This is a genomic window from Streptomyces sp. NPDC101191, from assembly GCF_044767915.1.
Taxonomy (GTDB): Bacteria; Actinomycetota; Actinomycetes; order Streptomycetales; family Streptomycetaceae; genus Streptomyces.
In genome coordinates this window covers 1-42,840 of record NZ_JBIWOU010000017.1, presented here as the reverse complement: position 1 = coordinate 42,840, position 42,840 = coordinate 1, and the positions used below count along the sequence as shown (strand labels likewise).

The following is a 42,840-nucleotide window of genomic DNA, read 5'->3' as shown; positions in this document are numbered from 1 at the left end:
CTCTATCAGATCTTTCCGATCCGATTTCCTCGGTGCTTTCCGGTCCCGGCTTTCCGACTTTCGTCTTCTTTTCCGAGGCCTTCCGGCGTGTTTCCGACTTTATCAGAATCATTTCCGTCGGCCTAATGGACGACTTCGTGATCGAGATAGGGAATCGGGGTGGCTCCGTCGTCATCAGTTTCCGACCGGAGCGAGAGAGAGTCTAACTCGTCGGCCCTGAGCTTGTCCAGCTCCAGGCAACCGTTTGAATCTACCTCCCCACGCCACCCGTGTCAACGGGTTTTGCGGGCGAAGAGGAGGCTAGCAGGTCAGCGGGGTGCTCTGCACATCAGGCCGCGGTGGGGACCTCTGCCGTGCGGTCGGCCTCCGCGACGTCGCCCATGTCGCCGGCGCGGGCCGCCCGCCCGCCCAGGACGTAGACGTACGCGAGGAATGCCAGTTCAGCGACGACGCCGATGGTGATGCGGGCCCAGGTCGGCAGCCCGGAAGGGGTCACGAAGCCTTCGATCAGCCCCGAGACGAAAAGGACCAGGGCGAGCCCGACGGCCATGCCGATCGCCGCGCGGCCCTGCTGGGCCAGGGCGGCGCGACGGGTCATGGGGCCGGGTTCGATGACGGTCCAGCCGAGGCGGAGGCCGGTGCCCGCGGCGACGAACACGGCGGTCAGCTCCAGGAGACCGTGCGGGAGGACCAGGCCGAGGAAGACGTCGAGACGGCCGGCGGACGCCATGAGACCTATGCCGACGCCGAGGTTCAGCATGTTCGCGAAGAGGACCAGCAGCACCGGGATCCCCAGGAAGGCGCCGAGCACCAGGCACACCGCTGCCGCCCGGGCGTTGTTCGTCCACACCTGCGCCGCAAAAGAGGCTGCCGGATGGCTGGAGTAATAGGTCTCGTACTGGCCGCCGGGGCGGGTCATCTCGCGGAGCTCGGCCGGGGCACCCATCGCCGACTGGATCTCCGGGTGCGTCCCGATCCACCAGCCGATGAGGGCCGCGAGGAGGGTCGAGATGATCGCGGTCGGTATCCACCAGTGACGTGAGCGGTAGACCGCGGCCGGGAAGCCCCCGGTCAGGAAGGCGGCCGCGTCGCGCCAGGAGGCGCGGCGGGTACCGGTGACCGTGGCGCGGCCGCGGGCGACGAGCTGGGTGAGCCGGGCCGTGAGCATCGGGTCCGGGGCGCTGGAGCGGATGAGGGAGAGGTGGGTGGCCGTGCGCTGGTACAGCGCGACGAGTTCGTCGGCCTCGGCACCGGTGAGGCTCCGGCCGCGGCGCAGCAGGTGGTCGAGGCGGTCCCACTCGGCTCGGTGGGCGGTGACGAAGACGTCGAGGTCCATGATCGGCTGCTGCTCCAGGCACTGGGTGCGTACGGGTCCGTACTACTGCGGCGCGCTGCGGGTCAGCTTGGCAGACTGGCGTTCGGACGGGGATCGGCAGGCCGACGAAGGGTGGGCGCGGTGAGCGGGGTCGTGACGGGGGATGCCGTCTATCTGGGGCTGCAGCCGGCGCGGCTGCCGAGCCGGGCGCTGGCGCTGCTGCTCGACCTGGTCGTGGTGTGGGCCGGCTACCTGCTGATCAGTGTGGGGATCGCGCTCGCCACGGCCTCGCTGGACGAGGCGGCGGTGATGGCGCTGTCCATCGCGTCCTCCGTGCTCGTCCTGGTCGGGGCGCCGATCGCCGTGGAGACGCTGTCCCACGGGCGGTCGCTCGGGAAGCTGGTGTGCGGGCTGCGGGTGGTGCGGGAGGACGGGGGGCCGATCCGGTTCCGGCACGCGTTGATGCGCGGGGCGATGGGGGTCGTCGAGATCCTCATGACCATGGGCGTCGTCGCCTGCGTCGCCTCGCTGGTGTCCGAGCGGGGGCGGCGGATCGGGGACGTGTTCGCGGGGACGCTGGTCGTGCGGGAGCGGGTGGCGCCCGCCTCCGCGATGGTCGTGCCGCCTCCCCCGCCGTGGCTCGTGGGGCGGTTCGCCGCGCTCGACCTGTCGGCCGTGCCCGACGCCCTGTGGCTGGAGATACGGCAGTACCTGACGCGCATGGGCGGGCTGGATCCCGCGATCGGACAGCGGCTCGCGGAGCGCCTGGCCGACGAGCTGGTGGCCCGGACCGGGACGCCTCCGCCGCCGGGCGTGCCGGCGGCGGCGTATCTCGCGGGTGTCGTGGCCGAGCGGCAGGCGCGGGACGCGCGGCGGGCCTTCGCGCCGGGGGCGGCGCAGGGACCGGTGGGCGTCCCGCCGGCTCCGTCGGGTGTGCCGGCGGCTCCGTCGGGTGTGCCGGCGGCTCCCGCCGCGGCCACTGCTACGCCCGCTTCCTTCGGGGCCGCGCCCCCGGCTGTTTCCGCCACCCCGCCGACTGCTCCCGTACGTCGGCCGGAGCCCGCGGACGGTGAGGGGTCGCGCGCGACCGGGTTCGCTCCTCCGGCATGAGCGACGCGCGCCGCAGATAGCGGTCAGGGGCGGCGTCAGCGGGCGTTCGGCGGGGTTCAGAGGGCGTTCGGCGGGGTGTCGAGCTCTTCGAGTTCGATGCCCGGGGCCGCGAGGACCACGTCGCCGGCGATGTGGACGGTGTGCCGCTCGCCGGTGTCCAGGGCGCTGACCTGGTACTCGTCCACGATCAGCGGGCCGTTGTCAGTGGCGTGCGCTTCACTCTTCACCAGGGCCCAGGACTGGTCGACCGTCAGGGGGGCGAGCACGGGATCCGTGAAGGCGACGAGCCGGACGCGGGTCTCCGGGGAATCGGGGGTGAGCCGCAGGAGTCGGGAGATCGCGACGAGGAACGCCGGGGACGTGCCGGTGAAGGCGTGGGCGCGCACATTGCCTTCGGTGGCATGGGTTCCGGTGGGGTCGGTACGGACCCAGGTGACGCCGTCGAGAGCGGCGCCGCGGACCTGCCAGTCGGCGGCGTGGAGTTCGAGGCGGATGGGGCGGCCCAGGTCGTCGACGGCCAGGTCGACGGAGCCGCTCGGGTCGCCGGAGGGGGTGGTGGTCCGTGCGACGTAGCGCCAGCCGGAGGGGCCGGGCGCGCAGTGGAAGTGCTCTTCGCCGAGGGGGGTGTGATCGTGCGGATCGTAGAGCGAATAGCGGCCGCGGGGCATGGGTCCTCGGGGTGCGTCCTGGGGCGGTAGTCGGGACGGGGCAGGCCCCCGGCACGGGGGTGCGGGGGCCTGCCTGTTCCGCTACGGGTTTCCGTGACGGGCGGGTGCCGGTGTGTGCCGTCACCCGCCGGTCGTGGGATCAGTAGCGGTAGTGGTCCGGCTTGAACGGGCCCTCGACCTTGACACCGATGTACTCGGCCTGCTCCGGGCGGAGGGTCGTCAGCTTGACGCCGAGGGCGTCGAGGTGGAGACGCGCGACCTTCTCGTCGAGGTGCTTGGGCAGCACGTAGACGTCGGTCGGGTACTCCTCCGGCTTCGTGAAGAGCTCGATCTGGGCCAGAGTCTGGTCCGCGAAGGAGTTCGACATCACGAAGGACGGGTGACCCGTGGCGTTGCCCAGGTTCAGCAGACGGCCCTCGGACAGGACGATCAGGACCTTGCCGTCCGGGAAGGTCCAGGTGTGGACCTGCGGCTTGACCTCGTCCTTGACGATGCCCGGGATCTTCGCCAGGCCGGCCATGTCGATCTCGTTGTCGAAGTGGCCGATGTTGCCCACGATCGCCTGGTGCTTCATCTTGGCCATGTCGGCGGCCATGATGATGTCCTTGTTGCCGGTCGTGGTGATGAAGATGTCGGCGGTCTCCACGACGTCATCGAGGGTGGCGACCTGGTAGCCGTCCATCGCCGCCTGCAGCGCGCAGATCGGGTCGATCTCGGTCACGATCACACGGGCGCCCTGGCCACGCAGGGACTCGGCGCAGCCCTTGCCGACGTCGCCGTAACCGAAGACCACGGCCGTCTTGCCGCCGATGAGGACATCGGTGGCGCGGTTGATGCCGTCGATCAGGGAGTGGCGGCAGCCGTACTTGTTGTCGAACTTCGACTTCGTCACGGCGTCGTTCACGTTGATCGCCGGGAAGAGCAGCGTGCCGGCCTGCATCATCTCGTAGAGACGGTGGACACCGGTCGTGGTCTCCTCGGTGACGCCGCGGATCTCCGACGCCAGCTGGGTCCACTTCTGCGGGCTCTCGGCGAGGGTCCGGTTGAGGAGCTGGAGGATGTAGCCGTACTCCTCGCTGTCCGCGGTGGACGGGTCCGGGGCGGAGCCGGCCTTCTCGAACTCGACGCCCTTGTGGACGAGGAGGGTGGCGTCACCACCGTCGTCGAGGATCATGTTCGGGCCGCCGGTCGGGGTGTTCGGCCAGGTCAGCGCCTGCTCCGTGCACCACCAGTACTCCTCCAGGGTCTCGCCCTTCCAGGCGAAGACCGGAACGCCCTGCGGGTTCTCCGGGGTGCCGTTCGGGCCGACGGCGATGGCCGCGGCGGCGTGGTCCTGGGTGGAGAAGATGTTGCAGGAGGCCCAGCGGACCTCGGCGCCGAGGGCGACCAGGGTCTCGATGAGGACGGCGGTCTGCACGGTCATGTGCAGGGAGCCGGTGATACGGGCGCCGGCGAGGGGCTGCGTCTCGGCGTACTCCCGGCGGATCGACATGAGGCCGGGCATCTCGTGCTCGGCGAGGGTGATCTCCTTGCGGCCGAACACGGCCAGGGACAGGTCGGCGACCTTGAAGTCCTGCTTGGCGACAGTCGTCATGACTGGAGCTGCTCCTCGTGGATCGGTTTCGAGGGTCGAGTGGGCACCTGGCACCGCGGCTGTGGGCGACGCGGGCATACGAATGCCCGGGTGCTCCCGCGTGGATTCGCGGTGCAGTCGTCGGAGGCCCTCTCTCCCTCGGCCGGTCCATGCGCGGACCGCCCGACCGCCATCAGCAGCGACGTCTGGCTGGTCACGAATCTACACCGATCGGCGCAGCGGCCCACAGTCCGCCCCGGACCGCGGTCGACCGGATCGGGGGTCGCGGAGGGGTCCGGCACCGGGAACCTGCGGATCCTCGCGCCGTGCTCCCGGCGGCGTGCGGGCCGGTCGTCAGGGGACCCTCCGGCGGCCTCGGCCCCCGCCTATAGGGTGCGGGCCGAGATCGTTTCGGGAGGGACTCAGGGATGAGATCGGGAAGACCGGGGCGGGGCCTGCGGATCTCGGGATGGATCCTGCTCCCACTGGGCGTGCTGATGTCGGTCGGCACCTGGTTGGTGGGGGACGCGTTCTTCGGCGGCCACAGCATCGGCTCGGACGCCATGGAGCCCACGTACCCCCGGGGCGACACCGTCTTCACGAAGAAGATCGACGGCGACGAGGTCCGGCGCGGTGACGTGGTCTTCTACTACCTCCCCGGCCGTTACGCGGACACCGATCTCGTCTTCCAGCGGGTCATCGGGATCGGCGGCGACCGGGTGAAGGGCGACGGGCGCCAGGTGTACGTGAACGGGACACCGCTGCGGGAGGGCTACGTCTCCGCCGCCGACCCCGTGGCCGGCGACGGCAAGGACTACGACGTGAAGGTGCCGGAGGGCCGGCTCTTCGTCATGGGCGACAACCGGGCGGTGTCGCGGGACTCCCGCTTCTTCGTCGACGACGGTCTCGGCGGGACGATTCCCGCGGACGCGGTCCGCGAGCGGGCCCTCGAAGGGAAGGCCGTCCCCGTCCTCACCGCGGTCGTGGGCCTGGCCGGCGGCGTCGTCGTCGCGCTCGCAGGGGCCGGCTGTGCGCTGGCGGGGTGGCTGGTCGGCCGGTCGGCGCGGCGGGCCGCCGATTCACCGCCGCCCCCTCCGTACGTCGTGGCGTGACGGGCGCGGCCGGACGTCGCCGGGTGCCGGGCGCGGCTCGGCGGGGTCTCGGGGTGCGGTGACCGGGTACGGCACGGCGAAGGCCCCGGACCTGGTGATCGGGTCCGGGGCCTTCGCCGTGCGGAAGGGCGGTGGCGCGGTGCGGCGACGTGGCGACGAGCGCCGGGGCGCCGGGCCGCCGGTGTCAGGCCTTGTCCGCCTTCGCCTGGGCCGCCCGCTCGCTGTAGATGTCCGGCTCCAGGTAGATGACCCGGGCGATCGGGACGGCCTCGCGGATGCGGGCCTCGGCCGCGTCGATGGCGGCGGCGACCTCGGCGGCGGTGTCATCGTGCTGCACGGCGATCTTCGCCGCGACGAGCAGCTCCTCCGGGCCCAGGTGGAGGGTGCGCATGTGGATGAGGCGGGTGACGGTGTGACCGTCGACGATCGCCTCCTCGATCTGCTTCACCTGCTCGATGCCGGCGGACTCGCCGAGCAGCAGCGACTTGGTCTCGGCGGCGAGCACGAGGGCGATGACGATGAGCAGGACACCGATGCACAGGGTGCCGATGCCGTCCCAGATGCCGTCGCCGGTCAGCAGGGCCAGGCCGACGCCGCCGAGGGCGAGGACGAGGCCGACGAGGGCGCCGAAGTCCTCCAGGAGGACGACGGGCAGCTCGGGGGCCTTCGCCCGGCGTACGAACTCCTTCCAGGACTGGTTGCCGCGCAGGTGGTTCGACTCCTTGATCGCGGTGCGGAAGGAGAAGCCCTCCGCGATGATCGCGAAGACGAGGACGCCGACCGGCCAGTACCAGGCCTCGATCGGGTGCGGGTGCTTGATCTTCTCGTAGCCCTCGTAGATGGCGAACATGCCACCGACCGAGAAGAGCACGATCGAGACCAGGAAGGCGTAGATGTAGCGCTCGCGGCCGTAGCCGAACGGGTGCTGCGGGGTGGCCGCGCGCTGGGCGCGCTTGCCGCCGAGGAGGAGCAGGCCCTGGTTGCCGGAGTCGGCGAGGGAGTGCACGGACTCCGCGAGCATCGAGGACGAACCGCTGAAGAGGAACGCCACGAACTTGGCTACGGCGATCGCGAGATTGGCGGCCAGTGCCGCCACGATCGCCTTGGTTCCGCCTGACGCGCTCATGGGTGTGTCTGTTCCCTTCGTCGATGCTCCGGCCCTGACGACGGCAGCATATTGCCGTTCCTTTGCCGTCGTTCGGCCGGTCATTCTCGCATCAGGCGACGACGGTGGCGCGAAAGACCGTTCCCGTACCGGACAGTTCGGCCTTTTCGCCCGCCGGTACGAACACGGACTCGCCGGGTGCGAGGGTCTCGCCGCCCACTCCGGGGCGGCCGCCGGCGGCGAGCAGGATCTGTGGCGTGGGGGCGGTGACGTCGGTCGGGGCGGCGCCCTCGGCCCGGACGAAGCGGGACAGCCGGAACTCGTCGATCGGGGTGTCGTAGACCTCCTCGCCCGTCGGGGAGGCCTCGGGGCGGAGCACGCCCGGGTCCATCGGTTCGAAGCGGACGACACGCAGCAGTTCGGGGACGTCGACGTGCTTGGGGGTGAGTCCGCAGCGCAGCACGTTGTCGGAGTTGGCCATGATCTCGACGCCGAGGCCGTCGAGGTATGCGTGCGGGACGCCGGCGCCCAGGAAGAGCGCCTCGCCCGGCTGCAGCGTGACCGGGTTGAGCAGCATGGCGGCGAGTACGCCCGGGTCGCTGGGGTAGTGGTGGGCGAGCTGGGCGTACGGGGCGTGGGCGCCGCCCAGCCGGGCGGCGGCGTGCGCCGCCTCGGCGACGGTGCGCGCCATCTCCGTGCGGTCGGCGGTGAGCAGCGCGGTCAGGACCTCGCGCAGGGCGGCCTCTTCGGGGTGCGCGTGAAGCAGGTCGACGTACGGCTTGAGCGAGTCCACGCCGAGCGCGGCCATCGTGTCGGCGGCCTCGACGGGGTCGCGGAAGCCGCACAGGCCGTGGAACGGAGTGAGCGCGCAGATCAGTTCGGGCTTGTGGTTGGCGTCCTTGTAATTGCGCCGCGGGTCGTCGAGCGGGAGGCCCGCGGCCTCCTCGGCGGCGAACCCGGCACGCGCCTGGTCCAGGTCGGGGTGGACCTGGAGGGAGAGCGGAGCGCCGGCGGCGAGCAGCTTGAACAGGAAGGGCAGACCGGGGCCGAACTTGTCGACGGTGGCCGCGCCGAGTTCGCGTACGGGATCGGCGGCGACGACCTCGTCGAGGGGGCCGCGGGCGGTACGGGACGGGGCTCCGGGGTGGGCGCCCATCCACATCTCGGCCTGGGGCTCGCCGGTGGGGGCGACGCCGAGCAGCTCCGGGATGGCCGTCGTGGATCCCCAGGCGTAGGGGCGGACGGTGTTGACGAGGCGGTCCATGGGGCTTCCAGCTCTTTTCAGTGCGGTGGGTGCGGTGATGGACGTGGGGGCGTCTGGGCGTCAGGGGGTGGGCTTCCGCGTCGGCGTCGGGGGGCCCGTTCGGCGGTGGGGAGCGAGGGGCTTCGGACGGGGGTTTCAGGGCGCTGAAGCCCGGTGGACCGGGGCTCCGGGTGGGCCGTGGGTCCGGGAGGGCCGTGGGTCCGGGAGGGGCCTTCGGGAGGGCTCGTGGCAAGCCTCGTCGGGGGACTAGTGGTGGTGGCGGGGGCCTGGTGAGCTGCGAGGCCGGCGGTGGTCGGCGGGCTCCCGGTGGCTAGTCGGCCGGTCGGGCGGCGGTGGCCAGCGCCAGGTACACGGCGGCGAAGTCGGTGACGGCGATGAGCTCGGCCAGGTTCTCCAGCGCCGTGCCCTCCTCCGGTTCCAGCTCGCTGATGGCCGTGCCGTGGCCGAGGGCGAGTTCGCGGGCGGACGGGGCGGCGCTGAGGGCGTTGCCCTCGGCCGGGCGGTCGCGGAGGAGGACGACGCGGGCGCGCAGCGCCTGCTGCTCCTCGACGCGGTCGCGGAAGAAGTCGTCGGGGTCGGCACCGGCCGCGTAGTCCCCGGCGAGGAGCATGCCGTGCGCGGGCAGCGCCTCCGGGAGCTCGGCCGCGAGCGCGGGCAGCCCGGCCAGCTCGGCGAGGACGGCGGCGAAGCGGCGGCCGGCCGGGCCGGCCGCCTCGCCCTCGGTCCACACGAGCGGCAGGGTGTCGGCGAGCTCGGCGGCGAGGGTCTTGGCCGGGTTGCTGTACGTGGCGATGGCCGGGCCGCAGCGTTCCGCCGTGTGGTCCAGGCGGTCGGCGACCTGCTCCAGCGCCTCCGGCGGGGCCTCGATCAGGCCGACGCGGTCCAGGAGGGCGAGCAGCGGCGTGAACAGCGCCCACAGGGCGCCGGGGCTCGCGGCGAGGGTCTCCTCGTACTCCTCGGCCGTCTCGTGCGGGGCCATGGCCATCGGCACGAGCAGGCCGTGGGCGCCGCCGACAGCCTCGGTGAGCGGGGAGTCCTTCGGGGCGACGCCGACGACGGTGACGCCGCGGCGGTACGCCTGCTGGGCGAGGAGCGCGAGGCCCGGCTCGGAGCCGTCCGTCGTCGGGATCAGCAGCAGGTCCACCGAACCGGCCCAGCCCGGCAGCGCCCAGCGGAGCGCGCCCGCGGCGGGGGCGACGCCGGTGGGCTGGAGGCGGATCACCGGGGAGGACGCGCCCGCGAGGGCGCCGACCAGGTCGGCGACGGCGGCGGCTGCGGTGCCGGGGCCGGCGACGAGGACGGCGCGGGGGCGCCCGTCGGGGCGGAGCTCCGCGATGCCGGCCTCGGCGGCGTGCCGGGCGGCGGTCCGTACCCGGGCCCCTGCTTCGGCCGCGCCGCGGAGCAGACCGCGGTGGTCGGCGAGGGCGAGGGCGTCCGGTGCGTCGAGGAGCGTCTCGTCGAGCATGTGGCGGGCCTCCGGTCGTCGGAGCGGGGCCGGCCGTCGCGGGCCGGCGGGGTCATCCTCCCAGGGGGCTCCCCCTGGGTCCGGCTACTCGGGGCGGCGTGCCTCGTCGACCAGCAGGACCGGGATGCCGTCGCGGACCGGGTAGGCGAGCCCGCAGTCGGCGGAGGTGCAGACGAGCTCCGGGGTGTCGTCCGCCGAGCGGTCGTTCAGCGGGGCGTGACAGGCCGGGCAGGCCAGGATCTCCAGGAGGCCGGCTTCGAGCGGCATGGGCGGTCCCTTCGGACGGTGCGGGCGGCGGCGGTCCGTACGTGCGGGCGGGCGTCGGTCGGGCGGGCAGCCGTCTCGTCCTCCCGTCGCGTACGGACGGTCTCGGGCCAGGTCAGCCTACCGCCGGGGCGCGGGCGACGCGCCCGGCGTGCGGCGGGGTCGGGGGTTACGTTGCGGGGCGTGCGTGGCGGGGGGTGGACGGGCGGGACAACGGGGGGCGGCGGGGGCGTGACGTGGGTGGGGCGGCGGAGCGGGCGGGCGCGGCGCCTCGGCGGGCGCGGGCCCTGGGCGGGGCCCGGCGCGGGCGGGCGCGGCGCCCCCGACGAGCGCGAGCCCTCGGCGGGACCCGGCACGGCGCCCACGGCAGGCGCGAGTCGCGGCAGGGCCCGGCACCGGCCTCGGGCGGGGCCTGGCGGTTATGGGCGCCTGACCGCGAGGCGGGCGCCCGGCCGCGCTCCGGGATGACGGCCCTGGGAGCGCGGCGTCCGTGGTGGGGAGACGTGCGGGGAGCCTGGGCCCGGCAAGGGCTGACGTCCCGTGTGCCCACCCGTCCCGCCCTGCGGGACGATTGCCCACACGGAGGACTGCGAGCGGCCGACCAGCGGTGTACGGGCTCACGGAGTGGGGCGGCGCCGCGCGCCCCGTGGGGGGCGGGCGGGGGCCGCGGGTCGGAGGCCCGAGCGCCGATCAGCGGCGTACGGGTCAACACAGACTGGGCCTCGTGCCCGCCCGCCCGGTGGAGCGCGGGCGGGGGCCCGAGCGGCCGACCAGCCGGGTGCGTGCCCCACGGAGTGGAAGCGGTACCGCCCGCCCCGCAGGGGGCGGGGCGCAGGTCGGGGCCAGAGTGGCCGACCAGCGGGGTACGTCCCTCACGGAGTGGGAGCGGTGCCGCCCCGCGCCCCGTAGGGGGCGCGGGGCGGGGCCGAGGGGCGGTCTGGGGGTCAGGCGCGGATCAGGGTCAGGACCTCGTCGCGGAGGGTCTGCATCGTTTCCGGGTCGCGGGCTTCCACGTTCAGGCGGAGGAGGGGCTCCGTGTTGGAGGCGCGGAGGTTGAACCACCAGTCGGCGGACGTGACCGTCAGGCCGTCGAGGGTGTCGAGGGTGACGCCCTCGCGGGACTCGTAGGCGGACTTCACCGCGGCCAGGCGGGCGTTCTGGTCCGCGACCGTGGAGTTGATCTCGCCGGACGAGGCGTAGCGGTCGTACGAGGCCACCAGCGCGGACAGCGGGCCGTCCTGGCCACCGAGGGCCGCGAGGACGTGGAGCGCGGCGAGCATGCCGGTGTCGGCGTTCCAGAAGTCCTTGAAGTAGTAGTGCGCGGAGTGCTCGCCGCCGAAGATCGCGCCGGTCTTCGCCATCTCCTCCTTGATGAAGGAGTGGCCCACGCGGGTGCGGACGGGCGTGCCGCCGTTCTCGCGGACGACCTCCGGGACGGACCAGGAGGTGATCAGGTTGTGGATGACCGTGCCGCCGGGCGTCTTCGCCAGTTCGCGGGCCGCGACCAGGGCCGTGACCGCGGACGGGGAGACCGGGTCGCCGTTCTCGTCGACGACGAAGCAGCGGTCGGCGTCGCCGTCGAAGGCGAGCCCCAGGTCGGCGCCCTCGGCGCGGACGCGCGCCTGGAGGTCGACGATGTTCTTCGGGTCGAGCGGGTTGGCCTCGTGGTTCGGGAAGGTGCCGTCCAGCTCGAAGAACATCGGGACGACGTCCAGCGGCAGACCCTCGAAGACGGTCGGGACGGTGTGGCCGCCCATGCCGTTGCCCGCGTCCACGACGACCTTCAGCGGACGGATCGCCGTCAGGTCGACCAGGGAGAGCAGGTGGGCCGCGTAGTCCTTCAGCGTCTCGCGCTCCGTCACCCGGCCCGGCGTCGCCGCCGCCTCCGGGGCGCCCTCCTCCGTCCAGCGCTCGACGAGCTCGCGGATCTGGGAGAGGCCGGTGTCCTGGCCGACCGGGGCGGCGCCCGCGCGGCACATCTTGATGCCGTTGTACTGGGCCGGGTTGTGCGAGGCGGTGAACATCGCGCCGGGCAGGCCGAGCGCGCCGGAGGCGTAGTAGAGCTGGTCGGTCGAGCACAGACCGATCAGCGTCACGTCGGCGCCGAGGCGGGCCGCGCCGCGGGCGAACGCGGCGGACAGGCCCGGCGAGGAGGGGCGCATGTCGTGGCCGATGACGATCGCGTCGGCGTCCACGACCCGTACGAAGGCGGCGCCGAACAGCTCGGCGAGCGCCTCGTCCCACTGATCCGGCACCACCCCGCGGACGTCGTACGCCTTCACGATCTGCGACAGATCAGCAGTCACGGATCAATCCTCCTGAGGTCCCTGAAGTCTCGGCTGCGGGTACGCACGGCTGCGGCGCGCGTACGGAACGTCCAAACTACCCGGGATGGGGTCTTGATCAGTTTTCGGGGGAGCGGAGGACCCGGAGGTGTCCCCGGCGTCCGACCTCCATCGGGTCGCCGCCGCGGCCGCCCTTGCCGCCGGCCTCGGCCGCGCGCTCCTGGGGGCGGGCCGCCTCCCGTACCGCGTTGGCCAGGGCTTCGAGGTCGTCGCCGCTGGGGCGCGCGGGGGCGCTGCCGTCGGAGAGCCGCACGACCTCCCAGCCGCGCGGGGCGGTCAGACGCTCGCTGTGCTCGGCGCACAGGTCGTAGCAGTGGGGCTCGGCGTAGGTGGCGAGCGGGCCGAGGACCGCAGTCGAGTCGGCATAGACGTACGTCAGTGTCGCGACGGCAGGGCGGCCGCACGCGGTGCGCGAACAGCGACGTACAGGGCTCACGACGTTGGACGGTACCGCACTCTTGAGCGGGCCGCGACGACTCTCCCCCAGGTCACTCCACCGTGTCGCGGTGTGACGTCCGCCACGGGCCGGGGCGGGTCGCCCGTTCTGACCTGCGGGAGCGGTGTGGCACGGGGGCCGGGGCGGTACGCGATCCGGACAACGGGAGAGAGAAATCCGGTCAACGACCGCCAGATGGCCGATCCCCGCGCCCCCGGAATTCGAGCCCTTGCTTGGCCGGAACGCTCAACTTCCGACAACCGGGGCGGCCGTACGCCTCCCCCGGCGACTTCCCCGACCGGTCCCGGACCACCGGAGAGAGTTACGCTGCGTCAGTGACCGACACCACCGACAGCATGGACACTCCCGCGCCGCGCGTGCGGCGGCGCGACCGGCACGGCCGGGGCATGCGGGGGCCGGTCGCCCCACCGCAGGTCCCGCTGTCCGCGAGCCGGGCGGACACCTTTCGCGACCTGGTGCTGGACTCGGTGGAGCGGCTGGAGCGGCGCTGGCCGCAGCTGGCGGACGTGGAGTTCCTGGTGATGGAGGTCCCGCCGACGGTGGCGGGCGAACCGGTCGTACCGCTGGGCGGCTCGACCCCGGCGGAGAAGAACGAGCCGGCCCGCGTGGTGGTCTACCGCCGGCCCGTCGAGATCCGGTCGAAGAGCCGTGACGAGCGCGCGCTCCTGGTCCACGAGGTCGTCGTGGAGCAGGTCGCGGACCTCCTCGGCCTCTCCCCCGAGTCCGTCGACCCGCGCTACGGGCAGGACTGACCGGCACCGCATCACCACCCGTACGGGGGGACGCGCCACCCGTACGGGGAGGTCCGGCCGTCTCCCCGGGGCCCCCGCACGGCCGCCCCGGCCGGGTGGCCGAGGGGACCGGATAGCCGGGCGGCCCGGGCGGCTCAGTCGTCCAGGACCGAGAGGTCCTGGCGCGCCTTCGGGACCTCCACCGTGCCCCGGTCGTCCGAGACGGTCTGGACCGTGAACATCGGGACGCCGTCCTGCGGCAGTTCCAGCATCCGCGCGGCGTGCACGGGGCCGCCCGACAGGTGCTCGACGGTCAGCGCGTAGGAGCCCTTCAGGCCGCCGGGGACCGGTGCGGGGAGGGAGACCGTCGTGCCTGCCTTCACGGTGACGGTCTTGGTGACCTGGGTGCCGCCCTGCGAGCCGGCCGAGGCCGTGATCCGCACCTCGGCGGTGGCGCCGGGCGCGGTCAGGCTGAGCGTGGAGCCCTTGGCGCGGTTGTCGGCGACGGTGCCGCGGCCCTCGACGGCGGCGGTCGCGGGGATGAACGCGACCTCCTGCTGGTCGCCCTTGCCCCGAACCACCCGCAGCGCGGCCACGACCGGCGTGGCCTTCTTCGGGTCCGCCGGGGTCAGGAGCAGCGATCCGGGCTCCCCGCGGGTGAGCTCGGGCAGGTCGACGGCGGCCGACATGCCGGACTTCACGTGCAGGGCGCCGGCGCTGGCCGGGACGATCGTGCCGGTCGGGGTGACCAGCTGGATCTTCAGGTCGGCGTCGGCGTCGCCGGGCGCGAAGGCCACGAGCCGTACGGAGGTGGCGTCGGCCGGGATGCCGGGCAGGACGGCGGTGCCGGCCGCGTCGGCGGAGGCCGGCAGCCAGTCGCTGCCCAGCTTCTCGTCGGCCGAGCCGACCACGGCGCCGACGCGGCCGCTGCGGGTGGTGACGTGGACGGTGACGTCCTGCTGGGCGGGGTCGGTGGTGAGGGTGGAGAGCAGGACCCGTGCGGTCGAGTGGGCGGGGACCGGGATGCCCTCGGTGATCTGGGTCTTGAGCGCGCCCGCGGGGCCGTAGAGCTCGATGTCGGCGACGGCGGCGGTGTCGTCCGGGTTGGTGAGGTGGACGTAGTCCTGGCGCTGCTTGGCGGTGGACGCGGCCGGGAACCAGAAGTCGGTGTCCGGGGCGGAGCAGCTGAGGCCGAGCAGGCCGCGCGCGCCGCCGGCCGGGACGACGGTGGTCTGCTGGACGGTCCAGCCGGGTGCGAGGGCGCCGTTGGCCGAGCCGGCCAGGGCGGGTGCGGTGGGTCCGTCCGCCTCGGCGGTGACGGGGCTGCCGGGCTGGGTGACGGTCGCGGGCGCCTTGGGCGGCTTGGTGTTCTTGGGCGGGGTCTCGCCGGGGGCGACGGCCGCGGCGGCGGGCGTCAGCTCGGCCTTCGCGTCGCCGCGGGACTCGCCGCCGGCCTTCGCCGCGCCCTGCGCGGGCGCCCCCTTCGGGGTGAAGGAGGTGTAGGCGGTCTCGGCGAGCTCCGAGGTGCTGGGCGCCGGGCAGAGCAGGCTGGAGCGCTCGACCGGGAGCGGCTGGGCGGCCTCGGTGGTCCGCGGCGGGGTGCCGTCGGGGGCGGTCAGGGCGGCGACGCCGGTAACGGCGGCGAGCGTGGTGGCGACCGCGATCAGGGAGAGGGTCGTGCGCTTCACTTGTTGCTGCTCCCGTCGGGACGCTGCTGCTGCTGCTCGTAGCCGTACGGGTCGTAGGTCTGCTGCCCGTACCCGTTGCCGTCGGCGTCGTAGCCGTTGGCGTCGTAGCCGTTGCCTTCGTAGGCGTTCGCGTCGTAGCCGTTCTGCTGGGTGTTCGCCTCGTAGGCGTTCTGCTGGGCGTTCGCGTCGTAGGCGTTCTGCTGGGCGTACGGGTCGTACTGCTGCTGCGCGTACTGCTGGGGGTCGTACTGCTGCTGCTGCGCGTACGGGTCGTACGCGTACTGCTCCTGGTAGTAGCCCTGCTGCTGGTCGGCGTACTGGCCGTCCCACGCGGGCTGCTGCTCGTACGCGGGCTGTTCCGGCACGGGTACGGGGACCGGCTCGGCGGCCTCCCGGGCCTCGGGCTCCGTCTCGGTCTGCTCGGCAGCGGCCTCCGCCTCGGCGGCGGCGCGCAGCCGGCGGGCGCGGCGGCCGTCGCCCTCCATGGCCTGGGCGGGGATGGCGACCTCCTCGTCGGGCAGGTCGTCGTCGATGTCGCGGCGGCGGCCGGGCAGGGCGAGGACGAGCAGGACGACGCCGAGGAAGACCTGGGTCCAGATCCACACCGTGTGGGTGAAGGGCTCCTCGAAGCTGAGGTCCAGGCGGCCGGCCTCGGCGGGCAGGGTGAAGCCCTGGGCCCAGCCGTCGACGGTCGTCGGTTCGAGCTTCTTGCCGTCGAGGGTGGCGGTCCAGCCGGCGTCGGCGCGGTCGGCGAGGCGCAGGACGCGCCCGGCGGGTCCGGCCGGGACGTCGGTGTGGGCCTCGACGGGACCGGCGGCGACGGTGACCGGCCTGCCGTCCGCGGTGGCCGCGGTGTTCTTGCCGGCGCCCGCCACGATCGTGATGCGGGCGACCTCGCGGTCGACCCGCCACAGCGCGCTGCCGTCGAGCTGGCTGAGCCGGGAGAGGCCCGGGGTGGAGTCCAGGACGCGGCCCATCGAGCGCGGGGCGCCGTCCCGGACGAGGATGTAGCGGATCGCGAAGCCGCTGAGCTCCTGGGTCTGGTCTGCGCCGGAGCCGGCCACGAGGTGGGCGACGACCTGGTCGAGGCGGGGATCGCTGCCGCCGGTGAGGGCGAGTTCGGCGTCGCCGAGGCGCCCGCCGGAGCCGCGGACCAGGGTGTAGGAGACCTCGCCGGGCGAGCTGCCGCCGAGGACGAGGGTGCGGGCCTGGTCGCGGGTTCCGCTCTCCTCGGCGACGAAGGCGGGGACCTGGACCGGGTCGCGGCGGGTGAGCGGGCCGTCGGCGCCGCCGATCATCCAGCCGGCCGCGGCGACGACCGGGCCGAGGGCGCAGGCGAGCGCGACGAGCGCGGCGACCGGCTGGCGCCAGCCGAAGCCGTGGGCGGCGACGCGGGTGCGCCCGCCCTCGGCGCCGATCATGCCGGCGGCGACCAGGGCGGCGCCGTAGACGAGGGTGGCGGGGCCGGCCCAGCCGGTGCCTCCGGCGCCGTTGGTGAGGACGGCGAAGAGGAGTCCGCCGAGGGCGGCGGCCCAGGCGGCGCGGACGGCGACGACGCGCTCCTCGCGCAGCAGGCCGGCGAGTCCGGCGAGCACGAGGCCGACGAGCACGATCCCGCCGGTGGCGCCGGGGCCGCCGGGGCTGGTCCCGAGCAGGTCGAGGGCGGAGGCGGTGCCCGTGCGGATGTCGAGCCCGGCCTCGCGCAGCAGCGTGGACGGGCTGGTCAGCAGGGACAGCGACCAGGGCGCCAGGACGAGCAGCGGGGTGCCGACGGCGGCGAGGAAGCGCAGCCCGTAGGCGGTGATGTCGGCGCGGCGCAGCACGAGCACGCCGAGGCCGAGGACGACGGCGAGCGGCCAGACGACCGGCGTGAACGCCGTCGCGAAGGTCAGGAGGAAGGTGTACGCCCAGGTGGCGCGCCAGCTGCCGCGTTCGCCGGCGGGCCGGTCGAGGCCGTGGGCGGCGACGGCGGCGCGGGCCATCAGCGGCAGCAGGATCGCGAGGACGGCGGTGCCGAGCCGGCCGGTGGCGAGGGCGCCGGTGGCGGCGGGCAGGAAGGCGTACGCGATGGCGGCCCAGGCGCGCAGGAGGCGGGACTCGACGATGCCCCGCGAGGCGAAGTACGCGGTGAGGCCGGCCAGCGGGACCGAGCAGACGAGCAGGAGGGTCAGCGCGAAGGACGTCGAGCCGAGGAAGAGCGCGGAGAGCGCGGCCAGGACGGCGAGGTAGGGCGGGGCGGTCTGGGTGCCGCCGCTGCCGATGGCGTGCCAGCCGTCGGCGTACCGCGACCAGAGCTCGGAGACGGTGTCGGGGGCGGGCAGCAGGGCGCCGCCGGCGAGGGAGCCGCCGCCGAAGAGGTTGCGGCAGGCGACGACGGAGACGAGGAGGAGGAGGGCGAAGAGGACGGGCCCGGGCTTACGGGCGATCTTCTTCAGGCGCGCGAACTGCTCGATCTCCAGGTAGTCGGCGTCGTCGCCGCCGGGGCCGGACTCGACGGCGCCGTGCCGGGAGCCGGTGTCGGCGTCGGAGCCGCCGAAGTGGGAGGCGAACTGTTCCGCGGCGGCGCGGACGGTGGCGCCGGGCGGGGGGAAGAGCGGGCGGAGTTCACTCGCGGGCACGGCCGGGTTCCTGCGCCGCTTGCGGGCCGCGAGGATCTTCTCGGGACGCAGCAGAGTGGCGAGCAGTCCCATGATCTCGTCGACGGCCTGGCCGGGCGCCTTGCCGACGAGGTAGCCGAGGGTGCGCAGGACGGTGCCGACGAGGAGCCGGAGGAAGACGTAGGGCAGCGCGCGGCCGGGGGTGTTGGCGAGCAGCGTGTAGACGGCGCCGGCCTTGTCCACGCGGTGCGGGTTGGCTGCGGAGCGGCCGGCGCAGTCGACGGTGCGGCGCTCGCGGGCGGAGGCCTCGGCGTGGCGCAGCACGGCGTCGGGGGCGACGAGGACGCGGTGGCCGGCGGCGTGGGCGCGCCAGCACAGGTCGACGTCGTCGCGCATGAGGGGCAGCCGGCGGTCGAAGCCGCCGAGTTCCTCGAAGACGTCGCGGCGGACGAGCATGCCGGCGCTGGAGACGGAGAGGACGGAGCGGATCTGGTCGTGCTGTCCCTGGTCCTGCTCGCGGCGGTCGAGTCCGGTCCAGCGGCGGCCGCTGCGGGCGACGGAGACGCCGGCTTCGAGGAGTTGCTTGCGGTCGTACCAGCCGCGCAGCTTGGGGCCGATGACGGCGGCGTACGCGTCGGAGTCGGCGACGCGCAGGAGTTCGGCGAGCGCGCCGGGCTCGGGGGCGCAGTCGTCGTGGAGCAGCCAGAGCCACTGGACGGGCTCGCCGTGCGGGAGTTCGGGCAGGTCGTAGTTCTCGTCCTGCCAGGTGCGGGTGACCGGGTCCCAGCCGCTGGGGCGCTTCAGGTACGGGAGTTCCTCGGGGCCGAGGACGGGCGCGGTGCGCACGGCCTCCTCGACGGCGGCGCCGAATCCGGTGCGGCGGGCGAGGTGGAGGACGTGGTCGGGCCCTATCGCGTCGGCGAGCAGCCGCGCGGAGTCGTCGGCACTGCCGGTGTCGGCGGCGACCGCGTTCTGTACGGGGCGCTCCTGGGCGAGCAGCCCGGCGAGGGCGTCCGGCAGCCAGCGGGCGCCGTCGTGGGCGACGAGCACGGCGGTGACGACGTGTCGCGGAAACTCAGGAGTTGAGGACATCGAGCTACGGGCCCTCCGGCCGGGGGGGGCGCCCCGCGAGGGGGCGTGGGAGCGTCTCGGACGGAGGCCCACACTAACGGCAGACACGGAGGGGCGGCGCGCAGCGCCTCGATGAGCGGCGGTGACCGGGGGCCGGAGAACGGCGACGGTCCGCCGCCTGTGGTGGAGGGCACAGGGTGCGGACCGTGCGGTGCGTGCGGGTGTGCGCGGTACGGCGTGCGGTCAGGCGGAAGGGCCGGCGGGTGGCCGGATCCGTTCGTCCGTCAGACGGCGGCCTTCTTGAGGCGACGGCGCTCACGCTCGGACAAACCGCCCCAGATGCCGAAGCGCTCGTCGTTCTGCAGCGCGTATTCGAGGCATTCGGAACGGACCTCGCAGGCGAGGCAGACCTTTTTCGCCTCGCGGGTCGAGCCGCCCTTCTCGGGGAAGAAGGACTCGGGGTCGGTCTGGGCGCACAGTGCGCGCTCCTGCCAGCCGAGTTCCTCGCCCGCGTCCTCGACCAGCAGTTCCTGGAACAACTCGGTCATGTGCGCCCCTCGTCCGTCTTTTTCGCGTCCCCGTGGTGTTGTCGCCCCGGATCGATGCCGGCCGAACGACACGAGTGAAATTACAAGTTCGTGCTCTGTGCGAGTCAAGCCGAGATCTGCTATTGGGCCCCGTATTCACTCTGCGGAACCAAGCGTATGCGGAAAGTGTTCAAATCACCAAAAACCATGACACATGCCGCTGGCCTGACCTGTCCGCCGACGTCTCATGAAGAAGGACGAGCAAAACGTGGATCTTGTTGCGATCCAGCCACGGAAGCGATCCGGATCACAGTCTGATCACGAGACCTCCCCCATGTTTAGACGGCGGTGGTGCGCCATGTGTCCTGGCCAGGCCCTGCACAAACCTTTCTCCGCACAGGGCAACCGGATGAGGTGAAAGATTGCGGCCAAACCGGTCATTGAGTTGACAGTCGGGTACCTCTCCGGCCACCTTTGGTGGCATGCCAGCGACCGCAGCGCCCTCCGCGACCCACGCCCGTGGGTTCCGCCGCGCTGTCCAGGACCGCTGTTGCTGTTGCTGTCCCAGCTGTTGACGCGCGCCTTCTCCCCAGCGCTCCAGCACCCTCCCGCGCGGCCGTCCCGCCGGCGCACCCCCTGTTCCACCCCTTGCTCTGCGACCCCCTGCACTTCTGCCGAGGAACCACCGCACCCATGAACATGGACAGCGACCTTCAGATCGCCGGCGACATCCTTGAGGTACCGCACCTCCTGCAGCCCGCCGGCGAGCACCCGACCACCGTGGCCGAGTTCGTCGGCCTCGCCCGCGAGATCGCGGCCGACCGCGCCCAGTGGGCGCCGTACGTCGAGTTCGACGCCACCACTCGCTGGTACCACCGGCTGCGCACGGGCCCCGGCTACGAGGTCTGGCTGCTGTCCTGGCTGCCCGGCCAGGGCAGCGGACACCACGACCACGGCCCCTCCTCCGGCGTACTGACGCTCCTGGAGGGCGAACTGACGGAGCGTACGGACAGCGGCGCCGGGAAGATCACGGCCGGCGCCCAGCGCGTGTTCGCGCCCGGCTATGCCCACGAGGTCGTCAACGACTCGCTGGAGCCGGCCGTCAGCCTGCACGTCTACCACCCCGGCCTCACCGAGATGCCGATGCACGAGTCGCTGCGCGCCCAGTGCACCCCCGTCCCGTCCACGGCCGCGGCCGCCGGAGCCGTGCCCGCCTGACCGGCCCGCCCCACCACCCCTCAGGGGATCGGCCCGCGGCTGACAGACTGTGCCCATGCGCATTGTGGTTCTGGCCGGTGGCATCGGTGGTGCCCGCTTCCTTCGCGGCCTCAAGCAGGCCGTGCCCGACGCGGAGATCACGGTCGTCGGCAACACCGGTGACGACATCCATCTCTTCGGCCTCAAGGTCTGCCCCGACCTCGACACCGTGATGTACACCCTCGGCGGTGGCATCAACGAGGAACAGGGCTGGGGCCGTGAGGACGAGTCCTTCACGGTCAAGGAGGAACTGGCGGCCTACGGGGTCGGGCCCGAGTGGTTCGGCCTCGGCGACCGCGACTTCGCCACCCACATCGTCCGCACCCAGATGCTGGGCGCCGGCTTCCCGCTGAGCGCCGTCACCGAGGCGCTGTGCGCCCGCTGGCAGCCCGGCGTCCGGCTGCTGCCGATGTCCGACGACCGCGTCGAGACGCACGTGGCCGTCGAGACGGACGGCGAGCAGCGGGCCGTGCACTTCCAGGAGTACTGGGTGAAGCTGCGCGCCTCCGTGGACGCCAAGGCCGTCGTGCCCGTCGGCGCCGAGCAGGCGAAGCCCGCGCCGGGCGTCCTGGAGGCGATCGCCGAGGCCGACGTCATCCTCTTCCCGCCGTCCAACCCCGTCGTGTCCGTCGGCACCATCCTGGCCGTCCCCGGCATCCGTGAGGCCGTCGCCGCCGCCTCGGCGCCGGTGGTGGGCCTCTCCCCCATCGTCGGCGACGCGCCCGTGCGCGGCATGGCCGACAAGGTGCTCGCGGCGGTCGGCGTGGAGTCCACGGCGGCGGCCGTCGCCGAGCACTACGGCTCCGGGCTGATCGACGGCTGGCTCGTCGACACCGTCGACGCGGGCGCCGTCGCGGACGTCGAGGCGGCGGGCATCCGCTGCCGTGCGGTGCCGCTGATGATGACCGACCTGGAGGCGACCGCGGCGATGGCGCGCGAGGCGCTGGCGCTCGCCGCCGAGGTCGCCGGATGACGGCCGGACCCGGCGGCACCGCGCCGCGGTTCGAGGTCTGGGCGCTCGACGGGATGCCCGAGGTCGAGGCCGGGGACGACCTCGCCGGCCTGATCGCCTCGGCCGCTCCGGAACTCGCCGACGGGGACGTGCTGATCGTCACCTCGAAGATCGTGAGCAAGGCGGAGGGGCGGGTGATCGCCGCCGACGACCGGGAGAAGGCGATCGACGCCGAGACCGTGCGGGTGGTGGCGCGGCGCGGGGCGCTGCGGATCGTCGAGAACCGCCAGGGCCTCGTCATGGCCGCCGCCGGCGTCGACGCCTCCAACACCCCCGCCGGGACCGTGCTGCTGCTGCCCGAGGACCCCGACGCGTCGGCCCGCCGGATACGCGCCGGGCTGCGGGCGGCGCTCGGCGTCGAGGTCGGCGTCGTCGTCACCGACACCTTCGGACGGCCCTGGCGCAGCGGACTCACCGACGTGGCGATCGGCGCGGCCGGGGTGCGGGTCCTGGACGACCTGCGGGGCGGGACCGACTCGCACGGCAACGCGCTGAACGTGACCGTGGTCGCCCACGCCGACGAACTCGCCGCCGCCGGTGACCTGGTGAAGGGCAAGGCCGAGGGCCGGCCCGTCGCCGTCGTGCGCGGCCTCGGACATCTCGTGGGCGGCGACGCGGAGCCGGGCGCCCGGGCGCTGGTCCGCGATCCGGCCGACGACATGTTCCGCCTCGGCACCTCGGAGGCCGTACGGGAGGCGGTGACGCTGCGCCGGACCGTACGGGAGTTCACCGACGATCCGGTCGACCCGGGCGCGGTGCGGCGGGCCGTCGCCGCGGCGGTGACGGCGCCCGCCCCGCACCACACCACGCCGTGGCGCTTCGTGCTCCTGGAGTCGGCGGACGCGCGGCTGGGGCTGCTCGACGCGATGCGGGACGCGTGGATCGCGGACCTGCGGGCGGACGGCAGGTCCGAGGAGTCGATCGCCCGGCGGGTCCGCCGCGGCGACGTCCTGCGCAACGCGCCCTACCTGATCGTGCCGTGCCTGGTCATGGACGGCGCACACCACTACGGCGACCCACGCCGGGACGCCGCCGAGCGCGAGATGTTCGTGGTCGCCGCGGGCGCGGGCGTGCAGAACCTGCTGGTCGCGCTCGCCGGGGAACGGCTCGGCTCGGCGTGGGTGTCCTCGACGATGTTCTGCCGTGACGTCGTACGGGAGGTCCTCGGGCTGCCGGCGGACTGGGACCCGATGGGCGCCGTGGCGGTAGGCCGCCCGGCCGCCCCACCGAAGGAACGGCCCGCGCGGGACGCGGCGCGGTTCGTCGAGGTGCGCTGACCGGAGGGGCCGTCGGCCGTTCTCCTTCCGGTGGTGCCGCCGGCACGGCCCGCCCGGGTGGGCCGGTCGGCGCCGGCGTCGGTCCTTACAGGGCCGTGATGTCGTTGGGCGCCAGGCGCGGCGCCCGACGCGGCGGGACCCGGCCGCTGAGCAGGATCAGGCGGGCGGCGCGGTGGCGCTGGCCCTCGTAAGGGGCCAGCAGCTCCAGCATGGCCGCGTCGTCCGCCGCGCGGTCGCCCGCGAGGGCCCAGCCGACGATGCCCGGGAGGTGGAGGTCGCCGGTGGTGACCTCGTCCGGGGCGCCGTTGCTGCGCTGGATCGTCTCGGCGGAGGTCCACGGGCCGATTCCGGGGATCAGCTCCAGGCGCCTGCGGGCCTCGGCGGGGGCCATCAGGGCGGCCTCCTCCATGCGGTGCGCGACCCGCGCGGCGCGCACGATGGCGGCGGAGCGCTTGCCGTCGACGTTTGCGCGGTGCCATTCCCAGGACGGGATCATCGCCCAGGTCCGGGCGTCGGGCATGGCGTACATGCCGTCGGGGGCCGGGCCGGGGGCGGGCTCGCCGTACTTGCGTACGAGCAGCCGCCAGGAGCCGTAGGCCTCGTGCGTCGTGACCTTCTGCTCCAGGATCGACGGGATCAGCGACTCCATCACCAGCCCCGTGCGGGTGAGGCGCAGGCCGCGGCGGGCGCGGTGGGTGACGGCGAGCAGTTTGTGGCGCGGGACGAAGGCGGCGGGGTCGTCCTCGGCGCCGAGGAGCGCGGGCAGCCCGTCGAGCAGCCAGGGCCCACCCGGCCCCCACGCCTCCGCGGCCACGGCCCCGCCGTGGATCCGCACGCGCAGGGTCCCGGCCCCGGCCGGGGTGCGGCTGGCCCGCCAGACGGAGCCGTCGGCGGTAACCCGGAAGGTGGGGTCGGAGGGGCCGCGGCGCAAGGGGCCGAGGGTGAGGCCGAGGTCGAGCTCCAGGTCCGGATCCGGCGCCAGGTCCCGGACCTGGGGGCGGGGTACGGGGACGTGTCCGCCGCGGGCGGTGACGGGGGTGACGGGCGGGCGGGGGGCGAAGCGGCCGGACATAGCTATGAGCGTAGCCCGCCGTGCGCCGGGCCCGAGCCGCCCGGCCCGAGCCCCCGCCGCGGCGCCCGTCGCCCCGGTGCCGGGGCGGGGACCGGGGGGTTACTGGTCCGAGGAGAAGCGGACCGCGCCCTGGGGGAGGGTGGCGTCGCACCAGATACGGACGCCCTCGCGGAGTTCGTTGTCCGGGCCCACGTCCGCGCCGTCGCCGATGACCGCTCCCGTCAGCACCGTGCGCGCGCCGACGCGGGCGCCGGCGCCGACGAGGGAGTCGGTGACGACGGCGCCGGCCTCGACGACCGCGTTCGCGAGGACCGTGGAGCCGGAGATGCGCGCGCCGGAGCCGACGACCGCGCCGGCGCCGATCACGGTGCCGCCGCTCAGCTTGGCGTCCGGGGCGACCGTCGCCGTGTCCAGGACGAGGCGGTCCCCGCAGCGCCCGGGCACCGCCGGGGACGGCGCGCGGCCCAGGACGAGGTCGGCGGACCCGCGGACGAAGGCCTGCGGGGTGCCGAGGTCGAGCCAGTACGTGGAGTCGACCATGCCCTGGAGGTGCGCGCCGGTGGCGAGCAGCTCGGGGAAGGTCTCGCGCTCGACGGAGACCGGCCGGCCGGCCGGGATCGTGTCGATGACCGAGCGGCGGAAGACGTACGCCCCCGCGTTGATCTGGTCGGTGACGATCTCCTCGGGCGTCTGCGGCTTCTCCAGGAAGGCCGTGACGCGGCCGGTGGCGTCGGTCGGGACGAGCCCGAAGGCGCGCGGGTCCTCGACCCGGGTGAGGTGGAGGGAGACGTCGGCGCCGGAGGACTCGTGGGTGGCGACGAGGGCGCGGATGTCCAGGCCGGTGAGGATGTCGCCGTTGAAGATGAGGACCGGGTCCTCGGGTCCCGAGTGGAGCCGCTCGGCGACGTTGCGGATCGCGCCGCCGGTGCCGAGCGGCTCCTCCTCGGTGACGTACTCGATGCTGAGCCCGAGCGCCGAACCGTCGCCGAAGTGCGGTTCGAAGACCTCGGCGAGGTAGGAGGTGGCGAGGACGATGTGGTCCACGCCGGCGGCCCGGGCCCGGGCCAGCTGGTGCGTCAGGAAGGGGACGCCCGCCGCCGGGACCATCGGCTTGGGCGTGTTGACCGTCAGGGGACGCAGCCGGGTGCCTTTGCCACCGACCAGGAGAATCGCTTCGGTCACCTGTCGTCTCTGCTTCCTGTTCGGGTCCGGTCTCATCGCCCGGGGCAGCGCGTTTCGGCCGTCCGTACGATATGACCGGTCAGTTTATGCAGATGGTTGAGTCCATGGCCCCATCAGCGCCTTCCCTGGTACTTCGCGGAGGCCGACCGGGCGGTGCCGAGCTTGTTGTAGAGGCGCCCGCCCGGGCACTCGGTCGCGAAGCCGTCACGGTGTCCGGCGATCACGTTGAACTTCACCTTTCTGCCCTTCTTGTAGAGGTTTCCGCCTCCTGACGTGAGATACGTCTTCGCCTTCGGATTCACCCCGTGCAGCCCCAGCTTCCACGCGGTCAGCCGTGCGATGGCGGTCACGGCGGCGGCCGGCGGGCTGGTGGAGCCGTAGCTGCCGAGGACGGCGATGCCCATGCTGTTGGTGTTGAAGCCGAGGGTGTGGGCGCCCATGACCGGCTTCGACACGCCACCGGCCCGGCCCTCGTAGATGTTTCCGCACTTGTCGACGGCGAAGTTGTAGCCGAGGTCCCGCCAGCCGCTGCTCTTCACGTGGTAGCGGTAGATGCTGCGCAGCACGGAGGGGGCCTGCTTGCAGGTGTAGCGGTTGCCGGTGGCGCTGTGGTGGACGAAGACGGCCTTGATCGTCTTCGTGTAGACGAAGCCCTTCTCCCGCATCTTCTCGTCGGCGCCCCAGCCCTTGCGCGTGATGATCTTCGGGCGCGGGCCGATGTACGGCTTCGCGGCGGCGGCGCGGGTGGTGGCGGTCCGCGCCGAGGCGGGGAGCTCGGCCAGGGTCTGGGCCCGCGTCAGGGCCGGGATCACGTCGGCGCCGAGGGGGACGAGGTCGGCGTTCACGCGCGCGGCCTCGGACTGTTCGGGGTTCATCGGCGCGGCCGGGGCCGTCCGGGGCGTCCAGGCCGCCCGGGTGACCCGGGTCGCCGGAGCGTCGTCCGCCGGTTCCGGGCCCGGGTCGACCAGCTCCAGGTGCAGGCCCGACGGGAGCGGGGCGTCGACGCCCTCGTGCCGCTCCGGGCTCACACGGATCTCGACGCCGTCCGAGTCGCCGACCCACAGCGGGGCGGTGGAGCCGTGCAGGGCGCCCGAACGTCCCTCCGCCGTCCCGGGATCGGCGCCGTGCTCGTCGTTGTGGGTCTCGACGTCCTGCCAGTCGGACCACGCCCCGTCCGCGGCGGACCGGGTGCGGACCTCGACGGTGCCGTGCAGCGGGGCGCGGACGTCGTCCCACACCACCCCGAGGAGCGAGAACGGTCTGACGTCCCGTCGGCCGAGCCCCCGCGCGGCCGACGACTCGGCGGCGCCGAAGGAGCGGCCCCGGGGCCGGTCCGGACCGAGGGGTTCGAGCGGCAGCGACTGGGTCGACCCGGCGACGGCGGTTTCGGGCACGGCGGCCGGCGCGGCGGCGGCCGGGTCCGCGACGACGCCCGGGTCCGCGGCGGCGGGTACGACGACGCCCGGGTCCGCGGCGGCGGGTACGGCGACGCCCGGGTCCGCGCCCGCGGCCGGGGTCGCGAGGGTGAGCGGCAGGGCGAGTGCCGCCGCGCAGCTGACGGCGATCGAGGAGACGAGGTAGGCACGCATGGGCTGATCGTCCGTACCGGGCGGGCGTTCCGCTCGGCGGGAAGGCACAAGGAAACTGACGCCCCGTCGGGCCGACCGGTGGACGGGGTCACCGGTACGGCGGACCGCGCGCGGGGGCCCGCGTACGCTTGCCCGCGTGAACGCCAGCGACCGCACCCCCGCCGACCTGCTGCGATCCGCGCTCGCCGCGGACCCGGCCCGCCCCTTGGTCACTTTCTACGACGACGCCACCGGTGAACGCGTGGAATTGTCGGTGGCCACTTTCGCCAATTGGGTGGCCAAGACGGCCAACCTCCTCCAGGGCGAACTGTCCGCTTCCCCGGGCGACCGACTCGCCCTGCTGCTGCCCGCGCACTGGCAGACGGCGGTCTGGCTGCTCGCCTGTTCCTCCGTCGGGGTCACCGCGGAGCTGGGCGGCGACCCGGCCGACGCCGACTACGTCGTCGCGGGACCGGACGGCCTGGAGGCGGGGCTCGCCTGCTCCGGGGACCGGATCGCGCTCTCCCTCGCCCCGCTGGGGCGCCGCTTCCCCGCGCCGCCCGCGGGATACGCGGACTACGCGGTGGAGGTGCCGAGCCAGGGCGACCGGTTCGCCCCGTTCGTCCCCGTCGATCCCGACGCGCCGGCTCTCGTCGTCGACGGTACGGAACTGACGGGCGCACAGCTCGTCGAGCGCGCCCGCCAGGACGCCGCGGAGCTCGGGCTCGCGCCCGGCGCACGCCTGCTCTCGGGGCGCTCGTACGACACGTGGGCCGGCGTCTCGGCCGGTCTGTACGCACCGCTGGCCGCCGGCGGCTCGGTCGTGCTGTGCCGCCACCTCGACCGGCTCGACGCGGACGGCCTGGCCAAGCGGGTCGACAGCGAGCGGGTCACCCTCACCCTCGCGGACTGACCCCGCGACCGGGGCCCGCCGGCGCCCTGTGCGGCTTCACGTGTCGCCACCGTCGGAGGGGGTGCCGGACGGCCTGACGCGAGGGGGCGGCGGACGGCCTGACGCGAGGGGGCGGCGGACGGCCTGACGCGCTCTCCCCCAGCGCAGCGGGCCGACTGCCCACACTCAGGTGGGCGATGCCCGCACGGCGGCTGGGCGGCGCGCCCCCCGGGGCGAGGCCACACACGGCACGTCAGCCCCTGCCGGGCCCGGGGCTGCCTGTTCGGACGCCCGCCCTACGGGCGCTCGCGGATCGACGCCCGGCCCTACGGGGTGCTGTGCGAGACCCGTGGGCCTGCGGGGTCCGGTGCCTCCGCGGGGGTGGGGGTGTCCGGACTGCGAGCTTCCCTTCGCTTCGCTCGGGAAGGTCGCCGCCACGTCCGGACACCCCCACCCCCGCTCCGGCACCGGACCCCTTCCCGCCGTCGTCGGCCGTCCGGCCTCGGGCCCTTCCCGCCATCGTTGGCCGCCCTGCTCCGGGACCTTCCGCGCCGTCGTCGGCCGTGCTGCTCCGGGCCCCTCCCCGCCGTCGCCGGCCGTGCTGCTCCGGGCCCCTCCCCGCCGTCGCCGGCCGTCCGTCCTGTGCGGAGGCACCGGACGCCTCCCCGCCGTCGCCGTCCCCCCGGGTGGCCGGGACCGGGGTCCTCGTGGTCGCTCCCACCCGTACGGCCCATCGACGCGCCGCGTAACCCGGCTCCGCAGGGCGACTCCGGTACATGATCGGCCGGGGGGACCGAGGCCTTCCGCAGAACCAAGCGCCGGAATCGACCGTCTACTACACCGAGACGACGGCCGCCGGTGTCCCGCAGACGCCATCGAGGACGGACGGATCCAGCCGTGACGGACAACGCAGACACGCCCGCGGAGCCCGACGCCGATGGCAAGGGCGCCCGCAAGCGGCACTGGCTGCGCTGGACGGCGCTCGCCGCGGCGGCCCTGGTGCTCGCCGCGGCGGGGACCGGCTGGTGGCTCTACCGCAAGCTGGACTCCAACATCACCACGGACACGACGGCCGCGGACGAACTGACCAGGTACGAGAAGGAGCGTCCGTCGCCGGCCGCCAACGCGGCCCGGAACATCCTCCTCATCGGCTCCGACACACGTGCGGGCGCCGGGAACCGCAAGTACGGGAAGGACGGGGGGACCCAGCGATCCGACACCACGATCCTGCTGCACATCTCCGCCGGCGGGTCCGGCGCGACCGCGGTCTCCATCCCGCGCGACCTGATGGTGCGGATCCCCAGCTGCACGAAGCCGGACAGGACGCGCACCAGGGAACAGTTCGCCCAGTTCAACTGGGCCTTCGAGTTCGGCGGTACGGCGTGCACGATCCGCACCCTGGAGAAGCTGACGGGCATCCGGATCGACCACCACATGGTGATCGACTTCGGGGGCTTCAAGAAGATGGTCGATGCCGTGGACGGGGTGGAGATCTGCCTCAAGGAACCGATCGACGACGCCGACGCCCATCTGAAGCTGCCCGCGGGACGCCAGGTGCTGCACGGCGAGCAGGCGCTCGGCTTCGTACGGGCCCGGAAGTCGCTCGGCAACGGCAGCGACACGGAGCGGATGGACCGGCAGCAGCAGTTTCTCGGTGCCCTGGTCAACAAGGTGCAGAGCGACGGCGTGCTGCTCAACCCGACCAAGCTCTACCCGGTCCTGGACGCGGCCACGAAGTCGATCACGACCGATCCGGGGCTCGACTCGCTGCGCGACCTGTACGACCTGGCGCGCTCGATGCGGGCCGTGCCGACCGAGAAGGTGCAGTTCCTGACGGTGCCGCGGCGCCCGTACTCGTACAACGCGAACCGGGACGAACTGGTGCAGCCCGCGGCGGACCAGCTCTTCGCCCGGCTGCGCGCCGACGAGCCGGTGGTCATCCGCCCCGGCGGCAGCGGGGAGCCCGAGGCGGCGGGGGACGGTCCGAGCGCCTCCGCGACGCCGTCGTTCGCGGGACGCAACGCGGCGACCGCAAGCTGCTGATGAGTAAAGGAGGGGCCAAGGTGGGGGCGGCACTGGATGAGGTTTGGGCAAATTGCCCAGTTGTAAGGGGCGTGGAATTTGTCACGGACGTCGCCCCACGCTGAACTGGGCGGATAGTGTGACGCGATCCGGTGCACCCGACCACGTGGTCTCGCACGCAACGGATCGACCGACCGAGCGCCCGAGGGGGAGGCGCCTCGCGTGGCACCGACGGAGGATTCAAGGAACCGTGGACGCGCACAGCCGTGGACGGGCGGACGAGATCGACCCCGCCGACCAGTGGGTGCTCAACCCGCAGACCGGCCATTACGAACTGCGACTGGACCGCTCCGCTGAGCAGTCGCCGCAGGCCGCACCGTCCCACCCGCGCCCCCGCACCACCCGTAGTGCCACCCCGCCTCCCGGCCAGAGAACCAGGTCGGGCCAGGCACCGGCCGAGTACGGGGGGCGCGACCGCGCCACCGAGACCGCACCGCCCGTGCCCGGGCAGCGCCGCCGGCGCGCGGCCGAGCCGGACGAGCGGCCGGGCTCCGCGGGTCGTCGCAAGCGCAGGCCGGAGAAGAAGTCCCGCAAGAAGAAGGTCCTGATGTGGACCGGCGGCACGATGGCGTTCGTGCTCGTGGGCGGCGCCGCCGGCGCGTACGCGCTCTACGAGCACTTCAACAACAACATCAACACCATCGACGTGGCCGGCGGGAGCACCGGCGGCTTCAAGAAGGACGCCGCCTTCAACATCCTGCTCATCGGCACCGACAAGCGGACGGGCGAGGGCAACGGCGGCTACGGCGACAAGAACAGTCCCGGCCACGCCGACACCACGATCCTCTTCCACGTCGCCAAGGACCGGACCAACGCCACGGCGATGTCGATCCCGCGTGACCTGGTCATCGACATCCCCGAGTGCGAGACCAAGCTGCCCGGCGGCAAGGTCAAGACGATCCCCGGCCAGACGGCCACCCGCTTCAACGTGAGCCTCGGCCAGTCCGACCGCGACCCCGGCTGCACCATGCGCACGGTCAAGGAGCTCACCGGCCTGACGGTCGACCACTTCATGATGGCCGACTTCAACGCCGTCAAGGAGATGACGACGGCCGTGGGCGGCGTGAAGGTCTGCCTGGCCAAGCCGGTCGACGACCCGAAGTCGCACCTCAAGCTGCCCAAGGGCGAGTCGACGATCCAGGGCGAGCAGGCCCTCGCCTTCGTCCGCACCCGGCACAGTTTCGGCAACGAGAGCGACCTGGACCGCATCAAGGTCCAGCAGCAGTTCCTCAGCTCGATGATCCGCCAGATGAAGTCGGACGACACGCTCACGTCCCCGACCAAGCTGTACGACCTCGCCGACGCGGCCACCAAGGCGCTCACCGTCGACACGGGCATAGGGAGCATCACCAAGCTCAAGTCCCTCGCGGGCGAGCTGGCGCAGATCGACCCGAAGAACATCACCTTCACCACGCTGCCGGTCATCGACAACCCGGCCGAGCCCCGCCCGATCACGGTCGTGCCGGACCCGACGGAAGCGCCGCGGCTCTTCTCGATGATGCAGTCCGACACCTCGCTCACCGAGGTGAAGAAGAAGGAGCAGGACGCCAAGAACGCCCAGGCGCAGGCCCAGGCGAAGCTCCTGCAGGGGGCGCGGTCCACCGCCCACGAGGTCCGTGTCGACGTCTACAACGGCAGCGGCATGACCGGCGCGGCGCAGAAGACGATCGACTGGCTCCAGAACGAACACGGCGTGACGCGGTCCAGCAACAAGAGCAACGCCCCCGAGAAGGCGGCGAGGACCACGCTCACGTACGCACCGAACCAGGCCGACCAGGCCCGCAAGCTCGCGGACCTGATGGGCCTGCCCGCCTCGGCTCTCAAGCCGGGCACGCAGGACGCCGGGGAGCGCGAGCCCATGACGCTCGTCCTCGGCGCGGACTTCAAGGGCGCGGGGGTGCCCCTCACCGGACCGGCGAAGGCGCCGGCCGGTGCGCAGACGGCAGACAAACAGGTGTGCGCCAAGTGACCCGGACCGACCGGGCCTTGCGCCGCACCTGAATCGACGGGAGACCTGGGGTGGGACAGAGCAGCGTGCGTAGGGGGGAGGGGGCGCGAGAACGCGCCCCGCGCGCCCGCGACTTGGGCTGGGACGAGACTCTCTACGAGGAGGAGGGCGAGAGCGGCTCCGTCGGTACGGGCGAGCGCGCGGGCGGCACCGTGCCGCGGGCGCGCCGTGCGGGCGGCGGCTCCGGTGACGGCGGTGACGGCGGGGGCCGGCAGAGCCGCCGACGGGGCGGCGCCCCGCGCCGGCGCGCCAAGAAGGCCGGCAAACGCCGGATACTGCGCTGGGTGGCCATCACCCTGTCGCTGCTGATACTCGGCACGGCCGGCGCCGGATACCTGTACTACGAGCACCTCAACGGCAACCTCCGCGGCGGCAGCCGCGCGGGCGGCGACAGCGGCGTGAAGAAGGCCGAGCCGAACGCGCTGGGCGACACGCCGCTGAACATCCTTCTCATCGGTTCCGACAGCCGTGCCGACGACAAGAACGTCGCCCTGGGCGGCGGCAAGAACGAGCGGGACCGCAAGCCGCTCGCCGACGTGCAGATGCTGTTCCACGTCTCGGCGGACCGGAAGAACGCCTCGATCACCTCGATCCCGCGCGACACCGTCGTCCCGATCCCGAAGTGCCAGGACGGCCAGACGACCTACCCCGCGACGACGACGCGTCCCATCAACGAGACGCTGAGCCGCGGTGGACCGGGCTGCACCCTCACCACCTGGGAGAAGCTGACCGGGGTCTACATCGACCACTGGATGATGGTCGACTTCGCCGGCGTGGTGTCGATGGCCGACGAGGTCGGCGGCGTCCCGGTCTGCGTGAAGACCGGGGTGTGGGACAAGTCGACCGCCCGGCAGAAGGGCGGCTCGGGGCTGAAGCTGCCCCAGGGCACCCACGAGGTCAAGGGCGAGCAGGCGCTCCAGTGGCTGCGTACGCGGCACGCGTTCGGCAGCGACCAGAACCGCGCCAAGGCCCAGCACATGTACATGAACGGCATGATGAAGCAGCTCCAGGCGCAGAACGCCTGGACGGACACCGGCCGGCTCATGGGTCTCGCGGAGACCGCCACCACGGCGCTCCAGGTCTCGGACGAGATCAAGTCGGTGAAGAAGCTCTTCGACCTGTCCATGCAGCTCAAGAACGTGAAGCTGGACCGCCTCACGACGGCCACCGTCCCGACGGTCCCCTACCCGGGCAATCCCGACGCGTGGCTCCAGCTGGTCCCGTCGGCCGCCGACAAGATGTGGTCGATGCTCCGCGACGACGTGGCCCTCGACAAGAACGGCGACCCCGCCGGGGGCAGGAAGCCGACCGCTTCCACGAAGCCGGCGGCGACCGCTGAGGCGCCCGGGGACTTCAAGGTCACGGTCGTCAACGGGACGGCCGGCGACGGCGAGGCGCCCACCGAGGGCCGGGCCGGCACGATCGCCGAGAAGCTGCGCGGCAAGGGCTTCACGCAGGCCGAGTCCTCGCGCGACGCCCAGCCCCGCAAGGACAGCGTGGTGTTCTACCCGAAGGACGCCGGCGACCAGGGCAAGGCGAACGCCCTGTCCGTGGCGCACGCCTTCGGACTGCCCGACGCCGCGGTCCGCTCGGACGCCAAGGCGGAGGGACTCCTGCTGGTGGTCGGCGCGGACTGGCGCGAGGGTTCCACCTACAAGAAGCCGCAGGTGGCGGCCGGTGACCTGCCCGAGGGCGCCGACGACAAGACGACCTGCATGGACGTCTACTCGGTCTACCGGTGGGACGGGAAGAGCTGACCCGCACGCGTGACCCGCGGACGACGGTCCGCACGACGCCGACGGCCGGGCCCCTGGGGGCCCGGCCGTCGGCGTTCTGTCGGTGCGTCCGCGCTCAGACGGTCTCGGCCGTCCCGCCGGCCGTCACCGCCGGGCGCTTGCTCGCGATGACCTTCCGGGCCAGCGAGCGGGGACTGGTGAGGAAGCCGAAGCCCCAGGACATGTGCATCGTCGCCAGGGCCACCGGGATCTGCAGCCGGGCCTTCAGGGACAGGCCCTTGCCGGCCGGGACGGAGCCGGCGGCGATCGCGGCCAGGTAGCCGGCCGGCACCACGAAGCCCAGCGGGGTGAGGAACGCGCCCACCACGACGCCCGCGGCGATCGCGCAGACGGCGGCCGGCGGGGCGAGGTAGCGCAGGTTGATGGAGCCGGCGTGGTACCGGGCCACCACGTGCCGCCACTTGCCGTAGTCCTTGTACTGCTTCGCGAGCGCCCGGACCGAGGGCCGGGGGCGGTACTGGACGCGCAGGTCCGGCGAGAACCAGATCAGGCCGCCCGCCTCGCGGATGCGGAAGTTCAGCTCCCAGTCCTGGGCGCGGATGAACTCCACGTTGTAGCCGCCCTGCCGCTCCAGCGCCTCACGCCGGAACACGCCCAGGTAGACGGTCTCGGCGGGGCCGGCCGTGCCGCCGGTGTGGAAGGCCGCGTTGCCGACGCCGATCTTCGAGGTCATGGCGGCCGCGACCGCGTCCTCCCAGGCGTTCTCGCCCTCGGCGTGCATGATGCCGCCGACGTTCTGCGCGCCCGTCTCCTCCAGGAGGCGGACGGCGGTGTCGATGTAGTTGGGCGACAGCATGCCGTGGCCGTCGCAGCGCACCACGATCGGGTGGCGCGAGGCCTTGATCGCCGCGTTGAGGGCGGCGGGGGTGCGGCCGGTGGGGTTCGGCACAGTGTGGACGCGGGGGTCCTCGCGGACGAGCTCGGCGGCGATCTCGTCGGTACGGTCCGTGGACGGGCCGAGCGCGATCACCACCTCCATCTCGCCGGCGTACTCCTGCTCGAGGATGTGACGGACCGCGTTGCGCAGATGCCGCTCCTCGTTGAGGACCGGCATGATCACGGAGACGGGGGGCTTGGCGTTCATCGCGTGCCACGTTACCGCGAATGGGGGACACGGTCGCGCGCCGTCCGCGGCGGTGGGCATTGCGATCGTCGTATGGGCCTACGGTGCTCACGGTCCCCCTGTCGCACCCGCGGAGGTGTCCCCCGGTGCCCACACCGCCCCGACCGCCCCGTCCGCCCCGGCCCGCCGCCCGGCGCGCGCCGGTCCGCAGGCGGCGGCGCCACAGACGGTCGCGGTGGGGCATGCGGATGGCGACGGCGCTCTCGGTGGGCGTGCTCGCCGCCGGGGGGATCGGGCACGCGGTCGTGACGAGCCTGGACACCGGCATCAACCGGATCGACCCCTTCAAGGACATGAAGAACCGCCCGCAGGCCGGGCACGGGATGAACGTCCTGCTCGTCGGCACCGACGGCCGCGACAGGATCACCGAGGAGGAGCGGCGCACGTACCGGCTCGGCGGCGCGCCCTGCCACTGCACGGACACCGTGATGCTCGTCCACATCTCCGCGGACCGGGAACGGGCGAGTGTGGTGTCGCTGCCCCGCGACTCGTACGCCGAGATGCCGGAGCACACTGACCTCACCACCGGCCGCAGGCACCACGCGCACCCGGTGAAGCTGAACGCGGCGTACGCGGAGGGCGGCCCGGGGCTCACCGTACGCACGGTCGAGTCGATGACCGGGGTGAAGATCGACCACTATCTGGAGGTCGACTTCACCAGCTTCATGAAGACCGTGGACGCGGTCGGCGGAGTGGAGATCTGCACCACCAAGCCGCTGAAGGACTCCTACACCGGGCTCGACCTGGCGGCCGGACCGCACGAGCTCGACGGCGGGCAGGCGCTGCAGTACGTGCGCGCCCGTCATGTCGACGGGGCCGCCGACATCGGGCGCATGCAGCGCCAGCAGAAGTTCCTGGCGGCGCTGATCGACCGGGTCACCAGCGGTGGGGTGCTGCTCAACCCGGTGCGGTTCCGGGAGGTGGCGACGACCATGCTGGGCTCGGTGCGGGCGGACCAGGGCTTCGGTACGGAGCAGATGCTGTCGCTCGCGAAGGCCATGCAGGGCTTCGGACCGGCCTCGTCGGAGTTCGTGTCCGTGCCGCTCGGCGACATGAGCTTCCGCGTGAAGGGCATCGGGTCGACGGTGAAGTGGGACGCGGCGAAGGCGCAGAAGCTGTTCCAGTCGCTGCGCGAGGACCGCCCCCTCTCCCCCGCCCGCCCGGCCGCACCGAAGGGTCCGCGGCCGGTCGACGTGGACGTCGCGCCGAAGACGATCCGGGTCCAGGTCTACAACGGGACCCGCACGGACGGGCTGGGCGGCCGGGTCGACGCGGCGCTGCGCGGTGTGGGCTTCGACACGACGCGCGCGCCGCGGACCGGGACCGGGCAGGAGGCCCCGCACACCGTCGTCTCCTACGACCCGCGCTGGGACCGCTCGGCGAAGTCCCTGGCGGCGGCCCTGCCGGGCGCCGAGCTCAAGCCCGTACCGGGCCAGGGCGGAACCCTGCGGGTGACGGTGGGATCCGACTACAAGGGCATCACGCCGGTGCGGGAGCGGGAGCGGCAGTCGGGTCAGTTCGAGGCCGTGCGGGGGGACCAGGTGGTGTGCCCTTAGCGCCGTCCGGCGGTCGGGGCCCCGGGGGCGCTCGTCGGCCTACTCCTCGTAGCCCTCGGCCGCGCGGCGTTCGCGGAGCTCCCGGATCGCGCGGCGGCGGGCCAGGCGGTGGGTGCGGCGGATCTGGGCTTCCTGGTAGCGGCGCTTGTCCCGCTCCGTCTCCGGCATGACCGGCGGGACCGGGCGGGGCTTGCCGTCGGCGTCGACGGCCGCGAAGACGAGGTAGGCGGAGCCGACCTGGGTGGCGGGCGTGGACTCGTTCCAGCGCTCGGCCATGACCCGGACGCCGACCTCCATGGAGGACCGGCCGGTCCAGTTGACCTGGGCCTTCACGTGCAGCAGGTCGCCGACCCGCACCGGCTCCAGGAACACCATCTCGTCCATGGAGGCGGTGACGGCGGGACCGCCCGAGTGCCGGCCCGCGACCGCGCCCGCGGCGTCGTCCACCAGCTTCATGATCACGCCGCCGTGCACCGTGCCCAGGAGGTTGGTGTCGTGGCTGGTCATGATGTGGCTCAGCGTGGTGCGGGACGCCGAGGTGGGCTTGCCCGGGATGTCGCCCTGATCTGTCATGGCCTCTACCTTATGCCCGGCCTGACCGGCGGTCCGCGTGCGGTCCGCTTTGCATCAGCTTGGCAACAGCGCCGACCCGATTCCCCACCCGCCCTGTCGGCGTCGGCGGGCCGGACGGCACACTGGTCCGCATGAATGACTGGCCCGACGCCCAGCCCGAGGGACCCCGCCGGATGCGCCACGTGCAGCGCCCCCAGGTCCCGCCGCAGCAGCCGCAGCAGCAGCACCAGCGGCAGCAGCAGTACGGCCAGGGGCAGGGCCAGGGCTACGACCAGGGCTACAACCCGAGCTTCACGCAGGCCCAGGGCAGCGGCTACGACTCCGGCTACAGCAGTGGCCAGGTCTACGGCGGCCCGCAGGGCGGGGGCCACGGCACCATTCCCCCGCAGTACGACCCCCGCTCGGCGGGCGGCGGGCGGCCCGCGCCCGACTGGCGGCGCCGCATCAAGATCGGTTCGATCGTCCTGGCCGTCGCCGTGGTCGGCTGGGGCGTCGGCACGTACGCCTGGGCCAGCTCGCAGATGCGCAACGAGGTCGACCTCGGCAAGGTGATCGAGCGCCCGTCCGAGGGCGACTGCACCACCTACCTGATCGTGGGCTCCGACAGCCGCGAGGGCATGACGGCCGAGGAGAAGAAGAAGCTGCACACCGGCTCCGCCGAGGGCAAGCGGACCGACTCGATGATGATCCTCGCGGCCTGCTCCAGCGGGAACACGATGGTCTCCCTGCCGCGTGACTCCTGGGTGACGATCCCGTCCTTCGTGGGATCGGAGTCCGGCAGGAAGTACGAGGCCCGCGGCGGCTCCAAGCTGAACGCCGCCTACGCGATGGACGGCCCCGAGCTGCTGGTCCGCACGGTCGAGTACAACACCGGCCTGCGCATCGACCACTACGCGGAGATCGGCTTCGCCGGCTTCGCCAACATCGTCGACGCCCTCGGCGGTGTCGAGATGAACATCGAGAAGGGCTTCAAGGACAAGAACTCCGGGGCGAACTTCCAGCCCGGCACCCAGACCCTCAACGGCGAGCAGGCCCTGGCCTTCGTGCGGACCCGCTACGCCTTCGCCGAGTCGGACCTGGCGCGGACCAAGAACCAGCAGAAGTTCCTGTCCGCCCTGGCCAACCAGGCGGCGACCCCGGGCACGATCCTCAACCCCTTCAAGCTGTACCCGACCCTGGGCGCGGGCCTGGACACGCTCATCGTGGACAAGGACATGTCGCTCTACGACCTCGGGAAGATGTTCTTCGCGATGAAGGGCATCAGCGGCGGCGACGGCAAGTCGATGAACATGCCGATCAACGGCACGGCACCGCAGGGCTCCCTGAAGTGGGACATGCCCAAGGTGAAGCAGCTGGTCGAGCAGATCCGCACCGACCAGCCGGTCACCGTCACCTCGGACCGCTGACGGACGTCCGCCGGCACCCGCCGGCGGTCACCCCCGGGCGAGCACCTCGTAGAGCACCCGGCCGTCCGGCCCCTTCCGCACCTCGCGCAGGGCCGGGTCCCCGGCCGGGAGCCCGCCCCGCGAGGGCCGCTGGAGCACCCACTTCACGTGGTACCTGCGCAGCACCGCGAGCCGTTCCGCGCGCGGGGTGCCCGGGGCGAAGTAGCGCGTGGTGTCGGCGGCCCGCTGCTTCTCGTCGGGCAGGAAGAAGTCCGGGTAGCCGGCCGCGACGGTGTAGCCGCCGTAGGCGGGCAGCGTGCAGGCGGCCCGCCGGTCGCCGGTCATGAAGACGTCGCCGTACGCGGCGTCGCGCATCGCCCACCCCACCGGCTGCCACACCTTCCACGCGTCGCCGGTGACCGCCTTCGGCAGCGCGTCGCCCCGCAGGACGAAGGTCAGGGCGTCCCGCTGCGCCCAGAGCCCCACCGCGAGGGCGGCGGTCAGGACGGCGGCGAAGGCGCCGCGCAGCCGGCGGGCGCCGCGGTCCAGGACGCAGAGCGCGGCGGCGAGTTGCGCGGGCATGACGATCGCGGGCTCGGTCCGGCCCAGGGACCACTTGTCGAGGACCGCGCCGGCGCCGACCGTGAGCAGGCCGAGCAGGAACCAGACCACGAGCGGGTCGCGGCGGTCGCGCCGGAACCGTACGGCGAGGGCGAGCAGTCCGAGCGGGACGAGGGTGAACCGCGTCGCGGCGTGCCGGTAGAGCGGCTGGTGGATCTCCTCCAGGCCGCCCGTGCCGAGCAGCGCGAAGAAGGAGTAGTACGGCCATACGGCGAGGACCGTGAGGCCCACCGCGAGCGCGGTGGCGAGCCGCAGCACGCCGGCCCGGGTGGGCCGGCCGGGTGCCGCGACGAGGACGCCGACGATGCCGAAGGTGAAGACGACGCCCGTGAACTGGTGACTGAGCATCAGGACCGCCCACAGCAGGCCCAGTCCGGCGTACGGGACGACGCCCGCCCCGCCGGGCCGGCGCAGGACCCGGGTCAGCAGGGCGAGCAGGTGGAAGCCCAGGCCGGTGGCGAAGGTGCTCGGGTACGAGGCGTTCGCCGACAGCGACGTCAGACCGAGGAAGCCGCTCCATATGAACGGGCGCACGCCCCACAGGAGCAGCAGGCAGAGCACGGCGAGCAGCGGCGCCGCCGGGTGGGCGCCGAGAGTGCGGACGAACCGCCGTACACCGGTCACCAGCACGACCAGGCCGACGACGGCGGCGCAGCGCAGCACGTCGAAGGTGTCGAGTCCGGTCGCCTTCGCGAACAGCGCCAGACAGACGGTCCACGGCGAGTAATAGGGGCTGTCCGTGGGCGAGTCGACCATCGGGTTGCCCGGGTGGAACAGGTCGTGCCGCAGGCGTTCGACCGTGGCGGCGTGCACCCCCATGTCGCCGATCCACGGCAGCCGCACGCACATCAGCACCGCGCCCGCGGTGAGCAGCAGGGCCGCCCCGCGCAGCGCGGTGAGGAGCCGGCCCGGGGCGAGCGGGTCGAACGGGCGCGCCGGGGCGCGGAGCGTGGCGGGCTCGCCGGTCATCGGTGGTGGCCTTACTGCGGGTTGGGCGGGTACGGGTGCGACCGTCCCGGAACGCCCGGGCCGACGGCCCGTGACACACCGTACAGCCGTGGACTTTTGCGGTAGCGATCCGTCCGCGCGTTCGCAGGACGTTTGATTTCGGCTGTGGTTGCCGGGGAGGATGGCGTCTCGGCCCCGGGGCGCCCGGGGACGGGGACACGGGGAGGTTTCACGGATGCCGTGGGACGAATGGGAGCAACTCAAGACCGAGGTGGCAGAGCGCCAGTCCACCTCGATGCGGCTGAACCAGCTGGCGCCCGAACCGGGCGGCGGGGGTGCCTCCGAGGACCTGAAGACGGACAAACGGGCCTGGGTGAAGGCCGGTGAGGGCGTCTCGGGCCTGAAGGAGGGCATCGGCAAGGCGCTGACGGCGCTCGACTCCGGTCAGGCGGGCCTCGGCGACGACAAGGGGATCCAGAGCGCGGCGGCGCAGAAGGAGCTGTACGACTCCTGGAAGAAGTACGTCGGCGACGTCAAGAGCCGCTGTGACGCTTTGGGCGGGCTGCTGCAGACGTCCGGTCATGACCTGACGAAGCCCGACGAGTCCCTCGTCGCGGACCTCGGCACCCTCGCGGCGAAGTACGCGGACACCGAGGCCGTCGGCGGCCAGGCGAAGGAGAAGTGACCGGGGCCATGGATCTGGAGACCCTGAAGGCCTTCAAGCAGGCCGAGTACGAGGAGGCCGCCGACGGCTACCGGAGCGTCGGCGAGGCGGCGAGCGCGGCCAAGGACACGATCGACAACCAGATCTCCTCGGGCATCCGCGCGCAGCTGGAGGGCAAGGCGGCCACGGCCGCGCTCGGCGAGCTCAAGGAGCTGTCGAAGAACTTCCACTACGCGCAGACCGAGTGCGGTCTCGTCAGCACCGCGCTGAACGCCTTCGCGTTCGACCTGGGGGCGGCCAAGCGCAAGCTGGACGCGGCGATCGCCGACGCCCAGGCCGCCAACTGCACCGTGCACCCGAACGGCTCGGTCGGCTTCCCGCCCGGCTCGAAGCCCGGCGCGGAGAAGGTCGAGGACGGCGGCACGGTGACCGGCAGCGCCGGGATGGACGACCCCACGGCGAACGCCCTGGAGCGCCAGGCCATCAACATCCACCCGAACCCGAACTACGGCAAGGCCATCGGGTTCGCGAACCGGATCGCCGACGCGCTGAAGGAGGCGACGGAGGCCGACGCCAAGTGGGCGCCGAAGCTGCGCGCGCTGAAGGCCGACGACGACCTGAAGGTCACCGACCGGGACTGGGCCGACGCGCAGTCGGACATGGGCGGGGTGAAGGACGCGGGCAGCAGCTACCTGAACTCGCTGCCGCAGCCGCCCAAGGACGGCAGTCCGAAGGACAACGCGAACTGGTGGAAGGGGCTCACCCCGGAGCAGCAGGAGGCCTGGCAGTCCCTCAGGCCCGAGGCCGTGGGCGCCCTCGACGGGCTGCCGTCCACGGTGCGCGACGAGGCGAACCGGGTCGTCCTGGCCGAGAAGCACGGCGCGTACCAGATGGAGCTGGACGCCATGCCGAAGCCGCCCGCCAACGAGTGGACGTGGATCACCGCCGGCATGTACCCATCGAAGGTGCACACCGACGAGTGGATGGAGTGGCACAAGAAGTACGGGGACCGGTACGAGCAGCTCAACAAGTCCCTGAACGGCATGAACGCGATCCAGGACCGCTTCGACAGGACGGGCCTCAAGGGCCTGCCGGAGGCTTACCTGCTGGGCTTCAACCCGGAGAAGAACGGCCGGGCGATCGTCGCGAACGGCAATCCCGACACGGCCGACCACCAGGCGGTCTACGTACCGGGAACGACGTCGAACCTGGGCGGCATCGACGGCGACATCAAGCGGATGGAGCGGCTCTGGAGCATGGCCGCCGGTAAGGACAACGGCTCGGTCTCCACGATCACCTGGCTCGGGTACGACGCCCCGCAGGACATCGTCAAGGACTCGCCGTTCAGCCACTACGCCAATGACGGCGCCCCTGCGTACAACCGCTTCCTCGACGGCCTCGACGCCTCGCGTGCGGTCGACACGGACCCGCACCGGACCGCGATCGGCCACTCGTACGGCACGACGCTCATCGGCTCCGCCGCCCGCCAGGGACATCTGAACGCGGACGACGTGATCCTCGCCGGCAGCCCCGGCGTACAGGTGCCCAAGGCGGAGCAGCTGGACGTCCCCAAGGGGCACGTCTGGAACGAGGAGGCTGACGGGGACCCGGTCCCGGACATCGGCCGGTTCGGCCACGGCGGGACCGACTGGGACGGTCCGTTCCAGATCCCCAGCGACCCGACCTTCGGCGCCAACCAGATGGCCACGGACGGATCAGGCCATAGTGACTACTGGAACGGGGGCTCCAAGAGCCTGGAGAACCAGGCTCTTGTCGTCGTGGGCAAACCCGACGACGTGGAACTGAAGCCGCCGCCGAACCGAACGCCAGGGGTGCGTTAGCCAGATGAAGATCAAGGTGGGCGCAGCCGCGCTCCTCGTTTCCCTCGTCCTCACCAGCCTCTCTGGATGTGCCATGACCGATGCCAAGGACTCCGACAGCCCGCCGTTCGCGGGCATCTCCACCACGTCACAGGCGACGGACGCGACGGAGAAGGTCTCCAGCGAGCTCTTCGACCTGATCGGCCTCAAGGGGAAGGCGACCGAGCCCGGTCCCGGTGTCCTGGAATGCGCCGGCAAGGACCCGGAGAAGTTTTTCACGACCTTCCACTCCTGGACCTTCACCCCGGCCTCCGGCCGGCTCGACGGCGTGATGGAGCGGCTCAAGGAGGAGCTGCCCAAGCACGGCTGGAAGGTCGTCGACTTCGGACCTGACACCAGCAAGAACAAAAACCTCAGGATCACGGCGGACAACGACGCCAAGAAGCACAGTGTCAAGATCACCCACTGGGCCAAGGAGAACCCGCCCCAGCTGAACATGATGGTGGTCTCCGGCTGCTACCAGGTGCCGGACGGCGAGAAGGTCCAGTAGGCCCGGCCGAACGGACGCGGACGGCCCCCGGCATCGCTGCCGGGGGCCGTCCGTTCCCGTGGGGGGATTACGGGAGGTTGCGGGCCATGACGATGCGCTGGACCTGGTTGGTGCCCTCGTAGATCTGGGTGATCTTGGCGTCGCGCATCATGCGCTCGACGG

General features: G+C 73.0%; 35 protein-coding genes. 16 read left to right on the top strand and 19 right to left on the bottom strand.

Annotated elements, in window-relative coordinates; genetic code table 11:
* Positions 1 to 206, top strand: a 206-nt coding sequence (locus ACIRQF_RS37905) for a hypothetical protein (RefSeq protein WP_404099564.1), incomplete at its 5' end; no start/stop codon positions are given.
* Positions 207 to 328: 122 nt separating this feature from the next.
* On the opposite strand, the gene ACIRQF_RS37900 is transcribed toward ACIRQF_RS37905, so the two are convergent.
* Complete coding sequence (locus tag ACIRQF_RS37900) at positions 329 to 1,336, bottom strand: stage II sporulation protein M (RefSeq protein ID WP_389759829.1); 1,008 nt, start codon at positions 1,334 to 1,336, stop codon at positions 329 to 331.
* A gap of 120 nt (positions 1,337 to 1,456) precedes the next feature.
* Here ACIRQF_RS37900 and ACIRQF_RS37895 point away from each other — a divergent pair, with 120 nt between their 5' ends.
* On the top strand, positions 1,457 to 2,425 hold the full coding sequence (locus ACIRQF_RS37895; protein ID WP_404099561.1) for an RDD family protein: 969 nt from the start codon (positions 1,457 to 1,459) through the stop codon (positions 2,423 to 2,425).
* 56 nt (positions 2,426 to 2,481) lie between these two features.
* Here ACIRQF_RS37895 and ACIRQF_RS37890 read toward each other — a convergent pair whose 3' ends face one another.
* The gene (locus ACIRQF_RS37890; protein WP_382487811.1) at positions 2,482 to 3,093 is read right to left on the bottom strand and encodes a hypothetical protein; all 612 of its coding nucleotides are present in this window, start codon (positions 3,091 to 3,093) and stop codon (positions 2,482 to 2,484) included.
* A gap of 139 nt (positions 3,094 to 3,232) precedes the next feature.
* Complete coding sequence (gene ahcY / locus ACIRQF_RS37885) at positions 3,233 to 4,687, bottom strand: adenosylhomocysteinase (RefSeq protein ID WP_376638721.1); 1,455 nt, start codon at positions 4,685 to 4,687, stop codon at positions 3,233 to 3,235.
* A gap of 407 nt (positions 4,688 to 5,094) precedes the next feature.
* Here ahcY and lepB point away from each other — a divergent pair, with 407 nt between their 5' ends.
* The gene (gene lepB, locus ACIRQF_RS37880) at positions 5,095 to 5,778 is read left to right on the top strand and encodes a signal peptidase I (protein WP_404099557.1); all 684 of its coding nucleotides are present in this window, start codon (positions 5,095 to 5,097) and stop codon (positions 5,776 to 5,778) included.
* Between the two features lie 184 nt (positions 5,779 to 5,962).
* Here the strand turns inward: lepB and ACIRQF_RS37875 are convergent, their stop codons facing one another.
* From ACIRQF_RS37875 to ACIRQF_RS37850, 6 genes are all read right to left on the bottom strand, one after another.
* The gene (locus tag ACIRQF_RS37875; RefSeq protein WP_376638719.1) at positions 5,963 to 6,904 is read right to left on the bottom strand and encodes a cation diffusion facilitator family transporter; all 942 of its coding nucleotides are present in this window, start codon (positions 6,902 to 6,904) and stop codon (positions 5,963 to 5,965) included.
* Positions 6,905 to 6,995: 91 nt separating this feature from the next.
* On the bottom strand, positions 6,996 to 8,147 hold the full coding sequence (gene manA, locus ACIRQF_RS37870; protein ID WP_382487815.1) for a mannose-6-phosphate isomerase, class I: 1,152 nt from the start codon (positions 8,145 to 8,147) through the stop codon (positions 6,996 to 6,998).
* Between the two features lie 310 nt (positions 8,148 to 8,457).
* Positions 8,458 to 9,612 (bottom strand): SIS domain-containing protein, encoded by a 1,155-nt coding sequence (locus ACIRQF_RS37865; RefSeq protein WP_382487817.1) that lies wholly within the window; start codon positions 9,610 to 9,612, stop codon positions 8,458 to 8,460.
* Positions 9,613 to 9,696: 84 nt separating this feature from the next.
* The gene (locus ACIRQF_RS37860) at positions 9,697 to 9,879 is read right to left on the bottom strand and encodes a Trm112 family protein (protein WP_382487820.1); all 183 of its coding nucleotides are present in this window, start codon (positions 9,877 to 9,879) and stop codon (positions 9,697 to 9,699) included.
* A 941-nt stretch (positions 9,880 to 10,820) separates the two neighbouring features.
* A complete protein-coding gene (locus ACIRQF_RS37855; RefSeq protein WP_382487503.1) occupies positions 10,821 to 12,182 on the bottom strand; it encodes a phosphomannomutase/phosphoglucomutase in 1,362 nt (453 codons plus the stop codon).
* Between the two features lie 97 nt (positions 12,183 to 12,279).
* A complete protein-coding gene (locus ACIRQF_RS37850) occupies positions 12,280 to 12,708 on the bottom strand; it encodes a DUF3499 domain-containing protein (RefSeq protein WP_376638599.1) in 429 nt (142 codons plus the stop codon).
* A gap of 305 nt (positions 12,709 to 13,013) precedes the next feature.
* Here ACIRQF_RS37850 and ACIRQF_RS37845 point away from each other — a divergent pair, with 305 nt between their 5' ends.
* Positions 13,014 to 13,430 carry a metallopeptidase family protein gene (locus tag ACIRQF_RS37845; protein ID WP_382487520.1) on the top strand — a complete coding sequence of 139 codons (417 nt, stop codon included), beginning with the start codon at positions 13,014 to 13,016 and terminating at the stop codon, positions 13,428 to 13,430.
* A gap of 134 nt (positions 13,431 to 13,564) precedes the next feature.
* On the opposite strand, the gene ACIRQF_RS37840 is transcribed toward ACIRQF_RS37845, so the two are convergent.
* The 3 genes from ACIRQF_RS37840 to ACIRQF_RS37830 form a co-directional block, all read right to left on the bottom strand.
* Positions 13,565 to 15,097 carry a DUF5719 family protein gene (locus ACIRQF_RS37840; RefSeq protein ID WP_404099553.1) on the bottom strand — a complete coding sequence of 511 codons (1,533 nt, stop codon included), beginning with the start codon at positions 15,095 to 15,097 and terminating at the stop codon, positions 13,565 to 13,567.
* Positions 15,094 to 18,786, bottom strand: a complete 3,693-nt coding sequence (locus tag ACIRQF_RS37835) for a glycosyltransferase (protein WP_404099551.1) — start codon at positions 18,784 to 18,786, stop codon at positions 15,094 to 15,096. The genes ACIRQF_RS37840 and ACIRQF_RS37835 overlap by 4 nt, the downstream gene beginning before the upstream one ends.
* Before the next feature lie 263 nt (positions 18,787 to 19,049).
* Positions 19,050 to 19,313 carry a WhiB family transcriptional regulator gene (locus ACIRQF_RS37830; protein ID WP_345487777.1) on the bottom strand — a complete coding sequence of 88 codons (264 nt, stop codon included), beginning with the start codon at positions 19,311 to 19,313 and terminating at the stop codon, positions 19,050 to 19,052.
* Positions 19,314 to 19,985: 672 nt separating this feature from the next.
* On the opposite strand from ACIRQF_RS37830, the gene ACIRQF_RS37825 reads away from it, so the two are divergent.
* From ACIRQF_RS37825 to ACIRQF_RS37815, 3 genes are read left to right on the top strand one after another with little or no spacing between them, the layout of a single operon-like run.
* Complete coding sequence (locus ACIRQF_RS37825) at positions 19,986 to 20,510, top strand: cysteine dioxygenase family protein (RefSeq protein WP_376638594.1); 525 nt, start codon at positions 19,986 to 19,988, stop codon at positions 20,508 to 20,510.
* 55 nt (positions 20,511 to 20,565) lie between these two features.
* Positions 20,566 to 21,522 carry a 2-phospho-L-lactate transferase gene (cofD, locus tag ACIRQF_RS37820; protein WP_382487509.1) on the top strand — a complete coding sequence of 319 codons (957 nt, stop codon included), beginning with the start codon at positions 20,566 to 20,568 and terminating at the stop codon, positions 21,520 to 21,522.
* Positions 21,519 to 22,838 carry a coenzyme F420-0:L-glutamate ligase gene (locus ACIRQF_RS37815; protein WP_404099547.1) on the top strand — a complete coding sequence of 440 codons (1,320 nt, stop codon included), beginning with the start codon at positions 21,519 to 21,521 and terminating at the stop codon, positions 22,836 to 22,838. The genes cofD and ACIRQF_RS37815 overlap by 4 nt, the downstream gene beginning before the upstream one ends.
* A gap of 85 nt (positions 22,839 to 22,923) precedes the next feature.
* Here the strand turns inward: ACIRQF_RS37815 and ACIRQF_RS37810 are convergent, their stop codons facing one another.
* From ACIRQF_RS37810 to ACIRQF_RS37800, 3 genes are all read right to left on the bottom strand, one after another.
* The gene (locus tag ACIRQF_RS37810; protein ID WP_389759753.1) at positions 22,924 to 23,910 is read right to left on the bottom strand and encodes a DNA-3-methyladenine glycosylase family protein; all 987 of its coding nucleotides are present in this window, start codon (positions 23,908 to 23,910) and stop codon (positions 22,924 to 22,926) included.
* Between the two features lie 99 nt (positions 23,911 to 24,009).
* On the bottom strand, positions 24,010 to 25,092 hold the full coding sequence (locus ACIRQF_RS37805) for a sugar phosphate nucleotidyltransferase (RefSeq protein ID WP_376638590.1): 1,083 nt from the start codon (positions 25,090 to 25,092) through the stop codon (positions 24,010 to 24,012).
* A 113-nt stretch (positions 25,093 to 25,205) separates the two neighbouring features.
* Positions 25,206 to 26,681: a peptidoglycan recognition protein gene (locus ACIRQF_RS37800; RefSeq protein ID WP_404099544.1), complete on the bottom strand. Its 1,476-nt coding sequence runs from the start codon at positions 26,679 to 26,681 to the stop codon at positions 25,206 to 25,208.
* A gap of 136 nt (positions 26,682 to 26,817) precedes the next feature.
* Between ACIRQF_RS37800 and ACIRQF_RS37795 the strand changes: the two genes are divergently transcribed.
* The 4 genes from ACIRQF_RS37795 to ACIRQF_RS37780 all read left to right on the top strand — a co-directional run bounded on the left by ACIRQF_RS37795 (position 26,818) and on the right by ACIRQF_RS37780 (position 33,399).
* Positions 26,818 to 27,573 carry a TIGR03089 family protein gene (locus tag ACIRQF_RS37795; protein WP_404099541.1) on the top strand — a complete coding sequence of 252 codons (756 nt, stop codon included), beginning with the start codon at positions 26,818 to 26,820 and terminating at the stop codon, positions 27,571 to 27,573.
* 876 nt (positions 27,574 to 28,449) lie between these two features.
* The gene (locus tag ACIRQF_RS37790) at positions 28,450 to 29,595 is read left to right on the top strand and encodes an LCP family protein (RefSeq protein WP_404099538.1); all 1,146 of its coding nucleotides are present in this window, start codon (positions 28,450 to 28,452) and stop codon (positions 29,593 to 29,595) included.
* A gap of 229 nt (positions 29,596 to 29,824) precedes the next feature.
* Complete coding sequence (locus ACIRQF_RS37785) at positions 29,825 to 31,603, top strand: LCP family protein (RefSeq protein ID WP_389759857.1); 1,779 nt, start codon at positions 29,825 to 29,827, stop codon at positions 31,601 to 31,603.
* Positions 31,604 to 31,668: 65 nt separating this feature from the next.
* Complete coding sequence (locus ACIRQF_RS37780; RefSeq protein WP_404099534.1) at positions 31,669 to 33,399, top strand: LCP family protein; 1,731 nt, start codon at positions 31,669 to 31,671, stop codon at positions 33,397 to 33,399.
* A gap of 94 nt (positions 33,400 to 33,493) precedes the next feature.
* On the opposite strand, the gene ACIRQF_RS37775 is transcribed toward ACIRQF_RS37780, so the two are convergent.
* Positions 33,494 to 34,522 (bottom strand): glycosyltransferase family 2 protein, encoded by a 1,029-nt coding sequence (locus ACIRQF_RS37775; RefSeq protein WP_376638654.1) that lies wholly within the window; start codon positions 34,520 to 34,522, stop codon positions 33,494 to 33,496.
* A gap of 221 nt (positions 34,523 to 34,743) precedes the next feature.
* Between ACIRQF_RS37775 and ACIRQF_RS37770 the strand changes: the two genes are divergently transcribed.
* Positions 34,744 to 36,117 carry an LCP family protein gene (locus tag ACIRQF_RS37770; RefSeq protein WP_404099531.1) on the top strand — a complete coding sequence of 458 codons (1,374 nt, stop codon included), beginning with the start codon at positions 34,744 to 34,746 and terminating at the stop codon, positions 36,115 to 36,117.
* Positions 36,118 to 36,156: 39 nt separating this feature from the next.
* On the opposite strand, the gene ACIRQF_RS37765 is transcribed toward ACIRQF_RS37770, so the two are convergent.
* On the bottom strand, positions 36,157 to 36,690 hold the full coding sequence (locus ACIRQF_RS37765; RefSeq protein WP_404099528.1) for an acyl-CoA thioesterase: 534 nt from the start codon (positions 36,688 to 36,690) through the stop codon (positions 36,157 to 36,159).
* 131 nt (positions 36,691 to 36,821) lie between these two features.
* Here ACIRQF_RS37765 and ACIRQF_RS37760 point away from each other — a divergent pair, with 131 nt between their 5' ends.
* Complete coding sequence (locus tag ACIRQF_RS37760; RefSeq protein ID WP_404099525.1) at positions 36,822 to 38,096, top strand: LCP family protein; 1,275 nt, start codon at positions 36,822 to 36,824, stop codon at positions 38,094 to 38,096.
* 27 nt (positions 38,097 to 38,123) lie between these two features.
* On the opposite strand, the gene ACIRQF_RS37755 is transcribed toward ACIRQF_RS37760, so the two are convergent.
* Positions 38,124 to 39,665, bottom strand: coding sequence for a hypothetical protein (locus ACIRQF_RS37755; RefSeq protein ID WP_404099522.1), 1,542 nt, complete (start codon positions 39,663 to 39,665; stop codon positions 38,124 to 38,126).
* A gap of 214 nt (positions 39,666 to 39,879) precedes the next feature.
* On the opposite strand from ACIRQF_RS37755, the gene ACIRQF_RS37750 reads away from it, so the two are divergent.
* The 3 genes from ACIRQF_RS37750 to ACIRQF_RS37740 are packed head-to-tail and all read left to right on the top strand — an operon-like array spanning position 39,880 to position 42,678.
* Positions 39,880 to 40,329 carry a hypothetical protein gene (locus tag ACIRQF_RS37750; RefSeq protein ID WP_376638649.1) on the top strand — a complete coding sequence of 150 codons (450 nt, stop codon included), beginning with the start codon at positions 39,880 to 39,882 and terminating at the stop codon, positions 40,327 to 40,329.
* Positions 40,330 to 40,337: 8 nt separating this feature from the next.
* Positions 40,338 to 42,149: an alpha/beta hydrolase gene (locus ACIRQF_RS37745; protein ID WP_404099518.1), complete on the top strand. Its 1,812-nt coding sequence runs from the start codon at positions 40,338 to 40,340 to the stop codon at positions 42,147 to 42,149.
* Between the two features lie 4 nt (positions 42,150 to 42,153).
* Positions 42,154 to 42,678 carry a hypothetical protein gene (locus tag ACIRQF_RS37740; protein WP_404099516.1) on the top strand — a complete coding sequence of 175 codons (525 nt, stop codon included), beginning with the start codon at positions 42,154 to 42,156 and terminating at the stop codon, positions 42,676 to 42,678.
* A 67-nt stretch (positions 42,679 to 42,745) separates the two neighbouring features.
* On the opposite strand, the gene ACIRQF_RS37735 is transcribed toward ACIRQF_RS37740, so the two are convergent.
* Positions 42,746 to 42,840: acyl-CoA dehydrogenase family protein (locus ACIRQF_RS37735; RefSeq protein WP_132919430.1), on the bottom strand; the 95-nt coding region annotated here is incomplete at its 5' end.

What these genes read in the sequence shown, in the direction of transcription:
- ACIRQF_RS37900 (WP_389759829.1), bottom strand. Translation starts at nt 1,336, where the DNA reads ATGGACCTCGACGTCTTCGTCACCGCCCACCGAGCCGAGTGGGACCGC.
- ACIRQF_RS37890 (WP_382487811.1), bottom strand. Translation starts at nt 3,093, where the DNA reads ATGCCCCGCGGCCGCTATTCGCTCTACGATCCGCACGATCACACCCCC.
- ahcY (WP_376638721.1), bottom strand. Translation starts at nt 4,687, where the DNA reads ATGACGACTGTCGCCAAGCAGGACTTCAAGGTCGCCGACCTGTCCCTG.
- lepB (WP_404099557.1), top strand. Translation starts at nt 5,095, where the DNA reads ATGAGATCGGGAAGACCGGGGCGGGGCCTGCGGATCTCGGGATGGATC.
- ACIRQF_RS37875 (WP_376638719.1), bottom strand. Translation starts at nt 6,904, where the DNA reads ATGAGCGCGTCAGGCGGAACCAAGGCGATCGTGGCGGCACTGGCCGCC.
- manA (WP_382487815.1), bottom strand. Translation starts at nt 8,147, where the DNA reads ATGGACCGCCTCGTCAACACCGTCCGCCCCTACGCCTGGGGATCCACG.
- ACIRQF_RS37865 (WP_382487817.1), bottom strand. Translation starts at nt 9,612, where the DNA reads ATGCTCGACGAGACGCTCCTCGACGCACCGGACGCCCTCGCCCTCGCC.
- ACIRQF_RS37860 (WP_382487820.1), bottom strand. Translation starts at nt 9,879, where the DNA reads ATGCCGCTCGAAGCCGGCCTCCTGGAGATCCTGGCCTGCCCGGCCTGT.
- ACIRQF_RS37845 (WP_382487520.1), top strand. Translation starts at nt 13,014, where the DNA reads ATGGACACTCCCGCGCCGCGCGTGCGGCGGCGCGACCGGCACGGCCGG.
- ACIRQF_RS37835 (WP_404099551.1), bottom strand. Translation starts at nt 18,786, where the DNA reads ATGTCCTCAACTCCTGAGTTTCCGCGACACGTCGTCACCGCCGTGCTC.
- ACIRQF_RS37830 (WP_345487777.1), bottom strand. Translation starts at nt 19,313, where the DNA reads ATGACCGAGTTGTTCCAGGAACTGCTGGTCGAGGACGCGGGCGAGGAA.
- ACIRQF_RS37825 (WP_376638594.1), top strand. Translation starts at nt 19,986, where the DNA reads ATGAACATGGACAGCGACCTTCAGATCGCCGGCGACATCCTTGAGGTA.
- cofD (WP_382487509.1), top strand. Translation starts at nt 20,566, where the DNA reads ATGCGCATTGTGGTTCTGGCCGGTGGCATCGGTGGTGCCCGCTTCCTT.
- ACIRQF_RS37815 (WP_404099547.1), top strand. Translation starts at nt 21,519, where the DNA reads ATGACGGCCGGACCCGGCGGCACCGCGCCGCGGTTCGAGGTCTGGGCG.
- ACIRQF_RS37810 (WP_389759753.1), bottom strand. Translation starts at nt 23,910, where the DNA reads ATGTCCGGCCGCTTCGCCCCCCGCCCGCCCGTCACCCCCGTCACCGCC.
- ACIRQF_RS37800 (WP_404099544.1), bottom strand. Translation starts at nt 26,681, where the DNA reads ATGCGTGCCTACCTCGTCTCCTCGATCGCCGTCAGCTGCGCGGCGGCA.
- ACIRQF_RS37775 (WP_376638654.1), bottom strand. Translation starts at nt 34,522, where the DNA reads ATGAACGCCAAGCCCCCCGTCTCCGTGATCATGCCGGTCCTCAACGAG.
- ACIRQF_RS37770 (WP_404099531.1), top strand. Translation starts at nt 34,744, where the DNA reads ATGCGGATGGCGACGGCGCTCTCGGTGGGCGTGCTCGCCGCCGGGGGG.
- ACIRQF_RS37765 (WP_404099528.1), bottom strand. Translation starts at nt 36,690, where the DNA reads ATGACAGATCAGGGCGACATCCCGGGCAAGCCCACCTCGGCGTCCCGC.
- ACIRQF_RS37760 (WP_404099525.1), top strand. Translation starts at nt 36,822, where the DNA reads ATGAATGACTGGCCCGACGCCCAGCCCGAGGGACCCCGCCGGATGCGC.
- ACIRQF_RS37755 (WP_404099522.1), bottom strand. Translation starts at nt 39,665, where the DNA reads ATGACCGGCGAGCCCGCCACGCTCCGCGCCCCGGCGCGCCCGTTCGAC.
- ACIRQF_RS37750 (WP_376638649.1), top strand. Translation starts at nt 39,880, where the DNA reads ATGCCGTGGGACGAATGGGAGCAACTCAAGACCGAGGTGGCAGAGCGC.
- ACIRQF_RS37745 (WP_404099518.1), top strand. Translation starts at nt 40,338, where the DNA reads ATGGATCTGGAGACCCTGAAGGCCTTCAAGCAGGCCGAGTACGAGGAG.
- ACIRQF_RS37740 (WP_404099516.1), top strand. Translation starts at nt 42,154, where the DNA reads ATGAAGATCAAGGTGGGCGCAGCCGCGCTCCTCGTTTCCCTCGTCCTC.